Source organism: Pseudomonas sp. LAMO17WK12:I5 (genome assembly GCF_900215165.1).
Taxonomy (GTDB): Bacteria; Pseudomonadota; Gammaproteobacteria; order Pseudomonadales; family Pseudomonadaceae; genus Aquipseudomonas; species Aquipseudomonas putida_A.
The window spans coordinates 171936-227877 of the sequence record NZ_OBDS01000011.1 but is presented as its reverse complement, the minus strand read 5'-3'; the positions used below and the strand labels follow the sequence as shown (position 1 = coordinate 227877).

Here is a 55942-nt window from a genome sequence, read left to right as displayed (position 1 = left end):
TGATTCGCGCCAGGCAGCAACCCAGCGTCGCTGGCTATTAAAGCAACTCACGAACCTCTCCCGGCAGAAAACTCATGTAGCTACGCATAGGGGCTTCCCGGCAGCCTCTGACGATCATCGGTACACGCCGGTTCATCTTGGCGATGATCGCCAGACGCTGTTCATCGGCCATCTGACTCTTGAGAATCACGTTGGAAACGTAAGCACGGGTGTAATTAAACACTTGTGCATCGACCCAGGCATGCTCAGGCATGTTCCTGAAATTGTCATTGATGCCGCGACACTTTACTGACTTCAGCCACTGGTTGATGTCGATCGGCTGATCTCTGGCCAATCGAAAGAGCATCGGCGCCACAACGGGCTGCTCCGCAGGCCGACCGTCTTCAACCGTCCAGGGCTTGAAGCGCCACTGTGTTATTGCGTCTCTGACCGCCTCCGCCAGATCGGGGTGATCACTCTGCACAGTGTCGATCGCGCTGACCGAGCCATCCGCCTTGACGATAAAGCTGACCCTGACCTCGCCTTCGACCCCTGCCCTGGACAACCTCTTCGGGTAAATCGGCTGCGGGTTGTTTTCAGGTATGAGTAACCCTTCTGCCGCCAGTGCAAGACTGAAGATCGTCAATAAAAGCCCTGCAAAAAACCACCGCATGATCGCGCCCCTTCCCTATTGAGATGCCTGTCCGGCAACAACAGAAAGTTTACGGAGCACTGTCTTTTAACTGAATGGCGCACCTTCGCTATTGAATGCAGGACATTTCCTGATCCCGATGGGAAATCCGACGAAACCGCTGGGCAAATGACGGTAGGTAAATTTTCTGACGGACGTTTAGCCGCCGTTCGGCCCGGCAGAGTCGCCCGGCAACAAGTGCTCCTGCACCTTCAGGCTGCGCGACGGAATCAGCCGGCCCTTGTCATCGAAGCGCAGGACGATCAGCCAGTCAAAGACCTCATCCGGCCATTTTTCCTGGCCCATCAGGGCTGTGGGGTCACCGCCAAAGGCTTTGAGCAGTTTGTTGATATGGCCGTGGTGCCAGGCAATCAGCACCGTCTGCGCCTGATTGCTCTTGCGCAACAGTTTGACCAGTTGATGCAGGTCGCCATTGACGTAGGGCTGCTCGATCGCAAGGTTCAAGCGCTGGGCCAACGGGGTCAGGGTCAGGCGTGAGCGCGAACTTTCCGGGGTATCGCCGGCAGCGATCAAACGCTGGGGGGTGAACGTCTGGCCGTCGAGTTTTAGCGGATTGAAATAGTCGACGTAGGCGGCGGCGCGTTGCTCGCCTCGGGCATTGAGCACCGATCCTGTATCCGGTTTTTCCGCATGTCGAATGATCAGCACCGTGGCGTTGCGCAGGCCGGAATGAGCAGGATGATCGGTGACGATCAATGTCAGCAACACGACGGCAAGTCCCGCTGCCACCAAAAATCTCGGCACCAACATGCGAACCTTCAGTGACATTGCTTATCTCGGCTGATCAATCGGCTGAACGGGCCGCGAGTCTAAGTCACTCCAGGTAGATAAGTGGTGAAAACGCCCTGTTCTTACAGCTGAGCGACAGGTTCGTAAAAGAACGCGCGAATTCCAACATTTCCCCTATTTTGCCAATGCGAACCGGTGCTATTTTCGGTAACGAAACTGTAACATTCGCATCCGCAGTCAAAACAAGAAATCTGGAGCTCTTGAATGTTTGCTTTCTTTCGTCCTGCCGCACATCAGGCTCCATTGCCTGAAGAAAAAATAGACAGTACTTACCGACGCCTGCGCTGGCAGATCTTCGCCGGTATCTTCTTTGGCTACGCGGGTTACTACCTGCTGCGCAAAAACTTCTCGCTGGCCATGCCGTACCTGATCGACGAAGGCTACAGCCGTGGCGATCTGGGGCTGGCGATGTCGGCCATCGCCATTGCCTACGGTCTGTCGAAGTTCCTGATGGGCCTGGTGTCCGACCGTTCCAACCCGCGCTACTTCCTTCCATTCGGCCTGCTGGTGTCAGCCGGGGTGATGTTCATTTTCGGTTTTGCGCCTTGGGCGACTTCCAGCGTGACCATGATGTTCATCCTGCTGTTCATCAACGGCTGGGCCCAAGGCATGGGCTGGCCGCCGAGCGGACGCACCATGGTGCACTGGTGGTCGCAGAAGGAACGTGGCGGCGTGGTTTCGGTGTGGAACGTGGCGCATAACGTCGGTGGCGGTCTGATCGGCCCGCTGTTCCTGATCGGCATGGGCCTGTTCAATGACTGGCACGCAGCCTTCTACGTTCCGGCAGCGGTGGCGCTGGGCGTGGCGGTGTTTGCCTTCATCACCATGCGCGACACCCCGCAATCGGTCGGCCTGCCGCCGATCGAGAAGTACAAGAACGATTACCCGGAAGGCTACGACGCCAGCCACGAAGACGAATTCAGCGCCAAGGAAATTTTCGTCAAATACGTGCTGCGCAACAAAATGCTCTGGTACATCGCCATGGCCAACGTGTTCGTTTACCTGCTGCGCTACGGCGTACTGGATTGGGCGCCGACCTACCTGAAAGAAGCCAAAGGTTTCACCGTGGATAAAACCTCGTGGGCCTATTTCTTCTACGAGTGGGCGGGCATTCCGGGCACGCTGCTGTGCGGCTGGATGTCGGACAAGATCTTCCGTGGCAATCGTGGCCTGACCGGCATGGTGTTCATGGCGCTGGTGACCGTGGCGACGCTGGTGTACTGGCTGAACCCGGCCGGCAACCCGACGGTGGACATGATCGCGCTGTTCTCGATCGGCTTCCTGATCTATGGCCCGGTGATGCTGATCGGCCTGCAGGCGCTGGAACTGGCACCGAAGAAAGCCGCCGGCACGGCTGCGGGCTTCACCGGTCTGTTCGGTTACCTGGGTGGTTCGGTCGCGGCGAGTGCGGCGATGGGCTACACCGTTGACCACTTCGGCTGGAACGGTGGTTTTGTCCTGCTGGTGGGCGCTTGCCTGCTGTCGATGGCCTTCCTGGCCCCGACCCTGTGGCACAAGCAAGTCGCCAGTCAGAGCCGCGAAGCCGTCGCCTGATCGGCTTTTGACTGACAGCGCTTGAGCCGCGCCTCCAGATTTCGATCCGGCATGGCGTGGCTGCGCAGGGCGTGGGCGGTCTGCTCGACATAATCACGAGTGGTGCCGTAACGCCCGCAAGCGCTTTCGAACACCTGGCTCAGCACATGATCCGGCAAGTTGCCGGCATAGCTGGGCAGGTGTCGCTCCAAAACAAACCCTAACGCCTGAACCTGACTGCCATCTTCGAGCCGGCAGTTCAGCCAGTGCGGGCGATAGGACGGGAACGGCATCTCGCGTTTCCACAGCGCGTACAGCGCAGCGTCGAGGTTCTCTTCCGGCAGCCGATAGGCGAAGCCGCTGCATGAACCGCCGCGATCCAGACCAAATACCAGCCCGGGCATTTCCGGCGTTCCGCGATGCTCATGCGACCACAGGTACAAGCCACGATGGTAGCCATGGACTCGTCCGCGCACCCGCTCCACCGCCGTACATTCCGGGCGCCAGATCAGCGAACCGTAGGCGAACAGCCACACCGGGCCGCCCTTGTGGCGCGCCATGGTCGATTGCATCGAGACGAGAAGTTGTTCGTGGGTCAGCTGCGGCCCCAGATCGAGCCGCGGAGGGTAAGCCAGATTCACAAAAGCAGATTCAATGGCTGTCATGACGGAAGTGTTCGGCCCCGCAAGTATTACAAGATGTAAGCACAATTCGCTGGATAGAACATATAGCAGTAACTGTAAAACGAAAAGTGCTAAAGGATGTATGGCCTGCCCGATAGCGCTACTGGGGGTTATCAGCCCCGGCTATGCGGCTTTACATAGCCTAATACCATTGCAGAAATATCTTAAATACCCGAATGAAATATGCATAAGCCTTCGCTTGTTCAGGTTTCGTTCATGAAGGCGCGGGAAACTTCCTACTAAAATGTCGGACTTTCTTTCTTCTCCGTCGCTGAACGCCTACGTATAACGGCCTTCCTCTGGCGCAAGCCATCCCGTTTAACTGAGGCTGCACTATGAAAATCCCAAGACTTCTGGTCGCGTTGCTGATGGCTCAGGCCGGCCATGCATTGGCCGAGGACAATGCGCAAGGCAAAGGCTTCTGGTATGCCCAGACCAGTGTCTACACCCGACATTACTCGCCCGACCCCGAACACAATAATCATCAGGACTTGATCGGCATCGAACGCAATCAGGCTTCCGGCTGGGTATTTGGCGGGGCAACTTTCCGCAACTCGTTCCGCCAGCGCTCGAACTACGCCTATGTCGGCAAGCGCTATGACAGCAGCGAATATCCGCTGTATCTGAAACTCACGGGTGGGCTGTTGCAGGGTTATCACGGTGATTACAAGGACAAGATTCCTTTGAACCGCTACGGCATTGCGCCGGTGATCATTCCGTCCGTCGGGACTCACTACGGCCCATTGGCCGCCGAGCTGGTATTTCTCGGCGCCAATGCGGCGATGGTGACTAGCGGCGTACGCTTCTAGGGGCGCGGCTCAAGAGCGCGGCGCATACGCAAATACATCGGCGCGCATCTGGTGCGCATCCATCCCGGCTTCCACCAGCGCATCCAGCGTGCCGTAGACCATCGCCGGCGAGCCGCTGGCGTATACATGCAGGGACTTCAGATCGGCGAAGTCTTCACACACGGCCTGGTGCAGCATCCCGCAGCGCCCTTCCCAACCGCACTGGTCGCTGACGACTTTGTGCAGGAACAAGTTGGGCAACTTCAGCCATTCGTCCCAATGCTCAATGTCGTAGAAATCTTCCGGACGGCGTACGCCCCAGTACAGATGCACCGGGTGTTTGAAGCCGTTGGCGCGGCAGTGTTCGATCAGGCTGTGGATCTGGCCCATGCCGGTGCCGGCGGCGATCAACACCAGTGGCCCGTCAGGCAACTCGGCGAGGTGAGTGTCACCGAATGGCAGCTCGACGCGCACCATCGCGTTGCGTTGCAACTGCTCGATCAGACTCAGGGCACTGGCCTCACGGGCCAGCACGTGGATTTCCAGATCACGCCCGCCGTGCGGCGCCGAGGCCATGGAGAACGCCGACTTCTCGCCGTTTTCACGCTCGATCATCAGGTACTGCCCGGCGTGATAACGCGGCGGCTTGCCGGCCGGCGCACGCAGACGCACGCGCCAGGTGTCGCCGCCGACATCCCGGCATTCGATGACCTGACACGACAGGCTGCGCACCGGCAGTTCTCCCAGCGCGAGCACGCCATCCCACAGCAGGACGCAGTCTTCCAGCGGCTCGGCTATGCAAGTGTAGAACTCGCCGTGGTCATGCACCTTGCCGGCCTGCTCGACCCGGCCTTCCACCAACAGCGCCGCACACACGTGGCAATTGCCGTTGCGGCAGCTTTGCGGGCAGTCGTAGCCCAGGCGCCGCGCACCATCGAGAATCCGCTCGCCGGGCTGTATCTCAAGCACCGCTCCGGAGGGCTGCAGGGTTACACGCATCAATCTATTCCTAACTGATTCCAGATGGCATCGATCCGCTGGGTGACGGCGTCGTCCTTGACGATTACGCGGCCCCACTCGCGAGTGGTTTCGCCCGGCCACTTGTGGGTGGCATCCAGGCCCATTTTCGAGCCCAGGCCGGACACCGGCGAGGCGAAGTCGAGGTAGTCGATCGGCGTGTTGTCGATCATCACTGTGTCGCGCTTGGGGTCCATGCGCGTGGTGATGGCCCAGATCACGTCGTTCCAGTCCCGGGCGTTGATATCGTCGTCAGTGACGATAACGAACTTGGTGTACATGAACTGTCGCAAAAACGACCAGACACCGAGCATCACGCGCTTGGCATGCCCCGGATACGACTTCTTCATCGTCACCACGGCCATGCGGTACGAGCAGCCTTCCGGCGGCAGATAGAAATCGGTGATCTCCGGGAACTGCTTCTGCAGGATCGGCACGAACACTTCGTTCAGCGCCACGCCGAGGATCGCCGGCTCATCCGGTGGACGGCCGGTGTAGGTGCTGTGATAGATCGGCTTGATCCGGTGGGTAATGCGCTCGACGGTGAACACCGGGAAGCTGTCGACTTCGTTGTAGTAACCGGTGTGGTCGCCGTACGGGCCTTCGTCGGCCATTTCGCCCGGATGAATCACGCCTTCGAGGATGATCTCGGCAGTGGCCGGCACTTGCAGGTCGTTGCCACGGCACTTGACCAGCTCGGTGCGGTTACCGCGCAACAGGCCGGCGAAAGCGTATTCGGAGAGACTGTCCGGCACCGGCGTCACGGCGCCGAGGATGGTCGCAGGGTCGGCGCCCAGCGCCACGGAGACCGGGAATGGCTGGCCCGGATGCTTCTCGCACCACTCACGGAAGTCCAGCGCACCGCCACGGTGGCTGAGCCAGCGCATGATCACCTTGTTGCGGCCGATCACTTGCTGACGGTAGATACCGAGGTTCTGGCGGTCCTTGTTCGGGCCTTTGGTGACAGTCAGGCCCCAGGTGATCAGCGGGCCGACGTCGCCGGGCCAGCAGGTCTGCACCGGCAGCATCGCCAGGTCGACGTCGTCGCCTTCGATGACCACTTCCTGGCACACCGCGTCTTTGACGACTTTGGGCGCCATCGAGATGATCTTGCGGAAGATCGGCAGTTTCGACCACGCGTCCTTCAAGCCCTTCGGTGGCTCCGGCTCCTTGAGGAAAGCCAGCAGCTTGCCGATCTCGCGCAGTTCGCTGACCGACTCGGCGCCCATGCCCATGGCCACCCGCTCCGGGGTGCCAAACAGGTTGCCGAGCACCGGGATGTCGTAGCCGGTCGGCTTCTCGAACAGCAGCGCCGGGCCCTTGGCCCGCAGTGTGCGGTCGCACACCTCGGTCATCTCCAGCACCGGCGAGACGGGAATCTGGATGCGTTTCAACTCTCCGCGCTGCTCAAGCTGCTGCACGAAATCCCGAAGATCCTTGAATTTCATTGACGATGGCACCCTCAAAATAGGCGTACATCCTACCTGCTATGCAGCCCTGTGGCAGCCTGTCGCTGCTTACTTGGCTGCATTCGTCTGCGCTTTGCCAAGGTTTTCCCGGCCTTGCAGGCCGATAAACAGCGGCTCAAGGATCGGCGCCACAAACCGCGCACCGACTTCGGACAGGTGATTGTCATCGGTGTACAGCGAGTAGCCGCCGAGCTCGGCGTGGCACAGGCCGTTTTCATCACACAGTCGCGGCGCCGGATCGACCACGCGCACCGCCGGATCATTCTGCGCCAACTGCGCGAACAACTGACTGATGAACACCTGACGTTTGTGGTGCGCCTCGACGGCCAGTCCGACGTCATCCACCGGGCGATCGAGCATCGCCAGCCGCGTCAGCCGATACGGCGGGCTGAACGCCTGCAACGGCGCCTCTTTCACCAGCCATACGCGATGCCCGGCTGCCCGCAATTGTGCGACGCGAGTGCGCAGGCCTTCGGCAAAACGCTGCTCCGCCTCGGCGCGATCGTAACGACCGTCTGGCGTTCTCAAGACATGCCCGAGATCACCCTTGGCATCGCCGTACAGGTACAGGCTCCAGCGGGCGACCAGCACCACATCGCTGATCGCCTGGGTTTTCAGCCCCTGCTCGACCCGCTTGTTGAAGCGTGCACAAACCCCGTCATGCTCCAGCCCATCGACCGGAATGCAACCCGGAGAACTGGCCAGAATCACGCTGACACCGTGAGCTTTGGCACCGTCATCGAACACCGGGATCAGCGCCGTGGCATGGCTGTCGCCCCAGACCAGCGCGCGGGTCGGCAGATCCGCCACGCCGTAATGGCAGAACAGCTTGTCGTCAGGGGTCTTGTCGTCCGCCAGACATGCCATCAGCTCCGGCCGCCACTCGCGGCCCTTGGCATATTGCAGCGCCTGCTCGGACAGGCGCCATGGCAAGCCATCGGTCCAGCGCAGTGATTGCCCGGCCAGACCGAGCACCAGGATCCCGCAGAAACCGGCCAGCAGAATCTGCCGACGACCGGCGAGCAGGCGCCGTTCACGGAACGGCGTTTCGACGAACTTCCATGACAGATAACCCAGCACCAGGGTCAGCAGAATCAACCCGGCCGTGTCGAGCGCGCCCGGCTCATCGACACTGGCGTAGCTGGAAAACACGAATACCGGCCAGTGCCACAAATACCAGGAATAGGAGATCAGCCCGAGGCCGACCATCACCCGACTGCTCAACAATTGACCAACCAGCGTTTCGCGATGACCGTTGGCCAGAATCAGCAGCACCACGCCCAGCACCGGCAGCAACGCGGTGACACCCGGGAACGGCGTCGACTTGTCATAGGCAAACACCGCCAGCAGGATCAACCCCATGCCGAGCAGGCTCAAGGTCTGGGCGGCCAGCGGTTTCAAGCGCCAGGCGTGTTTCGGCGCAATCGCCAGCATCGCCCCGGCGAGCAACTCCCAGGCGCGCATCGGCAGCAGGAAGAAGGCTTTCTCCGGATGATGCTGGATCGCCCACACACTCAGCCCGAACGACACCAGCAGCACGCCGAACAGCGCCAGCCGCCAGTGTTTCAGGCGGCTCGAGAGCAACGTCAGCAGCAGCGGGAAGAAGATGTAGAACTGCTCCTCCACCGCCAGTGACCACGTGTGCAACAGCGGTTTCAGGTCAGAGGCAACGTCGAAGTAGCCGTCCTGACGCATGAACAGGATGTTCGAGACGAACGTCACCTGATAGCGCACCGAACGCCCCAGCTCTTCGTAGTCCTTGGGCGCCAGCAGGAACCAGCCCACCGCCAGCACCGCAATGATCATCGCGAACAGCGCCGGCAGAATCCGCCGCGCACGCCGCGCCCAGAACTCGACGAAGCTGAAACGGCCAGCCTGACGCTGATTCCAGATGATCGAGGTGATGAGGTAGCCGGAAATCACGAAGAACACGTCCACGCCGACAAAACCGCCGGTAAACCCCGGGACGCCAAAATGGAACAGCACCACGGCGATCACCGCGACTGCTCGCAGGCCGTCGATATCCCTTCGATAAGCGAGTGTGCTCATAAAATCTTTAATGCCAATCAGGTGGTTGTTTTTTGTACAGCACGAGCCTTAATCACAGAGGCTCCGAGCGCTGTTTGTGGGTTGCCCGATCACAGACCTTACCAGATCAGGAACCTCCCATTGCCGGGGTAAATTTCATGCAAAAAAAAGGCGCCCCCCAAAGGGGCGCCCTTTTTATCGGTTCAACCGGCGATGTTACTTGCGCTTCATCGACAGGAAGAACTCGTCGTTGGTCTTGGTCGTTTTCAGCTTGTCGACCAGGAACTCGATGGCAGCCACTTCGTCCATCGGGTGCAGCAGCTTGCGCAGGATCCACATGCGCTGCAGTTCGTCGTCGGCGGTCAGCAACTCTTCGCGGCGGGTGCCGGAACGGTTGATGTTGATGGCCGGGAACACACGCTTCTCGGCGATCTTGCGATCCAGAGGCAGTTCCATGTTGCCGGTACCCTTGAACTCTTCGTAGATCACTTCGTCCATCTTCGAGCCGGTTTCAACCAGCGCGGTGGCGATAATGGTCAGCGAGCCGCCTTCTTCGATGTTGCGCGCAGCACCGAAGAAACGCTTCGGTTTCTCCAGGGCGTGGGCGTCAACACCACCGGTCAGCACCTTGCCGGAGCTCGGGATCACGGTGTTGTAGGCACGGGCCAGACGGGTGATGGAGTCGAGCAGGATCACCACATCCTTCTTGTGTTCGACCAGGCGCTTGGCCTTCTCGATCACCATTTCGGCAACCTGCACGTGACGGGTCGGCGGTTCGTCGAAGGTCGAGGCAACCACTTCGCCGCGCACGGTGCGCTGCATTTCGGTTACTTCTTCCGGACGTTCGTCGATCAACAGCACGATCAGGTGAACTTCAGGGTTGTTACGGGCGATGTTCGCCGCGATGTTCTGCAGCATGATCGTCTTACCGGCTTTCGGCGGTGCAACGATCAGACCACGCTGGCCTTTGCCGATCGGGGCGCACAGGTCGATCACACGACCGGTCAAGTCTTCGGTGGAACCGTTGCCGGCTTCCATCTTCATGCGCACGGTCGGGAACAGCGGGGTCAGGTTCTCGAAGAGAATCTTGTTCTTCGCGTTCTCCGGACGATCGAAGTTGATCGTGTCGACCTTGAGCAGAGCGAAGTAACGCTCGCCTTCCTTCGGAGGGCGGATCTTGCCAACGATGGTGTCACCGGTGCGCAAGTTGAAACGACGGATCTGGCTCGGCGAGACGTAGATATCGTCCGGGCCGGCGAGGTAGGAAGCGTCAGCGGAGCGCAGGAAGCCGAAGCCGTCCTGGAGAATCTCCAGCACGCCATCACCGGAGATTTCCTCGCCGCTTTTCGCGTGCTTTTTCAGCAGGGAGAAAATCACGTCCTGCTTGCGCGAACGGGCCATATTTTCTATGCCCATCTGTTCGGCCAATTCGAGCAGTTCGGTAATCGGCTTTTGCTTGAGTTCAGTCAGATTCATATAGGAATGACGTAATCATTTATGGAGGGGGGAAATTAAGCTTTTGGCTTAATGAGGCCGCGCCGCGGAGAAGGCGACAGGATCGCGAACTTGTTCGAAAAGGAGTGCGTCGGCGACGGCTAGCAGGGGGCAGTGGAGAAACCAGTGCGGGGCCGAATGTACCACCTGAGTTTCGGAGCGTCTAGCCCTGAATACGCAAAAAGCCCCGCAAATTGCGAGGCTTTTTTTCGGCGATTTACTGCGACGCTTAGATGTTGGCGTCGAGGAAAGCAGCCAGTTGCGACTTCGACAGGGCGCCGACTTTGGTCGCTTCAACGTTGCCGTTCTTGAACAGCATCAGCGTCGGGATACCACGCACGCCGTGCTTGGCCGGGGTTTCCTGGTTTTCGTCGATGTTCAGTTTGGCGATGGTCAGCTTGCCTTTGTAAGTCTCGGCAATCTCGTCCAGAACCGGAGCGATCATTTTGCAAGGGCCGCACCATTCAGCCCAGTAGTCGACCAGTACAGCGCCTTCGGCCTTGAGTACGTCGGCTTCGAAGCTGGCGTCGCTAACGTGTTTGATAAGATCGCTGCTCATGGAATTCTCCAGGTTGTAAGCAAAAAAACGTGGCCCATCATAGCCGCCCTTCCCTTGTTCAGGAAGCCGCAGTTGATTGAGTCTTGCTATGGCACTCGATGAGTTTGGGTATAGCCCAAGTCACGCCGTGGCGGGGGCAATGAAGGAAATTCCGGTGCGCAGGGCGGCGTTGCGCACGTGTTCCTGCATGGCCTTCTGGGCCGCAGCGGATGCCCGGCGCGCCAGTGCACGAAGGATCTTGCGGTGCTCCTGCCAGGTTTCCATCGCCCGTTCGGCGCGGATGAACGGTAGCTTCTGGCTCTCCAGAAAGATCTCGGCGCTGGCGGTGAGGATGCTCAGCATCGCCTGATTGCCGCTGGCCAGCAGAATACGCCGATGGAATTCGAAGTCGAGTTTCGCCGCGGCCTCGAAGTCGCCGGCCTTCAATTGCTCACGCATCGCCGCGACGTTGTCCTCAAGCGCATCCAGGTCAAACGTGCTTAAGGTCACCGCCGCCAGCCCGGCGGCAAACCCCTCCAGCGCATAGCGCAACTGAAAGATGTCCAGTGGCGAGGCCTGCGCTGCGAACGGCCAGCCCGGCGCATTGTCACCCTGCGCAATGTCCACCGGTGCCTGCACGAACACGCCTTTGCCCGGCTGGATGCTGACCACGCCCAGCGCACTGAGCGACGACAGCGCCTCGCGCAACGACGCCCGACTGACCCCCAGTTGCACCGCCAGATCCCGTTGCGACGGCAACGCATCGCCCGCACCGAAACCCTGCTCGGTGATCAGTTTGCGTATGGCTTGCAGCGCCACTTCGGGTACGGCGCGGGAGATCGAGTTCATGGTTTTTCAGACGAGCCAGGCCAAGGTGCGGCTAGTTGTAAAGCTATTCGCCGGTTCCGGCAAGTCGTGCCCCAGCAGGGTTCGGCGCCCGCTGCCGGTGCGCTATCGGGGTGCGAAATACAACCTGACTGTTCAGACCAGTAAGACCGAACAAACCCGGCAAACCCGTGGCCTGCCGGGGATAAAACCGGGTATTGGCACGGCGCATGCTCTGTCCGATCGCAGAAATCACTTCCCGTCGATCCGGAGATTTGCCATGACCCTGCGTTACCGAGCCCTCCTCGCCGCTCTGTTTTCCAGCCTGATGCTGAGCCAGATCCCCGCCCACGCCGATGGCCTGGAAGACGTGGTCAAACGCGGCACACTGAAAGTTGCCGTGCCTCAGGACTTCCCGCCATTCGGCTCGGTCGGCCCGGACATGAAACCCCGTGGCCTGGATATCGACACGGCGAAGCTGCTGGCTGATCAACTTAAGGTCAAACTCGAACTGACCCCGGTCAACAGCACCAACCGCATCCCGTTCCTCACCACCGGCAAGGTCGACCTGGTGATCTCCAGCCTCGGCAAGAACCCGGAGCGCGAGAAAGTCATCGACTTCTCCCACGCCTACGCGCCTTTCTACCTCGCGGTGTTCGGCCCGCCTGATGCCGCCGTCACTACGCTCGACGACCTCAAGGGCAAAACCATCAGCGTCACCCGTGGCGCCATCGAAGACATCGAGCTGACCAAGGTCGCCCCCGAAGGCGTGACCATCAAGCGCTTCGAGGACAATAACTCGACCATCGCCGCCTACCTCGCCGGCCAGGTCGATCTGATCGCCAGCGGCAACGTGGTGATGGTGGCGATCAGCGAGAAGAACCCGAAACGCGTGCCGGCGCTGAAAGTGAAGCTCAAGGATTCGCCGGTCTACGTCGGCGTGAACAAGAACGAGCCCGCGCTGCTGGGCAAGGTCAACGAGATCCTCGCCACCGCCAAGGCCGACGGCGCGCTGGAGAAAAACTCGCAGACCTGGCTCAAAGAGCCGCTGCCGGCCGATCTCTGATCGGTCGCGCTGGAGACAATCGATGGCTTATCAGTTCGATTTCATGCCGGTGGTGCAAAACACCGACCTGTTGCTGCGCGGCGCCCTGTTCACCCTGGAGCTGACGGCGATTGGCGCGCTGTTCGGGGTCGGCGTGGGCATCGTCGGCGCGCTGGTGCGGGCGTGGAACATCCGCCCGTTCTCGGCGATCTTCGGCGTCTACGTCGAGTTGATCCGCAACACGCCATTTCTGGTGCAGCTGTTCTTCATCTTCTTTGGCCTGCCCTCGCTCGGGGTGCAGATTTCCGAGTGGCAGGCGGCGGTGCTGGCGATGGTGATCAACCTCGGCGCGTATTCGACCGAGATCATCCGCGCCGGCATCCAGGCGATTCCGCGCGGACAACTGGAGGCCGCTGCCGCATTGGCGATGAGCCGTTTCGAAGCGTTCCGCCACGTGGTCCTGCTGCCGGCGCTGGGCAAGGTCTGGCCGGCCCTGAGCAGCCAGATCATCATCGTCATGCTCGGCTCGGCGGTGTGTTCGCAGATCGCCACCGAGGAGTTGAGCTTCGCCGCCAACTTCATTCAGTCGCGCAACTTCCGCGCCTTTGAAACCTATGCGCTGACCACGCTGATCTACCTGTGCATGGCGCTGCTGATCCGCCAGTTGCTGAACTGGATCGGCCGCCGCTATATCGCGAGGAGCAGCCAATGAGCGACTTCACCTTCTGGGACATCCTGCGCAACCTGCTCACCGGCCTGCAATGGACGCTGGCGTTGTCGCTGGTGGCGTTCATTGGCGGCGGGATCGTCGGGCTGCTGATTCTGATCATGCGCATCTCGAAAAACCCGTTGCCGAGCAATATCGCCCGCACCTGGATCGAGCTGTTCCAGGGCACACCGCTGCTGATGCAGCTGTTTCTGGTGTTCTTCGGCGTGGCGCTGGCCGGGATCGAGATCTCGCCGTGGATGGCGGCAGCCATTGCCCTGACATTGTTCACCAGCGCCTATCTGGCGGAGATCTGGCGCGGTTGCGTCGAAGCGATCCCCAATGGCCAGTGGGAAGCCTCGTCGAGCCTGGCGCTGAATCCACTGGAGCAGTTGCGCTACGTGATCCTGCCGCAGGCGCTGCGCATCGCCGTGGCGCCGACCGTGGGCTTCTCGGTGCAGGTGGTCAAGGGCACTGCGGTGACCTCGATCATCGGTTTCACCGAGCTGACCAAGACCGGCGGCATGCTCGCCAACGCCACCTTCGAACCGTTCATGGTCTACGGCCTCGTTGCCCTCGGCTACTTCCTGCTCTGCTACCCCCTGTCGCTCAGTGCGCGCTACCTGGAAAGGAGACTGCATGCCTCTGCTTAGAATTTCCGCCCTGCATAAATACTACGGTGATCACCACGTGCTCAAAGGCATCGACCTGAGCGTCGAGGAAGGCCAGGTGGTGGCGATCATCGGCCGCAGCGGCTCGGGCAAATCGACCCTGCTGCGCACCCTCAATGGTCTGGAGTCGATCAACGACGGGGTGATCGAAGTCGACGGCGAATACCTCGACGCCGCCCGCGCCGACCTGCGCAGCCTGCGGCAGAAAGTCGGCATGGTGTTCCAGCAGTTCAACCTGTTCCCGCACCTGACCGTCGGCGAAAACGTGATGCTCGCCCCGCAAGTGGTGCAGAAAGTACCGAAGGCCAAGGCAGCCGAGCTGGCACGCAAGATGCTCGAACGCGTCGGGCTGGGGGAGAAGTTCGACGCCTTCCCGGATCGGTTGTCCGGCGGACAGCAACAGCGCGTGGCGATTGCCCGGGCGCTGGCGATGTCGCCGAAAGTGTTGCTGTGCGACGAGATCACCTCGGCGCTGGACCCGGAGCTGGTCAATGAAGTGCTCGCCGTGGTGCGCCAACTGGCGAAAGAAGGCATGACGCTGATCATGGTCACCCACGAAATGCGCTTTGCCCGGGAAGTCGGCGACAAGCTGGTGTTCATGCACCATGGCAAGGTGCATGAGGTGGGGGATCCGAAGGTGTTGTTTGCCAGTCCGCAGACGGCGGAGCTTGCGAATTTCATTGGCACGGTGGAAACAACAGCCTGAAATAGCCGCAGTGATGGGGCGGACGCCTTCGCGAGCAGGCTCGCTCCCACAGGGATCTCTGTTGGACCACTATGGTGAGTTCGCTGCAAAACCTGTGGGAGAGAGCCTGCTCGCGAATGGCCGCGCCGCGGTCTCAAGCTTTTATGCGCAGGATCAACGGTTTGAGCCATGCGCGTTGGCGTCAGCGTTTGATCGTGGCACGATGGCGGGGTTATCGACCGAGACCCCCTGACCATGCCGCAATCCAAAGCCAAGAATCTGTCCCTGATCGCCGCAATCGACCTGGGCTCCAACAGCTTCCACATGGTCGTGGCCAAGGCCCAGAACGGTGAAATCCGCATCCTGGAGCGCCTCGGAGAGAAAGTGCAGCTCGCCGCCGGTATCGACGATGAGCGCCATCTCAACGAAGAATCGATGCAGCGTGGCCTCGACTGCCTCAAGCGCTTTGCCCAACTGATCAACGGCATGCCACTGGGCGCCGTGCGGATCGTCGGCACCAACGCCCTGCGCGAAGCGCGCAATCGCCTGGAATTCATCCACCGTGCCGAAGAAATCCTCGGTCACCCGGTGGAAGTCATCTCCGGCCGTGAAGAAGCGCGGCTGATTTATCTGGGCGTTTCGCACACCCTCGCCGACACCCCGGGCAAGCGTCTGGTGGCCGACATCGGCGGCGGCAGTACTGAATTCATCATCGGGCAGCGTTTTGAACCACTGCTGCGCGAAAGCCTGCAAATGGGCTGCGTCAGCTTCACTCAGCGTTATTTCAAGGACGGCAAGATCACCCCGGCCCGTTACGCCCAGGCGTACACTGCGGCGCGGCTGGAGATCATGAGCATCGAGCACGCCCTGCACCGCCTGACCTGGGATGAAGCCATCGGCTCCTCGGGCACCATCCGCGCCATCGGCCTGGCGCTGAAGGCCGGCGGGCATGGCACCGGCGAAGTGAATGCCGAAGGCCTGGCCTGGCTCAAGCGTCGTCTGTTCAAACTGGGTGACGTCGACAAGATCGACTTCGAAGGCATCAAGCCTGACCGTCGGGCAATCTTCCCGGCTGGCCTGGCGATTCTCGAAGCGATCTTCGACGCCCTCGAACTGCAACGCATGGATCATTGCGAAGGCGCACTGCGTGAAGGCGTGCTCTACGACCTGCTCGGCCGCCATCACCACGAAGACGTGCGCGAACGCACCCTGACTTCGCTGATGGAGCGCTATCACGTCGATCTGGAACAAGCCGCGCGAGTTGAACGCAAGGCACTGCACGCCTTCGATCAGGTCGCCGCAGACTGGGAGCTGGATGACGGCATCTGGCGTGAACTGCTGGGCTGGGCGGCGAAAGTCCACGAAGTCGGCCTCGACATCGCGCACTACCACTACCACAAGCACGGCGCCTACCTGATCGAACACTCGGACCTTGCCGGTTTCTCCCGCGAAGACCAGCAAATGCTCGCTCTGCTGGTGCGCGGCCATCGCCGCAACATCCCCAAGGACAAGTTCGCCGAGTTCGGTGACGACGGCGACAAGCTGATCCGTCTGTGCGTGCTGCTGCGCTTCGCGATCCTGTTCCACCACATCCGTGGCACCCAGGCGATGCCGCAAGTGACACTGCATGCCAAAGGCAACACCCTCGACGTGGAATTTCCGGAGAACTGGTTGGATGAAAACCAGCTGACTCAGGCTGACTTTGGCCTCGAAGCCGACTGGCTGACGCGGGTGGGGATCGTTCTGACCGTGCATTGAGTAACGGGCAGGCACAAAAAAGGCGATCCTTCGGGATCGCCTTTTTATTGGGTGTTTGGCTTGGTTCAAAAGGGGTGCTTGAGATCGATCCCCCTCACCCCAGCCCTCTCCCCCAAGGGGGCGAGGGGGAAAGGGAGCCGATTTATGGGCCTTTCAAATCCTGAGTTCGACTCGAAATCTCAGGTCGATGTACCTCGAACATCCAACTCGGTCAGTCCCCTCTCCCTCCGGGAGAGGGTTAGGGTGAGGGCGCTTTTAAGCTGTTAGCTGCTCACCGGCAGAATCGGGCTGCCCAGGCGTTCCAGCAAGGTCGCCTGCGCGCTGCGCGGGTTCTGGTTGCCGGTTGGCGTGTTGCGGATGTAACGGCCATCCGACTGCAGGCTCCAGCTGTGGGTGTTGTCGGTCAGATACAGCTCCAGCTCTTTCTTGACGCGGGTCAGCAGCTTCTTGCCCTCCACCGGGAAGCAAGTCTCGACGCGCTTGTCGAGGTTGCGCTCCATCCAGTCGGCGCTGGAGAGGAACATCTGCTCCTCGCCGCCGTTGAGGAAGTAGAACACTCGGGTGTGTTCAAGGAAGCGACCGATGATCGAGCGCACATGGATGTTGTGCGAAACCCCGGCGATGCCCGGACGCAGGCAGCACATGCCACGCACCACCAGATCGATGCGCACGCCGGACTGGCTGGCCTTGTACAGCGCACGAATGATCTTCGGATCGGTCAGCGAGTTGAACTTGGCGATGATGTGCGCCGGTTTGCCTTCGATGGCGAACTGGGTTTCCCGGGCAATCATGTCGAGCATGCCCTTCTTCAGGGTAAACGGCGCATGCAACAGCTTTTTCATGCGCAGGGTTTTACCCATGCCGATCAACTGACTGAACAGTTTGCCGACGTCTTCGCACAAGGCGTCGTCGGAAGTCAGCAGGCTGTAGTCGGTGTACAGACGGGCGTTGCCGGCGTGGTAGTTACCGGTGCCGAGGTGCGCGTAACGCACGATCTCGCCGGCCTCGCGACGCAGGATCAGCATCATCTTGGCGTGAGTCTTGAAACCGACCACGCCGTAAATCACCACCGCACCGGCCGCTTGCAGACGGCTGGCCAGTTGCAGGTTGGACTCTTCGTCGAAGCGGGCGCGCAGTTCGATGACCGCGGTCACTTCCTTGCCGTTACGCGCGGCGTCCACCAGCGCATCGACGATTTCCGAGTTGGCACCGGAGCGATACAGGGTCTGGCGTACGGCCAGAACATGTGGATCTTTGGCGGCCTGGCGCAGCAGGTCGACCACCGGGGTAAACGACTCGAACGGGTGCAGCAGCAGGATGTCCTGCTTGCTCACCACGCTGAAAATGTTCTCGCTGTTCTGCAGCAGTTTCGGGATCTGCGGGGTGAACGGCGTGTATTGCAGCTCCGGGTGGCTGTCCAGACCGGTGATGCTGAACAGACGGGTCAGGTTGACCGGGCCGTTGACCTGATACAGCTCGGTCTCGCTCAGGTTGAACTGCTTGAGCAGATAGTCCGAGAGGTGTTTCGGGCAGGTGTCGGCGACTTCCAGGCGCACCGCATCACCGTAGCGCCGCGAGAACAGCTCGCCACGCAGGGCGCGCGCAAGGTCTTCGACATCTTCGGAGTCGAGCGCCAGGTCGGCGTTTCGGGTCAGGCGGAACTGGTAGCAACCCTTCACCTTCATGCCCTGGAACAGGTCATCGGCGTGGGCGTGGATCATCGACGACAGGAACACATAGTTGTCGCCCGGGCCGCCGACTTCTTCCGGAACCTTGATGATCCGTGGCAGCAGGCGCGGTGCCGGGATGATCGCCAGACCGGAATCGCGACCGAAGGCGTCGATACCTTCCAGTTCGACGATGAAGTTCAGGCTCTTGTTCACCAGCAACGGGAACGGGTGCGTCGGGTCGAGGCCGATCGGGGTGATGATCGGTGCGATCTCGTCGCGGAAATAACGGCGCACCCAGGTCTTGATCTTGGTCGTCCAGTGCCGGCGACGGATGAAGCGCACCTGATGCTTTTCCAGCTCCGGCAGCAGGATGTCGTTGAGGATCGCGTACTGGCGGTCAACGTGACCGTGCACCAGCTCGCTGATCCGCGCCAGTGCCTGGTGCGGTTGCAGACCGTCGGCACCGGCCTGTTCGCGAGCAAAAGTGATCTGCTTTTTCAGGCCGGCGACGCGGATTTCAAAGAATTCGTCGAGGTTGCTGGAGAAGATCAGCAGGAACTTCAGCCGCTCCAGCAACGGATAGGACTCGTCCAGCGCCTGTTCCAGCACGCGGATGTTGAACTGCAATTGCGAAAGCTCGCGATGGATATACAGGCTGCTGTCATCCAGGCCCGGGATCGCAATCACTGGCGCCGCCGCGACGGCTTCGGTAACCGGCGCGGGTGGCGCAGGCTCGAGTTCCGGCGGGGTTTCGGTGATTTGCTCCACCACCGGTTGAGCTTCTTTTACTGCAACTTCAGTGAGTCCTTCGGTATTCATCGAATGTTCCTGGGAGGGCTATTTCTGCTCTCGTAACAATTGAGCGGCGCGGACAGCAAAGTAAGTCAGGATGCCATCAGCGCCGGCACGTTTAAAGGCGGTCAGTGATTCAAGAATTACCGCCTCGCTCAACCAGCCATTCTGGATCGCCGCCATGTGCATGGCGTATTCGCCGCTAACCTGATAGACGAAGGTCGGCACTTTGAAGGCATCTTTTACCCGGAAAAGAATGTCCAGGTACGGCATGCCGGGTTTGACCATGACCATGTCCGCGCCTTCAGACAAGTCCGCGCCGACTTCGTGCAGCGCTTCGTCGCTGTTGGCCGGGTCCATCTGATAGGAGGCCTTGTTGGCCTTGCCCAGATTCGCCGCCGACCCCACGGCATCGCGGAACGGCCCGTAATAGGCGCTGGCGTACTTGGCCGAGTAGGCCATGATCCGCACGTTGACGTGACCGGCCAGCTCCAGCGCCTCGCGGATCGCCTGAATCCGACCGTCCATCATGTCCGACGGCGCCACGACCTGAGCGCCGGCTTCGGCGTGGGACAAAGCCTGTTTGACCAGTGCGTCGACGGTGATGTCGTTCTGCACGTAGCCTTCTTCGTCGAGAATGCCGTCCTGCCCGTGGGTGGTGAACGGATCGAGGGCGACGTCAGTGATCACGCCCAATTCCGGGAACCGCTCACGCAACGCGCGAGTAGCACGTTGGGCAATGCCCTCGGGGTTCCAGGCTTCGGCAGCATCAAGGGATTTCAGTTCGACAGGCGTGACCGGGAACAGCGCCAGCGCCGGGATCCCCAGTTCGACCCATTGCGCCGCTTCTTCAAGCAGCAGGTCGATGGTCAGGCGCTCGACACCGGGCATCGAGGCCACGGCTTCGCGACGATTTACACCATCGAGCACGAACACCGGCAAGATCAGGTCATCGACCGTCAGCACGTTTTCCCGCACCAGCCGACGCGAAAAATCATCACGACGATTGCGACGCAGGCGAGTGGCAGGGAACAGACGATTGGCAGGGGTAAAGCTCACGGCGGACTCCTGAGCCCGCGCAAACGGGCGAGCGTGACAGTTATAGACGGCCATTATGACCAACAGATTACAGTTGTGCGTACCCCGTGACATGTAGCCGCATTCCATTGTTAGCGTAGGAATTGTTCACGTCGAGACACATTTGGACACTTTCATGAATGTGTCCGAAGGGTTAGGCTGCGCGTTCATTTCGCCAGCACCCAGACAATGCTCCAACAATTTCTGCATGACTTTGGCTACTTTGCCTTGTTCCTCGGCACGTTCTTCGAAGGCGAAACCATCCTGGTGCTCGCAGGCTTCCTCGCGTTCCGTGGATACATGGACATCAACCTGGTGGTGGTCGTGGCGTTCTTCGGCAGCTATGCCGGCGATCAGCTGTGGTACTTCCTGGGGCGCAAGCACGGGCGCAAATTGCTCGCGCGCAAACCGCGCTGGCAGATGATGGGCGACCGCGCGCTGGAACACATTCGCAAGCATCCGGACATCTGGGTTCTGAGCTTCCGCTTCGTTTACGGCCTGCGCACGGTGATGCCGGTGGCGATCGGCCTGTCGGGTTATCCGCCGGGACGTTATCTGTTGCTCAACGGTATCGGCGCAGCGATCTGGGCCACCGCCCTGGCAGCCGCCGCCTACCACTTCGGCGCGGTGCTCGAAGGCATGCTCGGCAGCATCAAGAAGTACGAGCTGTGGGTGCTCGGTGCGCTGCTGATTCTTGGCGTTGGTCTGTGGCTGCGCCGCCGCTTCAAGAATGCGCGACTGGCAAAACAGGTTTACGCCGATGAGCAAGCCGCAAAAGCGGCACTGCTGAATCAAGCAGAAGTGGCCAAACCTGCCGAACCGAAGACGCCAGCCGAATAACGCGCTGGCGCCCGGCGCACAGCCCTGCGCAAAGCCCGGGCTGGCCGGCTCTTTTAGTCATTTATCCCCTCTGCGCCAGCGGACTCCCGTTCGCCAGCGGCGTTCTCACGCCAAAAATCTCCTGCTCGTCACGAGGCAGGCAACCGCAAATAATGAACACCCCGCCGTTGCTGCGATCCATTTAGAAAGCGCTCCATGCAGGTGCAGCCGCCACTTGGGCCTATGGCAACGCACGACAAATTAGTGGACATTTAGCGCCATGAATCTGGAGAGAAACCCATGAGCAAAAAAGTTGCAGTGATCCTGTCCGGCAGCGGCGTGTACGACGGCGCCGAAATCCATGAAAGCGTCATCACCCTGCTGCGCCTGGATCAACGCGGCGCACAGGTGCAATGCTTCGCGCCGAACATCGCGCAATTGCATGTGATCAATCACCTGACCGGTGAAGAAATGCCCGAGACGCGCAACGTGCTGGTGGAGTCGGCGCGCATTGCCCGCGGCAACATCAAGGATATCCGCGAGGCCGACGTCGATGACTTCGACGCGCTGATCGTACCTGGCGGTTTTGGCGCCGCGAAAAACCTCTCGAACTTCGCCGTTGAAGGCGCCGGCTGCACGGTGCAGCCTGAAGTGCTGGCCTTGGCGGAAGCATTTGCCGAAGCGGGCAAACCGGTGGGTCTGATGTGCATCTCGCCGGCGCTGGCAGCGAAGATCTACGGCCCGGGCGTGACCTGCACCATCGGCAACGATGCCGACACCGCCACCGCGATGAACAAGATGGGCGCCAGCCACGAAGACTGCGCGGTGACCGACATCATCGAAGACAAGGCACGCAAACTGGTGACGACCCCGGCTTACATGCTGGCGCAGAACATCAGTGAAGCGGCTTCGGGGATCAACAAACTGGTGGATCGCGTTCTCGAACTGACCCACGAAAACGATGCTTGACACGAACTTTCTGAAGGGTTTTTGTGGTGAGGGGATTTATCCCCGATGGCTGCGCAGCAGCCCCTTTGCATCTTGAAGCATTGGGCCTGCTGTGCAGGCCATCGGGGATAAATCCCCTCACCACAGGAATACGGTTGAATCAGGACTGACGTGCAAGGCGGGTGAGGATGCGGTCCAGCGCATTGGCAAACGCCTGTTTCTCGCGCTCGCCGAACGGTGCCGGGCCGCCGCTGATCTGGCCCTGCTCACGCAGGTCGGTGAACAGGTTGCGCACCGCCAGCCGCTCGCCCATGTTCTGCGCATCGAACTCCTTGCCGCGCGGGTCCAGCGCTGCCACCCCCTTCTTCACCAGACGATCGGCCAGCGGGATATCGCTGCAGATCACCAGCTCACCAGGCACCGCGTGCTCGACCAGATAATCGTCCGCCGCATCCGGACCGCTGGGCACCACGATCAGTTTGACGATGGCCAGTCCCGGCTTGGTCTGCGGCTGCCCGGCCACCAGCACCACTTCGAACTGGCGCTTGAGGGCGAACTTCACCACCAGATCCTTGGCGGCCCGGGGGCAAGCGTCGGCATCGATCCATACACGCATGATTTTTTCCTCTTCAAAAAAGCATCGCGGGCAAGCCCGCTCCCACAAGGTTAACGCTAAACCTGTGGGAGCGTGGCTTGCCCGCGAATGTGAGCGCAGCGAATGCTGTTAAGCAGTGACCCGCTTCTTCTCCGCGATCCGACTCCGCCCGTACAGCACAACAATCGCCAGAATCGCCACGGCCTGAGCCGTCAGCGAATAGGCGTCGGCGTGAATCCCCAGCCAGTCGAATTCAAAGAACGCCACCGGTCGCGTGCCGAAGATCCCGGCTTCCTGCAGCGCTTTCACGCCATGCCCGGCGAACACCACCGACAAGGCACAGAGCAGACCGGCGTTGATGCTGAAGAACAGCGCCAGCGGCAGTTTCGCCGAACCGCGCAGGATCACCCAGGCCAGACCGATCAGCAGCACCAGTGCGGTCGCACCACCGGCCAGCACCGCGTCATGCCCGGCGGGACCCGCCTGCAGCCACAGGGTTTCATAGAACAGGATCACTTCGAACAACTCGCGGTACACCGAGAAGAACGCGAGGATCGCGAAGCCGAAACGCCCGCCGCCGCCGACCAGACTCTGCTTGATGTAATCCTGCCAGGCCGCGGCGTGGCGCCGGTCGTGCATCCACACGCCGAGCCACAGCACCATGACGCTGGCGAACAGCGCCGTGGCGCCCTCGAGCAGTTCACGCTGCGAGCCGCTGACGTCGATCACGTACGCCGCCAGCGCCCAGGTGCCAAGACCGGCGAGCAGCGCCAAGCCCCAACCGATGTTGACGCTGCGCACTGCCGACTGCTGGCCGGTGTTGCGCAGAAACGCGAGGATCGCCGCCAGCACCAGAATCGCTTCCAGGCCTTCGCGCAGCAGAATCAGCAGGCCGGAGATAAAGCTCAGCGACCAGCTCAGGCCATCGCTGCCGAGCAGTTCAGCAGACTCTTTCAACTTGCCCTTGGCCGCGTCCAGGCGCTGTTCGGCTTGCGCCACCGGCAAACCGTCCTGCAACGATTGACGGTAGGTCATCAGCGATTTTTCGGTGTCCTTGCGCACGTTGGCGTCGACGTTATCCAGCGAGCTTTCGACCAGTTCGAAACCTTCCAGATACGCCGCCACCGACAGGTCGTAAGCCTGATCGTGATCACCGGCGCGGTACGCCGCCAGGCTCTTGTCCAGCGTGGCGGCGGTGTAATCGAGCAATTGCGCCGGGCCGCGTTTGACCTGCGGCGGTTGCGCGCGCTGGGCACGGAAGCTTGCGGCGACCTGCGGGCCTTCGGCGGCTTGCACTTCGGCCGGCGTCTGGCGTGCCAGATCAGCGATGTTGAAGGTCTTGTCGGACTTGGCTGCGGCCGGGTCGGCACTGAAACCGGCAATGTAGGTCGCCAGATCCCAACGCTGACGGTCGTCCAGTTGATCGGCGAAGGCCGGCATGTCGGTGCCTTCGACGCCTTGGCCGAGGGTGCTGTAGATCGCGTACAGACTCAGATGGTCGATGCGTGCGGCATCGCGCAGGTTGGCCGGAGGCGGCGTCATGCCGAGGCCCGCCGGGCCGTCACCGGCGCCGGTTTCACCGTGACATACCGAGCAGTTCTGCGCGTACAACGGCGCGCCCCGGGTGGGATCGGGAGTGATGATCGGCGCCTGGCTGACTTCATACGCCACCGCCAGTTTCGCCCCCAGTTGCCGGGCCTGACGCGCGACTTCAGCGCCGTCCTGTTTCGCGGTGATGGCGGTGTGCAGCGCTGCGACGCCCTGCTCCAGCTCAGCCTTCTCCGGTTTGGCCGGCAGACCGCCGATCAGCCCTTGCAGCACCTGGGTGAATTCCAGTTGCTCGCGATATTCGCCGTCGTCGACGACCTTGCCCGCCTCGACCGTCGGCGGGTAGTCGGCGCTGATGTAATCGAGCAGGTGCAGCGCCTGCGGGGCGCCTTCCACGGTGTCGGCCAGCAGGCTGGAACTGCTCAAGGCCAACAGAGGGAACACCAGCCAGGCCAGGAATCGGGACGCGGCAGTCATGAATGAGTCTCAAATGGAAATGCGAAGTTACATATTGTTCACTTCGAACGCTTTTCACTCAAGCTCTGTCGATGTCTCGTGGCGTTTTAACGCAGCGCGACGGGTGTGTTGCGGTAATGCTCCAGCATGAATTCGACGAACACCTGTACCTTCAGTGCGACGTGCCGGGCATGCGGATAGAGCGCGTAATAGTGTCGCCGCCCAAGGCTGTAGTTGGGCAGGATTTGTACCAGCCGGCCGCTGAACAGATCGTCCTGCACTGTGGCCCGGGTGAACGCGGCGATACCAACCCCGGCCAACGCGGCGGCGTGCAGCGAACTGATCGAATCGGCCTTGAACCGGCCCTGCACGCGCACGCTGGTGGTGAGTCCACGCGTATCGGTCAGCACCCAGTCACTGCCACCGGCAAACGCCAGTAACTGCTGCTCGGCGAGTTCGCGCACCTGGCGCACCAGACCATTGCGCGCCACATACACAGGCGAAGCCACCAGCAACATGTCCGAGACAGTCAGCAACCGCGCCACTATGGATGAATCGGCCAACGGCCCGCAGATACGCAGGGCCACATCGAAACCCTCGGCGATCAGATCGACGAAACGGTCATCGCAGGACAGGTCCACTTCAATCTCGGGATAGCGCTGCTGAAACGCCGGCAACCAGCTCGCCAGCTCCAGCGTACCGATGACCATCGGTGCACTGATGCGCAGCACACCGCTGGGGCTTTCATGTGCCTGCCCCACCGCCAGTGCGGCTTGATCGAGGCGATCGAGAATGTCCACGCACGCCGCGTAATACTGCTGCCCCGCCGTGGTCAGGCTGAAACCTCGGGTGTTGCGATTGATCAGCCGCGTGCCCAGCTCGCGTTCCAGCTGCTGCAACTGCCGGGAGATGGTCGAGTGAGTGGTGTCGAGGCGCTCGGCAGCGGCGCTGAACCCGCGACACTCGACGATGCAACGAAACGCGCGCATGGCTTGCAGTTGATTCATTAAAGCCCCGGACCTGTTGAGCGCTGAGCGCGCAAGCCTAGCGCAATCCTTGGCCACCCGGCAGCAGCAAAGCGCCCCTATAATGCGTCACCTCCGTGCTTTTGCCGTTCAAGGAAGAACCCGTTGCCATGCGCCATTGCCTGCCGCTCTACCTGCTGCTCAGCCTCATCATGCAACTGAGTGGGTGCGCCGCTTACCGCAATTACGATCAGGAAATGCAGCAGACCATCGATCAAATGGCGCAGGGCAATCTCAACGAAGCGCTTTATCTGATGGAGCTGCACAATCCTTGGGAAGACAAGGATCTGCTGTATTTCATGGAACGCGGCGCGATCCTCAGCGCCGGCACCAACCTGCCAAAAAGCCAGGAAGCGTGGCGCAGTGCTGACCGGATGATTTTTCAGCGCGAAGAAGCCGTGCCCTCCGCAGGCATGAAGTTGCTGACCCGTTTCGGTAATGAAATGGGCACCATGCTGGTCAATGACAAGCTGCAGCGTTACGAAGGCTATGACTACGAAAAAGTCATGCTGACCACCGAAATGGCCCTCAACCAACTGGCGGAAAACGATTTCGACGGGGCCCGCGCCGACATCAAGAAAACCCACGAGCGCGAAACCCTGATCGCCCGCCAGCGGGAGCGGCAATACGAAGAGGCGCAAGAGCAAGCTACGCAACAGGGCATCACCTTGCACTACAAGGATCTGGAAGGCTATCCGGTGGCCATCCTCGATGCCCCGCAAGTGCTTGAGCTGAAGAACGGCTACCAGAGTGCATTCAGCCATTATCTGGCCGGCTTCACTTATGAAGCGCTGGGCGAACGCGCGCTCGCAGCGCCGGGGTATCGACAGGCGATCGAATTGCGCCCGGGCGTGCCGCTGCTCGAAAACGCTTTGCGCAACCTGGACAAACCCGGACCGGCAGCCGATGAAAGCGAGATTCTGATCGTGGTCCAGGCCGGTTTCGCCCCGGCACGCAGTTCGGTGCAAGTGCCGATCCCGGTGCGGCTGAACGAAAACCTGACGATTGTTGCACCGATCTCGTTCCCGGTGATGGTGCCCGACACCCTCACACCTGCCGTGACCCAGATCCTCGTCGACGGTAAAAAGCACCCATTGACCATGATTAACAGCGTGTCGGACATGGCCATCCGCACCTTGCGCGATGACATGCCGGCGATCATCTCTCGCGCCATGTTCCGCGCCAACATGGCCGCCATCAGCCAGGCGCAAAAGAACGAGCGCGATCCGTCCAAGGCGTCGCTGGTGACCGATCCTGATCCTTTTGAAGAGGCTGACACTAGAACCTGGCGCACGCTGCCGGACAAAACCCTGGTCGCCCGTCTGCGCCTGAAAAAAGGCCTGCACCGCGTGCGCTTTCCGTATTTTCGTGCAGAAGACGGGTTCACGGTACGCGTCGACCACAGCCATCAAGTGTTCAACCTGCGGGTATTCATGGGCCAGAACTATTACGTCGGATCGGCATTGGTCCTGCCCGAAACGCCATGAACGAAAGGTGTCAGATAAAGCAGAGGAGTAATGGCACCAAACTAACAAGTGCAATTAAAAAGCTATTACATGGCCAGCATCGCCCGCTTATAATGCCGCGCCCGCGCTATAGCAACGCGGCATAAAAGCTCCTCTGGTAATGAGGAATTGGCAGGAGGCCAGCGCCACTGTCGATGGGTCACACCAGCCCGACCAGCACCGGCGGCTGATGCAGTTACTAGCTCAGGGAAGAAGTACCCCCATGGCATTGCGCACTCCCACCTTGATCGCGCTCAGCGCGGTTACTCTGCTGTCCGGCTGTTCAGCGTTTCGCAACTACGATTCGGAACTGGCCCAGACCAACCAGCAACTGGCCACCGGCAACGTCGACGCCGCGCTGAGCCTGCTGGAAAAGAACAACACCGGTCCGGACAAAGACCTGCTCTATTACTTCGAGAAAGGTGAGTTGCTGCGCGCCAAGGGCGACCTGTCCGGCAGCCAGAACGCCTGGACCAGCGCCGATCAGGTGGTTGGCCAGTGGGAAGATTCGGTCAAGCTCGACACCGGTAAATACCTGGCTCAGTTCGGCAGCTTCCTGGTCAACGACAAGGTGCGTCGCTACGAAGGCTACGACTACGAAAAAGTCATGTTGACCACGCAGATGGCCCTCAACCTGCTGGCGGTCAATGACTTCGACGGCGCCCGCACCGCGATCAAGAAGACTCACGAACGTGAAGCGGTGATCGCCGACCTGCGCGACAAGGAATACCTCAAGAGTGAGGAAGAGGCCGAGAAAGAAGGCATCAAGACTCAGTACAAGGATCTGCAAGGCTACCCGGTTGCCAGCCTCGACGCGCCAGAAGTGGTCAGCCTGAAAAACAGCTACCAGAGTGCGTTCAGTCATTACCTGGCCGGTTTCGTCTACGAAGCCCTGGGCGAGAAAGACCTGGCTGCGCCGGGCTATCGCAAGGCGGCCGAACTGCGCCCGAACACCCCGCTGCTGGAGCAGGCGCTGGTCAATCTCGACAAGCCGACCAAGAGCGACGACAGCGACATCCTGATCGTGGTGCAAAGTGGTCTGGCACCCTCGCGTGATTCGATCCGCGTGCCGCTGCCATTGCCGATCTCCAACAACGTGGTGATCACCCCGCTGTCGTTCCCGATCATCAAGCCTGACACCTCTACCGCACCATTCACGCAGATTGGCGTCGATGGCCAGCAAGTCAACCTGACTGCCCTCAACAGCACCACCGCCATGTCCCGCCGCGCCCTGCGCGATGACATGCCGGGGATCATTTTGCGCACCACCGTGCGCGCAATCACCAAAGGTGTGGCGCAGAAGAAGATCAACGAAACCAACCCGCTGGCCGGTCTGGCCGTGGGTATTTCTTCAGCTGTGCTGGAAGGTGCCGATACCCGTACGTGGCGCACCCTGCCGGACAACACCCAAGTGGTGCGTCTGCGCTTGAAGAAAGGCGAGCACCAGGTCAGCCTGCCGAGCGCCGTCGGCGGTTCGCTGGTCAAAGTCACCGTCGATCAGCGTTATCAAGTGATCAGCCTGCGTGCCGTGGGCAATCAGGTGTTTGCCGGTGGCGTCGCCGCCCACGTCATCCCGAGCGCCGGTGCGACCAACGTCGCCAGCCTCAAACAACCTTAAGAACGGAGTCTTTGCATGCGCTTGAAACTCATCGCCATCGCCGCCCTCGCCGTGCTGGCCAGCGGCTGCGCCACCCCGCCACCCCCTGAGCCGGGCAGCGCCGCGAGCAAGGTCGTGGCCATGGGCCCGCAGAAACACATCGCGGTCGGCGCCATGCGCGTCGCCCGAGAGAACGGCTTCATGACCGTCAATGTGCAGTTGACCAACACCCTCAACAGCAACAAGACGTTCTACTACCGCTTCGCCTGGCTCGGTGCGGAAGGTTTCCCGATCGCCGAGGAAGAAGTCTGGAAGAGCCAATTGATGTACGGCGCTCAGACCAGCTTCATCCAGGGCATCGCCCCGACCCCGAAAGCCGTGGATTTCCGTCTCGAACTCAAGACGCCTTAAGTCCGCCACCCTATTCCTGTTTTAGAGAGCATTCCCATGTTTGCACGCTTTTCCCTGATCGCTGTCCTCGCCCTGCTGGCTTCCGGTTGCGCCAACACCTCGCCGACCCTGGGCAGCAAGAACATCAGCTACGGCGACACCAAAGCGGTTGAAACCGTGACCAACGAATTCGGCTCGACCGACCTGCAAATGATCGCCGAATCGATGACCCGCTCGCTGGCCCAGTCCGGCATTCTGCAGGGCCGCCCGGTTGTGCAGGTTTACGACGTGAAGAACAAGACCAGCGAGTACATCGATACCCGCGAAATCACCACCAGCATCAAGACTCAGCTGATGAAATCCGGCACTGCCCGCTTCGCCAGCGACAACACCGCGATGCAGAGCCAGGTCGATCAGCTCAAGCTGCAAAACCAGAGCGGCCTGTACAAGAAGAGCACCGTGGCCAAGACTGGCAACATGATCGCCGCCAAATACCGTCTGGAAGGCTCGATCAGCTCGATCGTCAAGCGCAGCAGCGACTACAAGGACGTCTTCTACAAATTCAGCCTGCAACTGATCGACGTCGAAAGCGGTCTGGCCGAATGGATGGACGAAAAAGAGATCCGCAAAACCACGGAGCGTTAATTGATGCGCGCATGGATTGGCATGATGGCCCTGGCTTGCGCGTTCAGCGTGCAAGCGGCCCCGAAAGTCGCGGTGACGGATCTGGCGTATCAGGAGCGTGTGGAGCAGTACATCCACATCGTTTCGGCGCAGAACAATTACCGCGAGGGTTACTACAGCTCCAGTGGTTCGTCGAACTACAACGAGCTGGAAGCGACCACCAGCTACATCGAACAAGGTGAGCTGCGTAAATTCACCGGCGACATCAAGGGCGAGATCCTCCGCACCGGGATGTTTCAGCTGGTGCAGGGCACGCCGTACACCGCGTCGTCCAAGGGTGACGTGTACGACGTGATCAAGCGCATCAAGGCCGGCAACTTCAAGGGCGCCGACTACGTGCTGTTCGGCACCGTGTCGGACATCGACTTCACCCAGGACATGAACGAGCTGGCGCACACCGACAGCTATTCGGCGGTGCTGGGCCTGACGCTGGTGGCGGATTTCAGCCTGATCAACACCAAGACCTACGAAATCACCTCGGCCTTCACGGCGATGGGCGAAGCGCAGGACACCAAACTGGTGAACGGTCGCGACATCAAGATCTCGCTGAATCGCCCTCGCGTGGTACGTGAAGTGTCGAAAGCGCTGGGTGAGGACGTGGCAGGGCAACTGAGCATGCAGCTCGGTGGCGGCGGTTACGAGCAGCCGCGTGAGGCGCAGCAGCGCAACAATCTGCCGCGTGATACCGCGCCGGTGATTTTGCACTAGTCGGCTGAGTGAATAACTCTGTGGTGAGGGGATTCATCCCGATGGACTGCGCAGCAGGCCCCTTCTTGTCAGGTCAAGAGCGGGGCCGCTTCGCGCCCCATCGGGGATGAATCCCCTCGCTACAACGGAGTTCACTGGAGAAATCAGTAGGAATAAAAAGGCGACCTCAAGAGGTCGCCTTTTTTGTGCCGGCAGGTTTTACACCGCCGCTTTACGCAACGTCGCCATGAACGCCGCAGCGCCAATGAATAGCCCGGCAAACGTGCGGTTCATGCGTTTCTGCTGCTGCGGTGTACGCAACAGGCGCAGCACCTTGGACGCAAGCCCGGTGTAACCGGCCATGACAATCAGATCCACGCAGATCATGGTCGCACCGATCACCACATACTGAATCAGCAGCGGTGCGTGGGGATTGATGAACTGCGGCAACACCGCCAGCATGAACACCAGCGCTTTGGGGTTGCTGATGTTCACCAGAAACCCACGGAACACCAGCGCCAGCGGCTTGCCGATCGGCCGTACCGCCGCGTCATCGCTCATGTCCATGGGCAGCGCGCGCCACTGCTTGATCGCCAGATAGACCAGATACGCCACACCGAACCATTTGATCGCGTGGAATGCGGTGGCCGAGGCGGTGAGGATCGCGCCGACACCGGCGCCGACAATCGCGATCTGCACCGCCAGGCCGATCTGCAGGCCAAGGGCGTTCCAGTAACCGCGCCAGAAACCGTATTGCAGACCGCTGGACATCGACGCAATGGCGCCCGCGCCCGGGGACAGACTGATCACCCAGCAGGCGGCAAAGAATGCCAGCCATGTTTGAAGCTCCATCGCACACCTCGACTCTGAATCGTGACAGACGTCAAAGCTAATGCGCTTTGGCGCGGATGACTACCGATTTTTGCTGGAGGGTTCGGGCGCGGCTGAGGGCCTCTTCGCGAGCAAGCCCGCTCCCACATTGGATTTGTGTCGATCACAGATCCAATGTGGGAGCGGGCTTGCTCGCGAAGGCGTCAGATCAGACGCCCGAGGACTACTTCTCGAACCCGCTGGAAGGAAACACATCGCTGCCACGCCAACGCCGCACCGAACGTTGGAAGAACAGGCTGTTCGGCACTTGCACCATGGCGCTGCCAGTCCCCAGTTCCTCTGCTTCGATCAACGTGGTGTAGAGCAGATTGATCGCCACCACCCGGCCTTTGACACCCGGCTTGTCGGTGGTGTCCACCAGCTCGACCACATCGCCGAGGCGGAACGGGCCGACGGTGAAGATCAGGATCGCGCAAAGCAGGTTCGACAGCACACTCCACATGGCGAAGAACGCCACCGCCGCCACCGCGACGAAACCCGACAGCGCCGTCCACAACACCGTGGCCGATACGCCGAGGCGCTCCAGCACAAAAATCACCGCGCTGCCCATGATCAGCCAGCGCAATACGCCACGCAGGGGCATCAGCAACTGCGGCGGAAACGGATAGCGCTCGCCCAGGCGGGTGAGGAATCGAGCGACGACACGTTGAGCGAAGTAGCCGGCCAGCAGGATCAGCAGAATCTGCACGCCGAGCCAGATCGGTTCGACCCACACCGCCGGCAGCGGCAGCTTGAACGCTTCCATCAGGACAGCGCCTCCAGCTCCGCCTGCATGCTTTCCAACGTTTCGAGTGCCTCCATCCACGCTTCTTCCAGCTCGCCTTCGCGCACTTTCAGCTTGGCCTGCTCTGCCAGCAGATCACGCAACTCGTTCTTGCGCGCCGGCTCGTAGATGTCGCTGTCACCGAGGCTGGCATCGACCTTGGCGAGTTTTTCGTGGAGCTTCCCCAGCTCGGCTTCGAGCTTGTCGGCCTCGCGCTTGTGCGGTGCCAGTTGCTGACGCAATGCAGCAGCGGCCTGGCGCTGGGCCTTTTTGTCGGTCTTGTCCGGGTTCACCGGGGTGTTGCTGACCGGCGCATTGCGTTGACGGTATTCCACCAGCCAGCGCGCGTAGTCTTCGAGGTCGCCATCGAACTCTTCTACCTTGCCGTCAGCGACCAGGTAGAAGTTGTCGGTGGTGCTCTTGAGCAAGTGCCGATCGTGAGACACCACCAATACCGCGCCGCTGAATTCCTGCAGCGCCATGGTCAGCGCCAGGCGCATTTCCAGGTCGAGGTGGTTGGTCGGTTCGTCGAGCAGCAACAGGTTCGGCCGTTCCCAGGCGATCAATGCCAGCGCCAGACGCGCTTTCTCGCCACCGGAGAAATTCAGCACTGGCTCGTCAATGCGTGCGCCACGGAAATCGAAACCGCCGAGGAAGTCGCGCAGGGTCTGCTCGCGTTCGGTCGGCGCCAGACGCTGCAAGTGCAGCAGCGGGCTGGCCTTGGCATCCAGCGAGTCGAGCTGATGCTGGGCGAAATAGCCAACCACGGTGTTTTCGCCACGGGTCAGGCGCCCGGCCAGCGGTTCAAGCTCGCCGGCGAGGTTCTTGATCAGGGTCGATTTACCGGCACCGTTCGGCCCGAGCAGACCGATCCGCGCACCCGGGGTCAGTTGCAGCTTGACCTTCTCCAGGATGGTTTTGTCGCCGTAACCCAGGCGCGCATTGGACAGGTCGATCAGCGGACTGGAGATCTTGGTCGATTCGCGAAACACGAAATCGAACGGTGAATCGACGTGGGCCGCCGACAGCTCTTCCATGCGCTCCAGGGCCTTGATCCGGCTCTGCGCCTGACGGGCCTTAGTGGCCTGAGCCTTGAAGCGGGCGATGTAGCTTTCCATGTGCGCACGTTGCGCCTGCTGCTTCTCGTAGGCCTGTTGCTGCTGGGCCAGACGTTCGGCACGGGCGCGTTCGAACGCGGTGTAGCCGCCACGGTACAGGGTCAGTTTGCGCTGATCGACATGCGCCACGTGATCGACCACTTCATCGAGGAAGTCGCGGTCGTGGGAAATCAACAGCAAGGTGCCCGGATAGCTTTTCAGCCACTCTTCGAGCCAGATGATCGCGTCGAGATCCAGGTGGTTGGTCGGTTCGTCGAGCAGCAACAGGTCCGACGGACACATCAAGGCCTGCGCCAGGTTCAGACGCATCCGCCAGCCACCGGAGAAATCTCCTACCTGACGATCCATCTGCTCGTTGGTGAAACCGAGACCGGCCAGCAACTTGCGCGCCCGCGCATCGGCGGTATAGCCGTCGGCGCTGTCGAGTTCGGCGTGCAGGCGGGCCAGAGCCGTGCCATCGTGGGCCGCTTCGGCCACGGCGAGGTCACGTTGCACCTCACGTAGACGCAGGTCGCCATCGAGCACATAGTCGACCGCCAGGCGTTCGAGGGTGTCGACCTCCTGGCGCATGTGCGCGATCCGCCAGTCGGCCGGCAGCAGGCAATCGCCCGAGTCCGGGTGCAACTCGCCGCGCAGCAAGGCAAACAGGCTGGATTTGCCGGCGCCGTTGGCACCGATGAGGCCGGCTTTGTGGCCGGCGTGCAGGGTCAGCTCGGCGTCTTCTAGCAGACGTTGCGGGCCACGCTGTAAAGTCAGGTTCTGAAGTCGGATCATAATGGCGGCGGAGTCTACCAGCTTCGCTCACAACTGGCGCGAGTAGCACGATGTCCTCTGACCTGTGGAGCTTTTCCCTTGCCATCTACGCCCGACCGGGCGTGGAACCTGCCTGCCTGCAACTGCAAGCGGCGGGGGCCAATGTCTGCCTGCTGCTGTGCGGTCTGTGGTTGGAACAACGTGGCGTGGCCTGCGACGAACAACGCCTGGAGCAGTTGAAAACGCTGGTGGGGCCTTGGGATGCGGAGGTGGTGCAGCCACTGCGTGCATTGCGCACTCAATGGAAAACCCTGGCCGAGGAAGATCCGGTACTCAAGGGTCTGCGAGAACAAATGAAAGCATTGGAGCTGGAAGCCGAACGGCATCTGCTGTGGCAACTGGAACAGGTTGCGCAGGATTGGCCGCGCGATGACGCATCAGCGTCGGGGGAGTGGCTGGAGAGTCTGACGGGATCGGCCGCCAGCCCGAACCGCGACGCGCTGCAAGTGCTGCGCGTCGCGGCAAACGGCACTTAGGAAGCGCTGGTCGGGTTGCTGCTGGCGCTCGACGCGGCGGCTGGCGTTGGCGCAGTCGTGGTGGTCGAGGTGGAAGCGGCTGGAGCAGGCGCGGCGGCGGCCGGCGCCGGAGCGGCTGGCTTGGCGGCAGGTGCAGTCGCCGGCTTGGCGGCAGCTGGTTTGGCAACGGCCGGTTTTTTCGCGGCAGGTTTGGCAGCTGGCTTGGCGGCTGGTTTAGCGGCTGGCTTTGCGGCTACTGGTTTGGCGGCAGGCTTGGCTGCAGCGGTCGCAGGTTTTGCTGCTGCAGGTTTGGCAGCGGTTTTAGCGGCAGGCTTGGCCGCTGGTTTGGCAGCAACCTTGGCAGCAGGTTTTGCCGCGACTGGTTTGGCCGCAGTCTTGGCTGCCGGTTTTGCAGCGGCGGTTTTCGCGGCAGGTTTGGCAGCCGGTTTTACCGCTACTTTGGCAGCTGGTTTAGCAGCAGCGGTTTTTGCCGGAGCGACTTTGCGCGCAGCAGGTTTTGCTGCTGGCTTGGCAGCCGGTTTGGCCGCTGCAGGTTTGGCAGCGGCAGTACGTGCGGCCGGTTTCGCAGCGCTCGCCGCAGCCGGTGTTTTCACTGCGGTTTTTGCAGCAGGTTTGGCGGCGGTTTTAGCCGGTGCCTTGGCTGCTGGTTTGGCTGCTGGTTTGGCTGCCGGTTTTGCCGCAGCGGTTTTCGCCGGAGCTTTCGCCGCAGCAGGTTTGGCTGGCGCTTTTTTCGCAGGCGCTGCTGCTGGTTTGGCGGCGCGGGAGGACAGCGCTTTGCCGGCGGCCTCTTGCACCCGGCCGACACCCTGGGCCAGTTTCAGGCTTTCCTGGGCATCGCGCTTGAGTTGCAGAATGTAGCCGCGAGTGTCGGACTGACGATCCTTCAACGCATCGAGCAGGTCTTCAAGTTCTTTGACGGCAGCCTTGGCCTTGTTCTGTGCCTTGGCTTTACCGGCAGCAGCGGCGTCCTGCAATTTGGTGCGGGACTTGTGCAGTTTTTCTTGCGCCTTGCCGCGTTGCTTTTCCAGTTTGGCGAGCAGTTTTTCAGCATCAGCCAAGGCTTGGGAGCAAGCGTTTTCCAAATGCTCGAGCAGGCTGCCCGAGAGTTGTTGGAGTAAGTGCAACGGAGTGTTTACAGGCTTCTTGGTGGCCGACATGGTTTACCTCCTGGCTGACGTGAGTGCGGCTCATACTAGACCTCTGCAGTTACCGCCGCTAGGTCATCTTGACAGTAACGAAACCGTTGCGTTGCAACGAAGCGAAAATGTTCTTCAACAAGTCAAAAGCAGTTCACCGTTGCAGACCTTCGCGCTGGCATAATCCACCGCAATTCAGGACGGAGAGAGCTCATGTCGCGCTACCTTTTTTTATCCCTCTGCATGATTTTTTCAGCGGCACACGCCGACGAAAAAACCACCGCGAACGACGCTCACGATCTGGCCTACAGCCTCGGCGCCAGCCTCGGTGAGCGGCTGCGCCAAGAGGTGCCGCAACTGCAGATTCAGGCACTGGTCGATGGTTTGCAGCAGGCCTATCAAGGCAAGCCATTGGCACTGAGCGAAGCACGGATCGAGCAGATCCTCGCCGATCATGAATCGCAAAACGCCGAGCACTCATCGCTGCCGTCGAGCGACGCCGCGATGGAAAACGAACAACGTTTTCTCACCGCCGAAAAAGCCAAACCGGGCGTGAAGCAACTGGCTGACGGCATCCTGCTGACCGAGCTGACACCGGGCACCGGTGCCAAGGCCGGCCCCGATGGAAAAGTCCAGGTGCTGTATGTCGGTCGGCTGCCGGATGGCACGGTGTTCGACCAGAACACTCAGCCGCAATGGTTCAGCCTCGACAGCGTGATAGCCGGCTGGCGTTCCGCGCTGCAGAACATGCCGGTGGGTGCCAAGTGGCGACTGGTGATTCCATCGGATCAGGCCTATGGCGCCGACGGTGCGGGCGATCTGATCGCGCCGTTCACACCGTTGGTGTTTGAAGTCGAATTGCGCGGTGCAACGAGCTGACCGACGCCGATTCGCCGGCATAAAAAAACGCGGTGCGCTTTCGGCGCATCGCGTTTTTTTTTGCCTGAGAAAACCAATCAGGCCTGAGCGGTATCTTCTTCCTTGTGTGCCGTGTGCAACACTTCAATCAGGCAGTCTTCAAGTTCGAAGCGTTCGTGAAGCAGGCCACCGAGCTCCTTGAATTTCTCCGCAACGCATTTGCCTTCGTCGCAAAGGTCGTTGAACGCGAGGAGTTTTTCGGTGATGACGTCGATGCGCGGGTAGATTGTCTCGGCCAATTCCAGACCGCGCGTGTCACCGAACGCCTTGGCTTCACCGGTCAGCTGTTCGTAGATCTCGAAGTGCCCGGCCGAGACGTAATCGACCAGCACGCCGCAGAATTCAAGCAAGGGTTTACGGTTCTCGGACAGAGCCTGTGGTTTGTCACCCAACTTGTCGTAGGCACCGATCAGATCTTCACGCTCTTGCAACCAGCGGTCGATCAGCAGATGAACTCCACCCCAGCGTTCCTGAGCATTCTGACAACTTTCGAGCATGGCGATCTCTCTTCCCTTGTGGGTCATGCTGCTCTACACCCGCGCCCCTCTTCTGGCTGTTATCGCTTGGGGGCCGACCGGGCAGAGCGTCATCGAGCAACATAAATCCAATGACACGTGCGGGCCAGATTATGCCCGCACGCCTATGGCTTCAAGGTACGCAGGAGATAAAGTTCATACAAGTGTTTAATCCCTGACCAGCGTGCGGTGCGACGCTTCGCCGCTGAGCGGTCGCTGCAGAGCGCTCCAGACCAGCCGCAGCAATTGATAGACCGCCAGGATCGACATCGCCACAAAGAACAGCAGGCTCCATTCCGGGATGCTCAAATCGAACAGCGTCCAGGAAATTTCTGCGCAATCTACACCGCCCCTAAGCATCCGCAACGTTGCACACAACCACGGCAGGTTGCTGAACAACGCTTCGGCATCAGGCGCGCACCTCGCCATCTGCATCAACGGGTCACTCTGCAACAATACCTGTCGCCAGGCCGCCGTAGTCCCGCCCAGGCTCAGGCCAAGCGCGGCGACCCAGTACAGCGACAGGCCGACACGCCGTGGGCCGTGGACCGCCGCCAACCCGCAACAGAACGTCAGCAACGCCATGAAAAACCTTTGCGCCAGGCACAGGCTGCAGGGCGTCAGCCCGACCGCATACTCGAGATAATAGGAAGCTCCCAGGGCCATGGCCCCTGCAGTGAAAGCCGTGAAAAACAAGGAGCGTGAACAGGCCAACGACATGGCTTTTCCGTAACAGTGGAGACAGGCAGTTACGGTAGAGGAAAGCTTGTCAGCCTTTCAAGGCGGGGCCTTGGCGACAGTTCACCAGAAGTGTAGGGAAAACCCGACAGGTGCGAGAGGAATAGATGTAGTCCGTTGTAGGACTTTGCCCAAGACGCCCGCCACAGGTAATTTTTCGCTCACTGAACGTTAACGAGGGAGCATGCTCCCTCGCGATATCAGGCGTGAACCGGCACCGGCAACGGCGCGGCCAGCAGACGCTCATCCAGCAATCCGAGACCCTCCTGGAACAGCTGGTTACTGCGCTCGGTGTCACCCAGTTGCGCAAGCAGACGTGCCAGCTCAGCGCAGGCTTCAGGGTTACGCTGCACTCGCAGACTGCTTTCCAGGTAATCCCGTGCCTTGCCCCACAAGCTGGCTTGCAGACAGAGACGACCGAGGGTCAGCAACAGGCTCGGGTCAGCAGGATGTTCCTTGAGCCAACCTTCGGCGGTCTGCAACTGGCGCGCCGGGTCGCTGCCGCGCACCAGGCCATACAGACGCGCGAGATGGCTGTCGTACTTGCGCTTGAGGGCACTGCGCAGGATTTCTTCAGCTTCGACCTGAGCACCCAACTGACGCAATTGCTCGGCGTATGCCAGCACCAGCGCCGGCTCCTGACGCTGCGCGGAGGTCAACTGCTCCCAGGCACGGGTGAGTGACTGCAGACCGACCTTGCCGTCCTCGTCCCGATGCGCTGCCAGAGACAGGTTGTTGCCCCAGGCACGACGTTCCAGTTCAGCCAGTTCGGCCGGCGGCAGCACCTTGTCCTTGCGCAGTTCCGGCAACAGGCGAATCACCGCCGACCAGTCGCCGCGCTGCTGATGCAGACGCTGCAACTGTCGCAAGGTCTGCACGTTATGCGGATGTCGCTCGTGCATCGCCTGCAGGGTCACCAAGGCGCCGTCGGTATCACCACGATCGGTCTGCAACTGCGCATGACTCAAGGCAATCGCCAATTCGGCCTGCGGCTGGCGCTCCAGCGCACGTTCAAGCAGGTGATCACACTCTTCGTACTTGCCTTGTTCGTTGGCCGCGCGTGCCGCGCCGAGGTAATACAACAGCGGCTGGCGCTCGGCCTCGGCGGCGCGAGACAGATGACGTTGCGCGCTGGCCCAGCGACCTTCGGCCAGATCCAGCTGCCCGTGTTCGATGGCCACCTGCACCCGCCGGCTGCGGTTGCGGCGCGACCATGGATTGACCACGCCACTGGAGGCCATGACCAGCTCGACCAAGGCCTTGATCCCCCAGATCAGCAGCCACAACACCGCGATCAGGCCCAGCGTGGCCCACAGACTGGCCTCGTAGCGGAAGCTCTTGTAGGCAATCAACACGTACCCGGAGTGCTCGGCAATCGCCAGGCCCAGTGCCGCCGTCGCCGCGATCACCAGAAACACGATCACATACAGGCGTTTCATGGCGTGGTCTCCTGCGCGGTATTGGCGGCAGGTTTGGCGAACGGTTTGACCGATTCTTCAGCGTTGACGTTACGGCGCTCCAGATAAGCCTGCACCGCACTCAGCGTGCCGGTCAGGTCCGGCGTCTTGACCGTGACCGGTTGCTTGCTCAGCTCGGCAACCTGTTCAAGCATGATTTTGCTCTGCGGATTGTCCGGGTTGAAATTGCCCGTGAGCACATCCCGCGCTTCGGTCAGTGCCTGGGTGTAGACCGGTGCCTGGCCATTGAGCGCCGCCCATTGCGCTTGCTCCAGCGCGAGACTCAGGGCAAGGCGCACCTGGCTCAGACTTTGCCCGGCCAGCAGTGGCTTCACGTTCTTGTCGGCATTGAAATCGATGCGGATGTAACGCGACACCTGATCCCACCACTGCGCCCAGCGACTGGCGCCATCGCCGTCAGCGGTCAGGCCCAGCAGCGACTCGCCGCGATCCTTGTACTCAGGCGCCAGCTCGGTCAGTTCGATGACCTGATCACGCAAGGCACCGATGCGCAGGAACAGACCGGTGCGATCCGGCTGCTCGGTGCTGCGCAGCGCGACGAGGGTTTTCGCCACTTGCTCGCGGGCGGCGAACGAGCCGGGATCGTTCTGCTCACGCAGAATTTCGTCGGCACCCTGCACCAGCGCCTGGGCGCTGCTGATGTCCTGCAAGGCCGACAGACGCAGGCTGGCCAGACGCAGCAGATGCTCGGCCTCGGCCAGACGCCAGTCCTTGCGGCTGGCACCGAGGACGGTTTCCAGACGCTGGTTGAGACGCTGCTGATCCCCCTGCAGTTGCGTCACCAGACGCTGACGTTCGGCGAGTTCATCGGCACCGGGCAATTGCGCGAGGCGCTCGGTCAGGCGCTGTTCGTTGAGCTTGAGGCTCTGCGCCTGATCGTTCAGTGCCTGCACCTGGCCTGACTGTTGTGCGGTGTTGCTCTGCAGGTGACGCACCTGCCAGACACCCCAGCCACCGATCGCCACGCCGGCAGCGCCGAGCAACAGGGCGACAATGGCCAGTCCGTTGCCTCGGCGCGGCTCTTTGGCCGGCGGTGGAGTTTCAACCTGGGCATCGATCACAGGCTGGACATCATCTTTAGGCAAGGCTGTTTCGCTCACGTATCCATCCTTTGCATTAGAGAACGGGCACGGGATGCTCCCGTAACGCCGTCAGCAAAGCCGCGGCATTCGCGCCGCGGCAATCCACAACTGTTCGGGCCCCGGCGGCATGTGCCAGCTCGGCAACCCTTGGGCTTGGCACAAACAACGGCAACTGCGCAATTGAAAGCCAGGCATCGCCGGCCATCTGGCGCAAGTGCTCGAAACCCTGTCCACTGCTGACCACCAGCCCGTTCAAGCGTTCCGCTGCAATCCGCTGCGGCAGCTCTTGCGGCGGGTAGGCTGGCAGGTCACGCCGATACAACTCCAGATACTCGACACTAGCACCAAGCGCGCGCAGGCGCTCGGCGAGCAGCTCGCGGCCACCCTCGCCACGCAGGATCAGCACCTGCGCGCCGGGCTCGGTGACCGCCTCGCGCAGACGCGGCAATTGCAGCAGGGCTTCACTGTCATCGCCGTCGGCGGGACAGTGCACATCGAGACCGTGATCGCGAAGAATCTGCGCAGTCGCCGCACCGACGCTGAACCACGGCATCGACAATGACTCAGGTCCATAAGCGTCCAGCAGATCAAGCGCAATCCGCGCCGCCGGCTTGCTGACCACGATGACCGCGCTGCAACCCGGCAGCTGCGCCAGCGCCTGACGTATCTTGTCAGAGACCGGCAGCGGCGCGATGTCCAGAAGCGGCAGGCAACTGCTGAAAATCCCCTGTCCGGCCAACACCGCGGCCAGCGCCGCACAGTCATCCGCAGGGCGCGTCAGCAGCAGGCGCCAGCCAGTCACTCGTGACCTGCCTCGCCATACACCGCTTTGAGAATGTCGTCGGCACCCTGGCTGAGCAAGTCTTCGGCAACCTTCACCCCCAGCGTCTCGGCATCGGCACGCGGCGCGCGCGCCTCGGCGCTGAGCAGCTTGCCACCGCTCGGTTCGCCCACCAGACCACGCAACCACAACTGCTCACCTTCAAGCACGGCGTAGCAGGCGATCGGCACCTGGCAGCCGCCATTCAGGTGTTTGTTGAGGGCACGTTCAGCGGTCACGCGCGAAGCGGTGTCGGCGTGATGCAACGGTGCGAGCAAGGCGTGGATTTGCGTGTCGGCGCTGCGGCATTCGATGCCGACAGCGCCTTGGCCACCGGCCGGCAGACTGTCGTCGACGCTGATCGCAGAAGTGATGCGCTCTTCGAAACCGAGGCGGATCAGGCCGGCCGCCGCGAGGATGATCGCGTCATATTCGCCGGCATCGAGCTTGGCCAGACGGGTATTGACGTTACCGCGCAGGAAGCGGATTTCCAGATCAGGACGACGGGTCAGCAGTTGCGCCTGACGCCGCAGGCTGGAGGTGCCAACGATGGCGCCGGCAGGCAGCGCATTGAGGCTGGCGTAGGTATTGGAAACGAAAGCATCGCGCGGGTCTTCGCGTTCGCAGATACAGAACAGGCCAAGGCCTTCGGGGAAGTCCATCGGCACGTCTTTCATCGAATGCACGGCGATGTCGGCTTCGTTTTCCAGCAGCGCGGTTTCCAGCTCCTTGACGAACAGGCCCTTGCCGCCGATTTTCGACAGCGGCGAGTCGAGCAGCTTGTCGCCGCGACTGACCATGGGCACCAGCGTCACCAGCAGACCCGGATGGGCCGCTTCCAGACGGGCTTTGACGTATTCGGCCTGCCAGAGGGCCAGCGCACTTTTACGGGTGGCGATGCGGATTTCGCGAGAGGACATGGATCAATCCGTACTGAATAGATACGGCGGATAATAACAGCTCAGCCAAATCCACTTTGACTTGAATCAGAAACGGCGTGGCCTCCCTGGCCTGCAATGCCCGGCAGAAGAAAGTGCAACCGTGCGCGAAGGCCGGGTCAGAGGCCCTGCATCATCTTGCGCACACCGGCCACATGCCGGCGGCTGACAATCAGCGCATCACCATTGAGGCCTTTGAGGAACAGCTGGAAATGCCCCAGCGGTGTGCGTTGCAGACGCTCGATGCGGTCGCGGGCGACCAGCGCGTTGCGGTGGATGCGCACGAAACGCTCGCCGAATTCGTCTTCGAGGGCTTTCAGCGGCTCATCCAGCAGCACCTCGCCGCTTTCATGGCGCAGGGTCACGTATTTGTGATCGGCAATGAAATAGACCACCTGATCCAGCGGGATCAGCTCGATGCCTTTGCGGGTGCGGGCGCTGATGTGACTGCGCGGGCCATTACCGCTTTCGGCGGCGGGACGGGTCAGGGCCGAGAGTTGCGCCCGGTTGGGACGTTCAGCCCGTTTCAGGGCGTCATGCAGATGTTCGGTTCGCACGGGTTTCACCACATAGCCCACGGCGCTGGCCTGCAGGGCTTCCACGGCAAATTCATCGGGGCCGGTGCAAAACACCACGGCCGGCGGCGTTTCGCGTTCGCACAGACGGGCAGCGACTTGCAGGCCATCAAGGCCCGGCATGCGAATATCGAGCAGCACGATATCCGGCTTGTGGCTGTCGATCAGCGCCAACGCCTCTTCGCCATTCGTGGCGCTGGGCTCCAGGACTGTATAACCCTCGAGCTCGCTTACCATTCGGCTTAGGCGCTCGCGAGCCAGTGGTTCGTCATCAACGATCAGGACATTCATATTGCGCTGGATTCCTGCGTGAGTCTCGCACAAGGATAGCGTAGACAGGTGAAGTGACGTCCGTCACCGCGATCCACGCTAAGACTAGCCCGAGCGCCAAAAAGTGCCGTACGTCGGCCAGCAATATTTGCCAGTGTCCGGGTCGTACCGCTCAAAGCCCGCTGTTTCCTGCGTTTTTCACGGGGTATGCCAAAGGACAAAACCACCCACCCCCTCTTCTTATAGTCGGCGTCCGGACCTTTGTGCGATCCGCAGTCGCGCCGACCCTTATGTCCAACTGTAGACGCTTGCCGGGCCGATATTGCTCAATCGAAAAATATCCTTGCGCAAATCCCCCGCAGACGGCGCCGACTATGAATGAGCAGATGAGAAAAAAACGTATCGACCGGTGTCAGCGACAGGATTGGCAACCCTGTTATTATCCGCGCCAGCGTTTCACGCCTTCTTTCTTCAAGCCGATACGAGCGAATTCATGAGCACTGACAAGACCAATCAGTCCTGGGGCGGCCGCTTCAGTGAACCCGTCGACGCCTTCGTCGCCCGCTTCACCGCCTCCGTCACCTTCGACCAGCGCCTGTATCGCCACGACATCATGGGCTCGATCGCCCACGCCACCATGCTGGCCAAGGTCGGCGTGCTGACCGATGCCGAGCGCGACAGCATCATCGACGGCCTGAAGACCATTCAGGGCGAAATCGAAGCCGGCCAGTTCGACTGGCGCGTCGACCTCGAAGACGTGCACATGAACATCGAAGCGCGCCTGACCGACCGCATCGGTATCACCGGCAAGAAACTGCACACCGGGCGCAGCCGCAACGATCAGGTCGCCACCGACATCCGTCTGTGGCTGCGTGACGAAATCGACCTGATCCTGGCCGAGATCACCCGCCTGCAAAAAGGCCTGCTGGAGCAAGCCGAGCGTGAAGCCGCGAGCATCATGCCCGGCTTCACTCACCTGCAAACTGCTCAGCCAGTGACCTTCGGCCACCACATGCTGGCCTGGTTCGAAATGCTCAGCCGCGACTACGAGCGTCTGGTCGACTGCCGCAAGCGCACCAACCGCATGCCACTGGGCAGCGCCGCGCTGGCCGGCACCACCTACCCGATCGACCGCGAATACACCGCGCAACTGCTGGGCTTCGACGCCGTCGGCGGCAACTCGCTGGACAACGTTTCCGATCGCGACTTCGCCATCGAATTCTGCTCGGCCGCCAGCATCGCGATGATGCACCTGTCGCGTTTTTCCGAAGAGCTGGTGCTGTGGACCAGCGCGCAGTTCCAGTTCATCGATCTGCCTGATCGCTTCTGCACCGGCAGCTCGATCATGCCGCAAAAGAAAAACCCGGACGTGCCGGAACTGGTTCGCGGCAAGACCGGCCGCGTGTTCGGCGCACTGATGGGCCTGCTGACCCTGATGAAGGGCCAGCCACTGGCCTACAACAAGGACAATCAGGAAGACAAAGAGCCGCTGTTCGACGCCGCCGACACCCTGCGCGATTCGCTGCGGGCGTTTGCCGACATGATCCCGGCGATCAAGCCGAAACACGCGATCATGCGTGAAGCGGCGCTGCGTGGTTTCTCCACCGCCACCGACCTGGCGGACTACCTGGTGCGCCGTGGCCTGCCGTTCCGTGACTGCCACGAAATCGTCGGTCACGCGGTGAAGTACGGCGTCGACACCGGCAAGGATCTGGCCGAGATGAGCCTGGAAGAACTGCGTCAGTTCAGCGACCAGATCGAGCAGGACGTGTTCGCCGTGCTGACCCTGGAAGGCTCGGTGAATGCCCGTGACCATATCGGCGGGACGGCGCCGGCGCAGGTCAAGGCAGCGGTGGTTCGCGGTCAGGCCCTCATCGCCAGCCGCTAAAGGTCAAAAGCTTCGCGAGCAGGCTCGCTCCCACATTTGGATTTTTGTTAAACACAAAATTTGTGGCCGACAAAAATCCCCTGTGGGAGCGAGCCTGCTCGCGAAGGCTTCCCTTCAGAGCGCTATAAAATTCACTTCTTGGCAGCGATCATCGCCAAAAACGCCGGCATCGCCGCCTCTTTGTCCGCTGCAATCTTCTGCACGTGCGGATTCTGCTCAAGCCGCTCCAGCAGCGCCTTGGCTTTCGGCATCTCTGCCAACAAATCGATCCCGAACAGTTTCTGCCCGACCGCACACGCCAGCGGCACGCTGTACAGGAAATACAAATCCGCGATGCTCAAACTGTCGCCCGCCACGTACGGGGCGAATTTGCCGTGGCGGCCCAGCGCCGCGAAACCCAGCAACAGCTCGGCTTTGGTTTTCTCCTTGATCGCCTCCGGCACCGGCGAGCCGAAGAACGCCTCACCATAGCAGGCGCGGCCCGGCAGCTCGATGTACAACTCGATTTCCTTGGCGATCGCCAGCACCTGCGCCCGCTCGAATGGATCGCTCGGCAGCAGCGGCGTGCCTTTCTGGGTCTGTTCGAGGTATTCGAGGATGATCGCGGTTTCGTTGATGAAACCCGCTTCGACGCCCAGCACCGGTACTTTGCCGCGCGGGCTGATCGCCAGCGATTCCGGGGTCGGCGTCGGGTAGAACGTCACCTCTTCGAACGCCAGGCCTTTTTCCAGCAGCGCCAGCTTGACCATGTTGTAGTAGTTGCTGACAGCGAATCCGTAGAGCTTGAACATCACATAGCCTCCAGGCCGTGCGGGGTGGGCAGGCACTGTTTATAGATCGCCGGGCTCGATCCTGCCAGCAGCATCACGCCGCTGAATGCGGGTAAACTGGCGCCTTTCCTTGAGGAGCCTGCCATGAGCGAGCCGACTGACATCGACAATGATGAAGAAGAGTTCACCGAATCGACGCTGATCGAAGCGATCGAGAACCAGATCGAAAGCGACAACCCGCCAGCGGCCAAGGCAACCTTCAACAAGCTGACGCTGGTCGGTTACGAGCGTGATGACATCCTGAATCTGATGGCCCACGTGCTGGCCTACGAAATCGACGCGATGCTCGACGAAGACCGCGCGTTCAATACCGAGTGGTATGAAACCGCGCTGCGTGCATTGCCTGAGCTGCCACCGGAAAAGCAGTAGGCCAAGCACATCCCCCCTGTGGGAGCGAGCCTGCTCGCGAATGCCGTGCATCAGCAAAGACAACGCTATATGACACATCGCTTTCGCGAGCAAGCTCGCTCCCACACAATTTGTCACCCATCCATCCAGCCATCTCTCCGGCCCCTACTACACTGGAATCCGCCTCAAGACAAAATCCCTGATCTGAGCACTGGACATGCCGCAAAAGCGGGTTCACCTTAGGGACGCTGTCGTCCAATTCCTAGAAAGTCTGGAGTCCTTATGTCGCTTACCCCTGAGCTGGTTGCCGAACTGGAAGTCCTCGCACTCTTTCCCCTGGACAGTTCCCAGGAAGGTTTGAAAATTCATCAGACCGCTGCCCCGAAACATATCGCCGCCGCCAAACGCCTCTTCGAGAAAGACCTCACCGACCAGCCCGATGGCGGGTATCTGACCAGTCTGGGTCGTGATGCCGCGCAAAATGTGCAAACCGTGCTGACCATTCTGAGAGAACAGGAAACCGCCTGATTTTTCCCGTCTTCGCCCACGGGAACTCCTGCCACGGGATTTCCGCGGGCCCGCTTGATCGCTCACCGCTAAAAATCTGACGTCAAAAAACAAATTCAGCTTAAAAGTCCCGCTGCGCAAAGGCTAAACTGCCTTCCATTCCGAGACCCTCTTCTTCCGAGCCTGCGAGCCGGTTTGAGCTGACATGACGCGCACCCATGAAATCCGCCCCGACCTGGACGAAGGCATCGACCGCAAGGTGCTCAGCCAGCTGCGCGCGCGCTTTCTCAAGCTCAATGAGGGTCGCCTTGGCCGGGCGCTCGAAGGTCTGTCGAGCCGCCAGCAAGGCGTGCTGACCCTGCTGCCACTGTTCTTCCACGTCAATCACCCGCTGTTGCCGGGCTATGTTTCCGGCAGCACCCCAGCCGGGCTGTCCAACTATGAACCGGACGCCAGCGCCCTCACCGAAGCGCAGCGCCTGACCCGCTCGTTCTCCTACAAGCCGCGCCATGGCAGCAACCCGCCTCGGCCGATTCACGGACTGTTTCTGATGGGCAGCCTCGGCACCCTGGCCCAGGCCGATCAGAGCGACATGGACGTGTGGGTTTGCCACGCACCGGACCTGAGCGACAACGAACTCGCCGAGTTGCGCAAAAAATGCCAGCTCCTCGAAGCCTGGGCCGCGACCCAAGGCGCCGAGGCGCACTTCTTTCTGATCGACCCGGTACGCTTCGTCAAAGGCGAACGCGACACCCAGCTCAGCTCCGAAAACTGCGGCAGCACGCAGCACTATCTGTTGCTGGACGAGTTTTATCGCACCGCGATCTGGCTGGCCGGGCGCACACCGATCTGGTGGCTGGTGCCAGTCTACGAAGAAAGCGCTTACGACCTGTACACCCACACTCTGCTGTCCAAGCGTTTCATTCGCGCCGACGAGACGCTTGATCTCGGGCATCTGGCGACAATTCCGCCGGGCGAGTTCATCGGTGCCGGCCTGTGGCAGTTGTTCAAGGGCATCGAGTCGCCCTACAAGTCAGTGCTAAAGCTGTTGCTGACCGAGGTCTACGCCAGCGAACACCCGAAAGTGCAGTGTCTGAGCCTGCGCTACAAGCAGGCCGTGTTCGCCAATCAGCTGGATCTGGATGAGCTGGATCCGTACATGGTGGTGTACCGACGCATCGAGGAATACCTCTGCGCCCGCAACGAGCCGGAGCGTCTGGAGCTGGTGCGGCGCGCGCTGTACCTCAAGGTCAACCGCAAGCTCACCGGCAACAGCCGCACCCAAAGCTGGCAGCGTTCGCTGCTGGAGCGCCTGGCGCACGAATGGCATTGGGATCAGCGGCAACTGGCCTTGCTCGACAGCCGCAGCCAGTGGAAAGTCCGCCAGGTCAGCGCCGAACGCCGCGCCCTGGTCAATGAGCTGAATTACAGCTACCGCTTCCTGACCCAGTTCGCCCGCACCGAACAGACCGTCAGCCTGATCAACAAGCGCGACCTGAACGTGCTCGGTCGTCGCTTGTACGCCGCATTCGAGCGCAAGGCCGACAAGGTCGAATTCATCAATCCCGGCATCGCCCCGGATCTGGCCGAAGACACCCTGACCCTGGTGCAATCGCCGAACAAAAAAGAGCCCGGGCAAACCCAGTGGGGTTTGTACAACGGTAGCCTGAACGCGCTGGAGTGGGAGCACTTCGCGCCGATCAAGCGCAGCCGCGAGTTGCTCGAACTGCTGACCTGGTGCCACCGCAACGGTGTGATCGACAGCAGCACCCGACTGGCGCTGCACCCCGGCACCAGCGATATGAGCGAGTTCGAGCTGTTCAACCTGCTCAGCAGCCTGCAGCAGTGCATCGCCCTGCCCCTGCCGACCGTTGCCGAAGAACGACTGCTGCGCGCTGCGGTGCCGAGCGAAGTGCTGATGCTGGTCAACGTCGGTATCGATCCGCTCAAGCATCACCGCGACCTGAATATCCTGATGACCACCGAGCGCACCGACTCACTGAGTTACGCCGGGGTGCGCGAAAACCTTGTGCTGACCCTCGATCAGGTCACGCTCAACAGCTGGAATGAAGTGCTGGTCAACCGTTTCGACGGCCCCCACGCGCTGCTCGATTGCCTGCGCGACTACCTCAACAATCTGCCGCGCGGCCCGCAGCAGCCATCATTGAAAGTGCGTTGCTTCTGCCACAACCGCGCGCAGTTCATTGCCCGGCGCGTCGAAGAAGTCATCGACACCGCGCAGACCCTGCTGCTCAGCGAGCTCAATCACCGCTACCTGATTCAGGTGCAACAGCACTATCACGTGCTGGAGCTGGTGCCGGGCCAGGTCAATCACGTAGCCCTCGCGACATTGCCGGCGCTGCTCGATTATCTGGGCGAAGAACAGCCGCGCTACAGCCCGCTGCACCTGGACCCGATGGCGCTGGAGGATCACGACCTCGCGTTGATCCTGTCGATGGGTCAGCCGGAATCGATTCAGGTGTTCTACCGGATCAGCGAACAACAGGCCGAGCTGTACGTGCTGGATGAGTTCAACGCGCTGTGGCAACAGCATCTGCCGTATCACGATGAACAGAGCCTGCTGGTACCGCTGCAGCGCTTCCTGCAATCGATCCAGTACCGACGCGAAGCGCTGTTGCCGATGGATGGCAGCCCGGCGGTCGGCCTCGACACCTTGTATTACCAGCTATTACCTTCCGGCCCCGGGCGGGCGCGCCGGGTCGAACCACGACCGGCGCCGCAGACACCGGTCAACAAACCGTTCTACGACGTGCAGGCGATCGTCGGCAAAGCCGCACCGGGCGAGGTGCAGGTCACCTTGTATTGCAATCAACGGGAATTCAGCGAGCTGGAATATGGCGACCAGCTGTTCCACGTGGTCGCCCGGGAGATCGTCGAGCAGCGCCGCGAGACCGAGCGCTATCGCTGCTACATCACCGACCTGGACCTCTCGGGCCTGCTCGGTGATGGTCAGAGTTCAAGCAATTTGTATCTGCGCTACAAGACCGACCTGGAGCGCGCCCTGAACGAGGCGCTCGAACAGGTCTGAGGCGGGGTCACTCGCGGAATTCACCGCCGTTGGCAGGCTGCGATTCAACTTCCAGCAACGTCAGTTTCAGGGTCTTGCCACCCGGAGCCGGCCAGTCGATGTGCTGACCGACCTTCAGGCCCAGCAGCGCGCTGCCGACCGGCGCGAGGATCGAGATCTTGCCTTCGTCGGCGTTGGCATCCTTGGGATAGACCAGCGTCAGGTGATAGTCCTTGCCGCTGCCTTCTTCGCGGCAGTGCACGCGGGAATTCATCGTCACGACATCGGCGGGCACTTCATCGTGGCCGACCAGCGTATCGGCGCGGTCCAGTTCGGTTTGCAGCGCGATCACGCCCGGCGCAGCCTGGTCTTTCTCATTCAGGTTGTCGATCAAGCGCTCCAGACGTTGCACGTCCAGACGGGTAAGAGTGATGGAAGGTGCGGTCATGATCCGGGCAGACTCCTTTCTTCTGCACACAAAAAAAGCAAAACCCCGCCAAAAAAGACGGGGTTTTCACCATGCCTCGATGGGTTGAGGCGTGTTCGGACACTATCACAGCTCAAAAAATATACAAGTCACCCACTTTTGAAATGGCAAGAACCCCTGTGGCGAGGGGATTTATCCCCGATGGGTCGCGCAGCGGCCCCAAGCTTCTGAGACTGCTGCGCAGTCTATCGGGGATAAATCCCCTCACCACAAGGTCGAGTCAAGTCAGGGCTTTTCGTGCGGCAGCCTGCTGGCAGATGATCCGGCGGCGTTGATCGTCCGCCGAACGCCATTCGCGAATATCCTCGACATGGCGGAAGCAGCCGAGGCAAACCTTCTGCTCATCCAGCCGGCACACGCCGCTGCACGGCGACGGCACCGCCGGGCTGACGTTGCTGTAGAGCGGCTTCGGAGGCCGGACGGGAGCGCTATCAGTCACGAATTCACAGACCTTCGAAGTCGAATTCGACGCCGGCTTGCTGCTTGACGATGCGCTCGAGCATCTCGCCCAGTTGCTCTTCGCTCTTGTCGCACATCCAGCGCTCGCTCTCTTCGTCGTAGTCGAAGTGGAAACCGCCGGAGACCGCCGCCAACCACAGCTGACGCAACGGCTCCTGACGACTGAAAATCAGCTGCGTGCCGTTTTCAAACTTCACAGTCAGTACACCGGCCGAGCTTTCCAGGTCGATATCCAGGTCGCTTTCGTCAAAGATGTCCTCCAGTTTTTCCTGGGTTTCATCGACCAGATCGTGGAAACGCGCTTCGGACAAACTCATTGTGGCAACCTCAAAAAATGTCTGATCAGGCTCAAGCGCCGCAAGATACGGACGCTGCCGGCCGATTGCAAAGATTAACGACCAAGCACCTGCCGGCACATCCAACACAACACTTGTGGGAGCGGGCTTGCTCGCGAAGGGGCCGGCACATCCAGCATTTTTCTCGACTGGACCGACGCCTTCGCGGGCAAGCCCGCTCCCACAGGGGTTTGTGTGTATTCACAGAGCCCCGCCGGACGGGAACCCCCTCGCATAGGCAAGCTGCCGGGTGGCCGGTATACTCCGGCGCAATTAACGCATTTTCAAGGATTTCGCCATGAAGCGCCTGATCTCTTCCCTTGCTGCGCTCGTCGCGGTTGCCTGCCTCGTTTCGGCCTGTGGTCAAAAAGGCCCGCTGTACCTGCCGGATGACGATCAGGACCCGGCCGAGCAAGCCCAGTCTTCGCAGAAGCAGCCGTCCAAAGCACACAAGCACGACGTTTACCAATAAGGGATCGCCATGGACGCTTTTAACTACCGTGGCGGGGAGCTGTTCGCGGAAGGTGTGGCGCTGTCCGCCATCGCCGACCGCTTCGGCACGCCCACCTACGTCTACTCGCGTGCGCACATCGAAGCCCAGTATCTGGCCTACGCCGACGCGCTGGCCGGCATGCCGCACCTGGTCTGCTACGCCGTCAAGGCCAACTCCAACCTCGGGGTTCTGAATGTCCTGGCCCGTCTCGGCGCCGGTTTCGACATCGTTTCCCGTGGCGAGCTGGAACGTGTACTCGCCGCTGGCGGCAGCGCCGACAAAATCGTGTTCTCCGGCGTCGGCAAGACCCGTGACGACATGCGTCGCGCGCTGGAAGTCGGCGTGCACTGCTTCAACGTCGAATCCACCGACGAACTCGAGCGCCTGCAAGTCGTGGCTGCCGAGCTGGGTGTTCGCGCCCCGGTCTCGCTGCGCGTGAACCCGGACGTCGACGCCGGCACCCACCCGTACATTTCCACCGGTCTCAAAGAGAACAAGTTCGGCATCGCCATTGCCGACGCCGAAGACGTGTACGTGCGTGCCGCGCACCTGCCGAACCTGGAAGTGATCGGTGTCGACTGCCACATCGGCTCGCAACTGACCACCCTGCCGCCGTTCCTCGATGCCCTCGATCGCTTGCTGGACCTGGTCGACCGCCTCGGCGATTGCGGCATTCACCTGCGCCACATCGATCTCGGCGGTGGCCTGGGCGTGCGTTATCGCGATGAAGAGCCGCCACTGGCCGGCGATTACATCAAGGCTGTGCGCGAGCGTCTGAACGGTCGTGACCTGGCGCTGGTGTTCGAACCGGGCCGCTTCATCGTCGCCAACGCTGGCGTGCTGCTGACTCAGGTCGAGTACCTCAAGCACACCGAACACAAGGATTTCGCCATCGTCGACGCGGCGATGAACGACCTGATTCGCCCGGCGCTGTATCAGGCCTGGATGGACGTCACCGCGGTCAAACCGCGTGACTCCGCTGCGCGCAAATACGACATCGTCGGCCCGATCTGCGAAACCGGCGATTTCCTCGCCAAGGATCGTGAGCTCGCGCTGGAAGAAGGCGATCTGCTGGCCGTGCATTCGGCCGGCGCCTACGGCTTCGTGATGAGTTCCAACTACAACACCCGTGGCCGTGCCGCTGAAGTGTTGGTAGACGGTGATCAGGTTTTTGAAGTGCGCCGCCGCGAAACCGTGGCCGAGCTGTTTGCCGGCGAAAGCCTGCTGCCGGAGTAACCCATGCTGCTGCGTTTTACCAAAATGCACGGCCTGGGCAATGACTTCATGGTTCTCGACCTGGTCAGCCAGCACGCGCATATTCAGCCCAAGCACGCCAAGCAATGGGGCGACCGGCACACCGGTATCGGTTTCGACCAGTTGCTGATCGTCGAAGCGCCGAGCAACCCGGACGTGGATTTCCGTTACCGGATCTTCAACTCCGATGGCTCGGAAGTGGAACAGTGCGGCAACGGTGCACGCTGCTTCGCGCGCTTCGTGCTCGACAAGCGCCTGACCGCTAAACGGCAGATTCGCGTCGAGACCAAGGGCGGCATCATCGAGCTGGACGTGCGTAACGACGGCCAGATCGGGGTGAACATGGGCGCGCCGCGTCTGGTGCCGGCGGATATTCCGTTCGACGCACCGGCGCAGGCCAGCAGCTATCAGCTGGAAGTCGACGGCACCACGGTCGAACTGGCCGCTGTGTCAATGGGCAACCCCCATGCGGTGCTGCGCGTACAGGACATCAACAATGCACCGGTGCATGAACTGGGGCCGAAAATCGAACACCATCCGCGCTTCCCGGCGCGGGTCAACGTCGGTTTCATCCAGGTCATCGACCGCAACCGCGCGCAGTTGCGCGTCTGGGAACGCGGGGCCGGGGAAACCCAGGCCTGCGGTACCGGCGCTTGTGCCGCTGCAGTTGCGGCCATCAGCCAGGGGTGGATGGATTCGCCGCTGTTGATCGACCTGCCCGGCGGGCGTCTGTCCATTGAATGGGCAGGCCCTGGCCATCCAGTGCTGATGACCGGCCCGGCAGTGCGTGTATACGAAGGACAAGTGCGTCTTTGAGTGAGCAGAAGCCATGACCGATAAGCCTCAGGTACCCGCCCGACAGTCCGACGAATCCGCGTCCGAAAGCCTGGAGGCGGCAGCGGTTGCCGCATACCTGGAGGCTCATCCGGACTTCTTCGTCGAGCACGAAGAACTGCTGCCCGCCATGCGCATTCCCCACCAGCGCGGTGACACCGTTTCGCTGGTCGAGCGGCAGATGAGCATCCTGCGCGACCGCAACATCGAGATGCGTCATCGTCTCTCGCAGTTGATGGACGTCGCCCGCGACAATGACCGGCTGTTCGACAAGACCCGCCGCCTGATCCTGTCGCTGATGGACGCGGCCAGTCTGGAAGACGTGGTGATCAGCGTCGAAGACAGCCTGCGCCAGGACTTTCAGGTGCCCTTTGTCAGCCTGATCCTGCTCGGCGACAACCCGGCACCGGTTGGCCGCTGGGTGACTCATGCCGACGCGCAAACCGCGATCGGCGGTCTGCTCACCGAAGGCAAGAGCGTCAGCGGCACCCTGCGTGAACATGAGCTGGACTTCCTGTTCGGCGAAGAACAGCGCAAGCAGATCGGCTCCACCGCGGTAGTCGCGGTCAGTCATCAGGGCATTCACGGCATTCTGGCGATCGCCAGCCGTGATCCGCAGCACTACAAGAGCTCGGTCGGCACGCTGTTCCTCAGCTACATCGCCGAAGTCATGGGCCGCGTGCTGCCACGGGTCAACAGCTCCCTGCGCTCGGTACGCTGAGCATGGAACGACAACTGGACGCTTACTGCGAACACCTGCGCAGTGAGCGACAGGTGTCGCCGCACACCCTGTCGGCCTATCGCCGCGATCTCGATAAAGTCCTCGGCTGGTGCCTCAAGCAGAACATTGGCAGTTGGGCGGCGCTGGATATTCAGCGCCTGCGCAGCCTGATCGCCCGCCTGCATGCGCAGGGGCAGTCGTCACGCAGTCTCGCCCGATTGCTCTCGGCGGTGCGCGGGCTCTATCACTATCTGAATCGCGAAGGTCTGTGCGACCACGACCCGGCGACCGGTCTGGCGCCGCCAAAAGGCGAACGGCGCTTGCCGAAAACCCTCGACACTGACCGCGCATTGCAACTGCTTGAAGGTGCGGTCGAGGACGACTTTCTCGCCCGTCGCGATCAGGCGATTCTCGAACTGTTCTATTCCTCGGGCCTGCGCCTGTCCGAGCTGACCGGGCTCAATCTCGATCAGCTGGATCTGGCCGACGGCATGGTTCAGGTGCTCGGCAAGGGCAGTAAGACCCGCCTGCTGCCGGTCGGCAAAAAGGCGCGCGAAGCACTGGAGCAATGGCTGCCGCTGCGGGCCATGACCAACCCGGCCGACGACGCCGTGTTCGTCAGCCAGCAAGGCCGCCGCCTCGGCCCACGGGCGATTCAGGTGCGGGTGAAACTGGCCGGCGAGCGCGAACTGGGGCAGAACCTGCACCCGCACATGCTGCGGCATTCCTTTGCCAGCCACTTGCTGGAATCCTCGCAGGACCTGCGCGCGGTGCAGGAACTGCTCGGCCACTCGGACATCAAGACCACGCAGATCTACACCCACCTGGACTTCCAGCACCTGGCGGCGGTCTACGACAGCGCCCACCCACGGGCCAAACGCAGCAAAGGCGACGATTCATGAACATCCAGTTGATCACCTTCGACCTCGACGACACCCTGTGGGACACCGCCCCGGTGATCGTCAGCGCCGAAGCGGTATTGCGCCAATGGCTGAGCGAACACGCGCCGAATCTGGGCGCAGTGCCGGTGGAGCATTTGTGGGGGATTCGTGAGCGGGTACTGGCCAGCGAGCCGGGCCTCAAGCACCGCATCAGCGCGTTGCGCCGGCGCGTGCTGTTCCACGCACTGGAGGAAGCCGGGTACGCCCACGGGGAAGCTGCGGATCTGGCCGACAAAAGCTTTGAAGTATTCCTGCATGCGCGGCATCAGATCGAGGTGTTCCCGGAGGTCGAACCGACTTTGGAAATCCTCGCCAACCATTACGCACTCGGCGTGGTCACCAACGGCAACGCCGACGTGCGTCGGCTGGGCCTGGCGGATTACTTCAAGTTTGCCTTGTGCGCCGAAGATATCGGTATCGCCAAGCCGGATGTGCGGCTGTTTCACGAGGCGTTGCAGCGTGGTGGCGCCACAGCCGAAACCGCCGTACATATCGGCGATCATCCGGGCGATGACATTGCCGGGGCGCAACAAGCGGGCATGCGTGCCGTCTGGTTCAACCCGACGGGCAAGGTCTGGGAAGCCGAGCGGCTTCCGGATGCCGAGATCCGTAGCCTGACCGATTTGCCAGCAGTGCTCGCCCGCTGGAATGCCCTCTCGAACTGATCCACTATCCCCTGTGGGAGCGGGCTTGCTCGCGAAGAGGCCGTGTCAGTCGACATACAATTTGAATGACACACCGCCTTCGCGAGCAAGCCCGCCCCCACAGGGGGT

General features: G+C 61.2%; 55 protein-coding genes. 26 read left to right on the top strand and 29 right to left on the bottom strand.

Going from position 1 to position 55942, the window contains the following annotated elements:
- Positions 1-37 precede the first annotated feature (37 nt).
- Together CRO59_RS20905 and CRO59_RS20900 are read right to left on the bottom strand one after the other, a co-directional pair.
- Positions 38-652: an energy transducer TonB gene (locus tag CRO59_RS20905; RefSeq protein ID WP_097089558.1), complete on the bottom strand. Its 615-nt coding sequence runs from the start codon at positions 650-652 to the stop codon at positions 38-40.
- A 177-nt stretch (positions 653-829) separates the two neighbouring features.
- On the bottom strand, positions 830-1459 hold the full coding sequence (locus tag CRO59_RS20900) for a flagellar basal body-associated protein FliL (RefSeq protein ID WP_097089556.1): 630 nt from the start codon (positions 1457-1459) through the stop codon (positions 830-832).
- A gap of 225 nt (positions 1460-1684) precedes the next feature.
- On the opposite strand from CRO59_RS20900, the gene glpT reads away from it, so the two are divergent.
- Positions 1685-3034 carry a glycerol-3-phosphate transporter gene (gene glpT, locus CRO59_RS20895; RefSeq protein WP_027610481.1) on the top strand — a complete coding sequence of 450 codons (1350 nt, stop codon included), beginning with the start codon at positions 1685-1687 and terminating at the stop codon, positions 3032-3034.
- Here glpT and CRO59_RS20890 read toward each other — a convergent pair.
- Complete coding sequence (locus CRO59_RS20890; protein WP_047596692.1) at positions 3010-3678, bottom strand: gamma-glutamylcyclotransferase; 669 nt, start codon at positions 3676-3678, stop codon at positions 3010-3012. The genes glpT and CRO59_RS20890 overlap by 25 nt on opposite strands.
- 353 nt (positions 3679-4031) lie before the next feature.
- Here CRO59_RS20890 and CRO59_RS20885 point away from each other — a divergent pair, with 353 nt between their 5' ends.
- A complete protein-coding gene (locus CRO59_RS20885; RefSeq protein WP_097089554.1) occupies positions 4032-4505 on the top strand; it encodes a sn-glycerol-3-phosphate transporter in 474 nt (157 codons plus the stop codon).
- 9 nt (positions 4506-4514) lie between these two features.
- Here CRO59_RS20885 and CRO59_RS20880 read toward each other — a convergent pair whose 3' ends face one another.
- The 6 genes from CRO59_RS20880 to CRO59_RS20855 all read right to left on the bottom strand — a co-directional run bounded on the left by CRO59_RS20880 (position 4515) and on the right by CRO59_RS20855 (position 11879).
- Positions 4515-5483, bottom strand: a complete 969-nt coding sequence (locus tag CRO59_RS20880; protein ID WP_097089552.1) for a CDP-6-deoxy-delta-3,4-glucoseen reductase — start codon at positions 5481-5483, stop codon at positions 4515-4517.
- Positions 5483-6949 (bottom strand): 4-hydroxy-3-polyprenylbenzoate decarboxylase, encoded by a 1467-nt coding sequence (gene ubiD / locus CRO59_RS20875; RefSeq protein ID WP_003229330.1) that lies wholly within the window; start codon positions 6947-6949, stop codon positions 5483-5485. Before ubiD ends, CRO59_RS20880 begins: the two co-directional genes overlap by 1 nt.
- Before the next feature lie 69 nt (positions 6950-7018).
- A complete protein-coding gene (locus CRO59_RS20870; RefSeq protein WP_097089550.1) occupies positions 7019-9019 on the bottom strand; it encodes an acyltransferase family protein in 2001 nt (666 codons plus the stop codon).
- Positions 9020-9214: 195 nt separating this feature from the next.
- Positions 9215-10474: a transcription termination factor Rho gene (gene rho / locus CRO59_RS20865; RefSeq protein ID WP_003229334.1), complete on the bottom strand. Its 1260-nt coding sequence runs from the start codon at positions 10472-10474 to the stop codon at positions 9215-9217.
- A 247-nt stretch (positions 10475-10721) separates the two neighbouring features.
- Positions 10722-11051 carry a thioredoxin TrxA gene (gene trxA / locus CRO59_RS20860; protein WP_003177349.1) on the bottom strand — a complete coding sequence of 110 codons (330 nt, stop codon included), beginning with the start codon at positions 11049-11051 and terminating at the stop codon, positions 10722-10724.
- Positions 11052-11171: 120 nt separating this feature from the next.
- The gene (locus CRO59_RS20855) at positions 11172-11879 is read right to left on the bottom strand and encodes a FadR/GntR family transcriptional regulator (protein ID WP_097089549.1); all 708 of its coding nucleotides are present in this window, start codon (positions 11877-11879) and stop codon (positions 11172-11174) included.
- Between the two features lie 256 nt (positions 11880-12135).
- On the opposite strand from CRO59_RS20855, the gene CRO59_RS20850 reads away from it, so the two are divergent.
- The 5 genes from CRO59_RS20850 (at position 12136) to ppx (ending at position 16720) form a co-directional block, all read left to right on the top strand.
- Positions 12136-12921 (top strand): transporter substrate-binding domain-containing protein, encoded by a 786-nt coding sequence (locus CRO59_RS20850; RefSeq protein WP_096796124.1) that lies wholly within the window; start codon positions 12136-12138, stop codon positions 12919-12921.
- A 22-nt stretch (positions 12922-12943) separates the two neighbouring features.
- Positions 12944-13612 (top strand): amino acid ABC transporter permease, encoded by a 669-nt coding sequence (locus tag CRO59_RS20845; protein ID WP_097089547.1) that lies wholly within the window; start codon positions 12944-12946, stop codon positions 13610-13612.
- Positions 13609-14259 carry an amino acid ABC transporter permease gene (locus CRO59_RS20840; protein ID WP_095137639.1) on the top strand — a complete coding sequence of 217 codons (651 nt, stop codon included), beginning with the start codon at positions 13609-13611 and terminating at the stop codon, positions 14257-14259. The genes CRO59_RS20845 and CRO59_RS20840 overlap by 4 nt, the downstream gene beginning before the upstream one ends.
- Positions 14246-14983, top strand: a complete 738-nt coding sequence (locus CRO59_RS20835) for an amino acid ABC transporter ATP-binding protein (RefSeq protein ID WP_097089545.1) — start codon at positions 14246-14248, stop codon at positions 14981-14983. Before CRO59_RS20840 ends, CRO59_RS20835 begins: the two co-directional genes overlap by 14 nt.
- 234 nt (positions 14984-15217) lie before the next feature.
- Positions 15218-16720 (top strand): exopolyphosphatase, encoded by a 1503-nt coding sequence (gene ppx, locus CRO59_RS20830; protein WP_027610472.1) that lies wholly within the window; start codon positions 15218-15220, stop codon positions 16718-16720.
- Between the two features lie 263 nt (positions 16721-16983).
- Here the strand turns inward: ppx and ppk1 are convergent, their stop codons facing one another.
- Together ppk1 and hemB are read right to left on the bottom strand one after the other, a co-directional pair.
- Complete coding sequence (gene ppk1, locus CRO59_RS20825; protein WP_007968444.1) at positions 16984-19209, bottom strand: polyphosphate kinase 1; 2226 nt, start codon at positions 19207-19209, stop codon at positions 16984-16986.
- A gap of 18 nt (positions 19210-19227) precedes the next feature.
- Positions 19228-20241: a porphobilinogen synthase gene (gene hemB / locus CRO59_RS20820; protein WP_097089544.1), complete on the bottom strand. Its 1014-nt coding sequence runs from the start codon at positions 20239-20241 to the stop codon at positions 19228-19230.
- A 207-nt stretch (positions 20242-20448) separates the two neighbouring features.
- Here hemB and CRO59_RS20815 point away from each other — a divergent pair, with 207 nt between their 5' ends.
- Positions 20449-21099 (top strand): DedA family protein, encoded by a 651-nt coding sequence (locus CRO59_RS20815; RefSeq protein WP_027610469.1) that lies wholly within the window; start codon positions 20449-20451, stop codon positions 21097-21099.
- A 279-nt stretch (positions 21100-21378) separates the two neighbouring features.
- Positions 21379-22047, top strand: coding sequence for an isoprenoid biosynthesis glyoxalase ElbB (gene elbB, locus CRO59_RS20810; protein WP_096796119.1), 669 nt, complete (start codon positions 21379-21381; stop codon positions 22045-22047).
- 139 nt (positions 22048-22186) lie between these two features.
- Here elbB and CRO59_RS20805 read toward each other — a convergent pair whose 3' ends face one another.
- The 3 genes from CRO59_RS20805 to CRO59_RS20795 all read right to left on the bottom strand — a co-directional run bounded on the left by CRO59_RS20805 (position 22187) and on the right by CRO59_RS20795 (position 25632).
- Positions 22187-22642: a YaiI/YqxD family protein gene (locus CRO59_RS20805; protein ID WP_027610467.1), complete on the bottom strand. Its 456-nt coding sequence runs from the start codon at positions 22640-22642 to the stop codon at positions 22187-22189.
- A 108-nt stretch (positions 22643-22750) separates the two neighbouring features.
- Complete coding sequence (locus CRO59_RS20800) at positions 22751-24646, bottom strand: FTR1 family protein (RefSeq protein ID WP_097089542.1); 1896 nt, start codon at positions 24644-24646, stop codon at positions 22751-22753.
- 86 nt (positions 24647-24732) lie between these two features.
- Positions 24733-25632, bottom strand: coding sequence for a LysR family transcriptional regulator (locus CRO59_RS20795; RefSeq protein ID WP_097089541.1), 900 nt, complete (start codon positions 25630-25632; stop codon positions 24733-24735).
- Between the two features lie 128 nt (positions 25633-25760).
- Between CRO59_RS20795 and CRO59_RS20790 the strand changes: the two genes are divergently transcribed.
- From CRO59_RS20790 to CRO59_RS20770, 5 genes are all read left to right on the top strand, one after another.
- Complete coding sequence (locus tag CRO59_RS20790; RefSeq protein WP_097089539.1) at positions 25761-27137, top strand: COG3014 family protein; 1377 nt, start codon at positions 25761-25763, stop codon at positions 27135-27137.
- Between the two features lie 241 nt (positions 27138-27378).
- The gene (locus tag CRO59_RS20785; protein WP_097089538.1) at positions 27379-28773 is read left to right on the top strand and encodes a COG3014 family protein; all 1395 of its coding nucleotides are present in this window, start codon (positions 27379-27381) and stop codon (positions 28771-28773) included.
- Positions 28774-28788: 15 nt separating this feature from the next.
- The gene (locus CRO59_RS20780; protein WP_097089536.1) at positions 28789-29163 is read left to right on the top strand and encodes a YcfL family protein; all 375 of its coding nucleotides are present in this window, start codon (positions 28789-28791) and stop codon (positions 29161-29163) included.
- Between the two features lie 36 nt (positions 29164-29199).
- Complete coding sequence (lpoB, locus tag CRO59_RS20775; RefSeq protein ID WP_003229365.1) at positions 29200-29787, top strand: penicillin-binding protein activator LpoB; 588 nt, start codon at positions 29200-29202, stop codon at positions 29785-29787.
- 3 nt (positions 29788-29790) lie between these two features.
- Positions 29791-30534 carry a hypothetical protein gene (locus tag CRO59_RS20770; protein WP_027610462.1) on the top strand — a complete coding sequence of 248 codons (744 nt, stop codon included), beginning with the start codon at positions 29791-29793 and terminating at the stop codon, positions 30532-30534.
- 198 nt (positions 30535-30732) lie between these two features.
- On the opposite strand, the gene CRO59_RS20765 is transcribed toward CRO59_RS20770, so the two are convergent.
- The 3 genes from CRO59_RS20765 to CRO59_RS20755 form a co-directional block, all read right to left on the bottom strand.
- A complete protein-coding gene (locus CRO59_RS20765; RefSeq protein ID WP_027610461.1) occupies positions 30733-31365 on the bottom strand; it encodes a LysE family transporter in 633 nt (210 codons plus the stop codon).
- Positions 31366-31567: 202 nt separating this feature from the next.
- Positions 31568-32149: a mechanosensitive ion channel family protein gene (locus CRO59_RS20760; protein ID WP_027610460.1), complete on the bottom strand. Its 582-nt coding sequence runs from the start codon at positions 32147-32149 to the stop codon at positions 31568-31570.
- Positions 32149-34059, bottom strand: a complete 1911-nt coding sequence (locus tag CRO59_RS20755) for an ATP-binding cassette domain-containing protein (protein WP_097089535.1) — start codon at positions 34057-34059, stop codon at positions 32149-32151. Before CRO59_RS20755 ends, CRO59_RS20760 begins: the two co-directional genes overlap by 1 nt.
- Before the next feature lie 50 nt (positions 34060-34109).
- Between CRO59_RS20755 and CRO59_RS20750 the strand changes: the two genes are divergently transcribed.
- On the top strand, positions 34110-34574 hold the full coding sequence (locus CRO59_RS20750) for a TIGR02444 family protein (RefSeq protein WP_097089533.1): 465 nt from the start codon (positions 34110-34112) through the stop codon (positions 34572-34574).
- On the opposite strand, the gene CRO59_RS20745 is transcribed toward CRO59_RS20750, so the two are convergent.
- On the bottom strand, positions 34571-35731 hold the full coding sequence (locus CRO59_RS20745) for an AlgP family protein (RefSeq protein WP_096796112.1): 1161 nt from the start codon (positions 35729-35731) through the stop codon (positions 34571-34573). The two genes, CRO59_RS20750 and CRO59_RS20745, sit on opposite strands and share 4 nt — an antisense overlap.
- 192 nt (positions 35732-35923) lie before the next feature.
- On the opposite strand from CRO59_RS20745, the gene CRO59_RS20735 reads away from it, so the two are divergent.
- Positions 35924-36589, top strand: coding sequence for an FKBP-type peptidyl-prolyl cis-trans isomerase (locus CRO59_RS20735; protein WP_097089530.1), 666 nt, complete (start codon positions 35924-35926; stop codon positions 36587-36589).
- A gap of 77 nt (positions 36590-36666) precedes the next feature.
- Here CRO59_RS20735 and CRO59_RS20730 read toward each other — a convergent pair whose 3' ends face one another.
- The 7 genes from CRO59_RS20730 to CRO59_RS20700 form a co-directional block, all read right to left on the bottom strand.
- Positions 36667-37125, bottom strand: a complete 459-nt coding sequence (locus tag CRO59_RS20730; RefSeq protein WP_027610455.1) for an Rsd/AlgQ family anti-sigma factor — start codon at positions 37123-37125, stop codon at positions 36667-36669.
- Between the two features lie 186 nt (positions 37126-37311).
- Positions 37312-37863, bottom strand: coding sequence for a disulfide bond formation protein B (locus CRO59_RS20725; protein WP_027610454.1), 552 nt, complete (start codon positions 37861-37863; stop codon positions 37312-37314).
- 218 nt (positions 37864-38081) lie between these two features.
- The gene (locus tag CRO59_RS20720; RefSeq protein WP_027610453.1) at positions 38082-39320 is read right to left on the bottom strand and encodes a heme biosynthesis protein HemY; all 1239 of its coding nucleotides are present in this window, start codon (positions 39318-39320) and stop codon (positions 38082-38084) included.
- Complete coding sequence (locus tag CRO59_RS20715) at positions 39317-40459, bottom strand: uroporphyrinogen-III C-methyltransferase (protein WP_027610452.1); 1143 nt, start codon at positions 40457-40459, stop codon at positions 39317-39319. The genes CRO59_RS20720 and CRO59_RS20715 overlap by 4 nt, the downstream gene beginning before the upstream one ends.
- Positions 40460-40475: 16 nt before the next feature.
- The gene (locus CRO59_RS20710) at positions 40476-41243 is read right to left on the bottom strand and encodes a uroporphyrinogen-III synthase (protein WP_097089528.1); all 768 of its coding nucleotides are present in this window, start codon (positions 41241-41243) and stop codon (positions 40476-40478) included.
- The gene (gene hemC, locus CRO59_RS20705) at positions 41240-42181 is read right to left on the bottom strand and encodes a hydroxymethylbilane synthase (RefSeq protein ID WP_097089526.1); all 942 of its coding nucleotides are present in this window, start codon (positions 42179-42181) and stop codon (positions 41240-41242) included. The genes CRO59_RS20710 and hemC overlap by 4 nt, the downstream gene beginning before the upstream one ends.
- Before the next feature lie 137 nt (positions 42182-42318).
- Positions 42319-43065: a LytTR family DNA-binding domain-containing protein gene (locus tag CRO59_RS20700; protein ID WP_003229385.1), complete on the bottom strand. Its 747-nt coding sequence runs from the start codon at positions 43063-43065 to the stop codon at positions 42319-42321.
- A 472-nt stretch (positions 43066-43537) separates the two neighbouring features.
- On the opposite strand from CRO59_RS20700, the gene argH reads away from it, so the two are divergent.
- Positions 43538-44932, top strand: coding sequence for an argininosuccinate lyase (gene argH, locus CRO59_RS20695; RefSeq protein ID WP_027610449.1), 1395 nt, complete (start codon positions 43538-43540; stop codon positions 44930-44932).
- 131 nt (positions 44933-45063) lie between these two features.
- Here the strand turns inward: argH and CRO59_RS20690 are convergent, their stop codons facing one another.
- Positions 45064-45723 carry a glutathione S-transferase family protein gene (locus tag CRO59_RS20690; protein WP_097089524.1) on the bottom strand — a complete coding sequence of 220 codons (660 nt, stop codon included), beginning with the start codon at positions 45721-45723 and terminating at the stop codon, positions 45064-45066.
- A gap of 123 nt (positions 45724-45846) precedes the next feature.
- Here CRO59_RS20690 and CRO59_RS20685 point away from each other — a divergent pair, with 123 nt between their 5' ends.
- The 3 genes from CRO59_RS20685 to CRO59_RS20675 all read left to right on the top strand — a co-directional run bounded on the left by CRO59_RS20685 (position 45847) and on the right by CRO59_RS20675 (position 49666).
- Positions 45847-46131: a hypothetical protein gene (locus CRO59_RS20685; protein ID WP_027610447.1), complete on the top strand. Its 285-nt coding sequence runs from the start codon at positions 45847-45849 to the stop codon at positions 46129-46131.
- A 261-nt stretch (positions 46132-46392) separates the two neighbouring features.
- Positions 46393-46638, top strand: a complete 246-nt coding sequence (locus CRO59_RS20680) for a TIGR02647 family protein (RefSeq protein ID WP_027610446.1) — start codon at positions 46393-46395, stop codon at positions 46636-46638.
- A 184-nt stretch (positions 46639-46822) separates the two neighbouring features.
- Complete coding sequence (locus CRO59_RS20675) at positions 46823-49666, top strand: class I adenylate cyclase (RefSeq protein ID WP_097089522.1); 2844 nt, start codon at positions 46823-46825, stop codon at positions 49664-49666.
- Between the two features lie 7 nt (positions 49667-49673).
- Here the strand turns inward: CRO59_RS20675 and rnk are convergent, their stop codons facing one another.
- The 3 genes from rnk to cyaY form a co-directional block, all read right to left on the bottom strand.
- A complete protein-coding gene (gene rnk, locus CRO59_RS20670; protein WP_003229397.1) occupies positions 49674-50093 on the bottom strand; it encodes a nucleoside diphosphate kinase regulator in 420 nt (139 codons plus the stop codon).
- A gap of 259 nt (positions 50094-50352) precedes the next feature.
- Entirely contained in the window at positions 50353-50571 is a 219-nt protein-coding gene (locus tag CRO59_RS20665; protein WP_097089521.1) for a DUF1289 domain-containing protein, read from the bottom strand.
- A gap of 4 nt (positions 50572-50575) precedes the next feature.
- A complete protein-coding gene (gene cyaY, locus CRO59_RS20660; protein ID WP_003229398.1) occupies positions 50576-50908 on the bottom strand; it encodes an iron donor protein CyaY in 333 nt (110 codons plus the stop codon).
- A 316-nt stretch (positions 50909-51224) separates the two neighbouring features.
- Here cyaY and CRO59_RS20655 point away from each other — a divergent pair, with 316 nt between their 5' ends.
- The 6 genes from CRO59_RS20655 to CRO59_RS20630 are packed head-to-tail and all read left to right on the top strand — an operon-like array spanning position 51225 to position 55834.
- The gene (locus CRO59_RS20655) at positions 51225-51398 is read left to right on the top strand and encodes a lipoprotein (protein WP_007911098.1); all 174 of its coding nucleotides are present in this window, start codon (positions 51225-51227) and stop codon (positions 51396-51398) included.
- A gap of 9 nt (positions 51399-51407) precedes the next feature.
- Positions 51408-52655, top strand: a complete 1248-nt coding sequence (gene lysA / locus CRO59_RS20650) for a diaminopimelate decarboxylase (protein ID WP_027610442.1) — start codon at positions 51408-51410, stop codon at positions 52653-52655.
- Positions 52656-52658: 3 nt separating this feature from the next.
- Positions 52659-53489: a diaminopimelate epimerase gene (gene dapF / locus CRO59_RS20645; protein WP_027610441.1), complete on the top strand. Its 831-nt coding sequence runs from the start codon at positions 52659-52661 to the stop codon at positions 53487-53489.
- Positions 53490-53502: 13 nt separating this feature from the next.
- Entirely contained in the window at positions 53503-54228 is a 726-nt protein-coding gene (locus tag CRO59_RS20640) for a DUF484 family protein (RefSeq protein WP_097089519.1), read from the top strand.
- Positions 54229-54230: 2 nt separating this feature from the next.
- Positions 54231-55130 (top strand): tyrosine recombinase XerC, encoded by a 900-nt coding sequence (gene xerC, locus CRO59_RS20635; RefSeq protein ID WP_003229409.1) that lies wholly within the window; start codon positions 54231-54233, stop codon positions 55128-55130.
- Entirely contained in the window at positions 55127-55834 is a 708-nt protein-coding gene (locus tag CRO59_RS20630) for an HAD family hydrolase (protein WP_027610438.1), read from the top strand. The genes xerC and CRO59_RS20630 overlap by 4 nt, the downstream gene beginning before the upstream one ends.
- Positions 55835-55942 lie beyond the last annotated feature (108 nt).

Excerpts from the sequence above, each read along its gene's own strand:
- CRO59_RS20840 (WP_095137639.1), top strand. The coding sequence starts at position 13,609 with ATGAGCGACTTCACCTTCTGGGACATCCTGCGCAACCTGCTCACCGGC.
- CRO59_RS20640 (WP_097089519.1), top strand. The coding sequence starts at position 53,503 with ATGACCGATAAGCCTCAGGTACCCGCCCGACAGTCCGACGAATCCGCG.
- CRO59_RS20720 (WP_027610453.1), bottom strand. The coding sequence starts at position 39,320 with ATGAAACGCCTGTATGTGATCGTGTTTCTGGTGATCGCGGCGACGGCG.
- CRO59_RS20790 (WP_097089539.1), top strand. The coding sequence starts at position 25,761 with ATGCGCCATTGCCTGCCGCTCTACCTGCTGCTCAGCCTCATCATGCAA.
- CRO59_RS20755 (WP_097089535.1), bottom strand. The coding sequence starts at position 34,059 with ATGATCCGACTTCAGAACCTGACTTTACAGCGTGGCCCGCAACGTCTG.
- CRO59_RS20770 (WP_027610462.1), top strand. The coding sequence starts at position 29,791 with ATGCGCGCATGGATTGGCATGATGGCCCTGGCTTGCGCGTTCAGCGTG.
- CRO59_RS20880 (WP_097089552.1), bottom strand. The coding sequence starts at position 5,483 with ATGCGTGTAACCCTGCAGCCCTCCGGAGCGGTGCTTGAGATACAGCCC.
- hemC (WP_097089526.1), bottom strand. The coding sequence starts at position 42,181 with ATGTCCTCTCGCGAAATCCGCATCGCCACCCGTAAAAGTGCGCTGGCC.
- CRO59_RS20800 (WP_097089542.1), bottom strand. The coding sequence starts at position 24,646 with ATGACTGCCGCGTCCCGATTCCTGGCCTGGCTGGTGTTCCCTCTGTTG.
- rho (WP_003229334.1), bottom strand. The coding sequence starts at position 10,474 with ATGAATCTGACTGAACTCAAGCAAAAGCCGATTACCGAACTGCTCGAA.
- CRO59_RS20885 (WP_097089554.1), top strand. The coding sequence starts at position 4,032 with ATGAAAATCCCAAGACTTCTGGTCGCGTTGCTGATGGCTCAGGCCGGC.
- CRO59_RS20890 (WP_047596692.1), bottom strand. The coding sequence starts at position 3,678 with ATGACAGCCATTGAATCTGCTTTTGTGAATCTGGCTTACCCTCCGCGG.
- argH (WP_027610449.1), top strand. The coding sequence starts at position 43,538 with ATGAGCACTGACAAGACCAATCAGTCCTGGGGCGGCCGCTTCAGTGAA.
- CRO59_RS20725 (WP_027610454.1), bottom strand. The coding sequence starts at position 37,863 with ATGTCGTTGGCCTGTTCACGCTCCTTGTTTTTCACGGCTTTCACTGCA.
- CRO59_RS20675 (WP_097089522.1), top strand. The coding sequence starts at position 46,823 with ATGACGCGCACCCATGAAATCCGCCCCGACCTGGACGAAGGCATCGAC.
- CRO59_RS20750 (WP_097089533.1), top strand. The coding sequence starts at position 34,110 with ATGTCCTCTGACCTGTGGAGCTTTTCCCTTGCCATCTACGCCCGACCG.
- ppk1 (WP_007968444.1), bottom strand. The coding sequence starts at position 19,209 with ATGAATACCGAAGGACTCACTGAAGTTGCAGTAAAAGAAGCTCAACCG.
- lysA (WP_027610442.1), top strand. The coding sequence starts at position 51,408 with ATGGACGCTTTTAACTACCGTGGCGGGGAGCTGTTCGCGGAAGGTGTG.
- ubiD (WP_003229330.1), bottom strand. The coding sequence starts at position 6,949 with ATGAAATTCAAGGATCTTCGGGATTTCGTGCAGCAGCTTGAGCAGCGC.
- CRO59_RS20835 (WP_097089545.1), top strand. The coding sequence starts at position 14,246 with ATGCCTCTGCTTAGAATTTCCGCCCTGCATAAATACTACGGTGATCAC.
- CRO59_RS20815 (WP_027610469.1), top strand. The coding sequence starts at position 20,449 with ATGCTCCAACAATTTCTGCATGACTTTGGCTACTTTGCCTTGTTCCTC.
- CRO59_RS20905 (WP_097089558.1), bottom strand. The coding sequence starts at position 652 with ATGCGGTGGTTTTTTGCAGGGCTTTTATTGACGATCTTCAGTCTTGCA.
- CRO59_RS20850 (WP_096796124.1), top strand. The coding sequence starts at position 12,136 with ATGACCCTGCGTTACCGAGCCCTCCTCGCCGCTCTGTTTTCCAGCCTG.
- CRO59_RS20700 (WP_003229385.1), bottom strand. The coding sequence starts at position 43,065 with ATGAATGTCCTGATCGTTGATGACGAACCACTGGCTCGCGAGCGCCTA.
- CRO59_RS20760 (WP_027610460.1), bottom strand. The coding sequence starts at position 32,149 with ATGGAAGCGTTCAAGCTGCCGCTGCCGGCGGTGTGGGTCGAACCGATC.
- trxA (WP_003177349.1), bottom strand. The coding sequence starts at position 11,051 with ATGAGCAGCGATCTTATCAAACACGTTAGCGACGCCAGCTTCGAAGCC.
- glpT (WP_027610481.1), top strand. The coding sequence starts at position 1,685 with ATGTTTGCTTTCTTTCGTCCTGCCGCACATCAGGCTCCATTGCCTGAA.
- CRO59_RS20785 (WP_097089538.1), top strand. The coding sequence starts at position 27,379 with ATGGCATTGCGCACTCCCACCTTGATCGCGCTCAGCGCGGTTACTCTG.
- CRO59_RS20780 (WP_097089536.1), top strand. The coding sequence starts at position 28,789 with ATGCGCTTGAAACTCATCGCCATCGCCGCCCTCGCCGTGCTGGCCAGC.
- lpoB (WP_003229365.1), top strand. The coding sequence starts at position 29,200 with ATGTTTGCACGCTTTTCCCTGATCGCTGTCCTCGCCCTGCTGGCTTCC.
- CRO59_RS20735 (WP_097089530.1), top strand. The coding sequence starts at position 35,924 with ATGTCGCGCTACCTTTTTTTATCCCTCTGCATGATTTTTTCAGCGGCA.
- CRO59_RS20765 (WP_027610461.1), bottom strand. The coding sequence starts at position 31,365 with ATGGAGCTTCAAACATGGCTGGCATTCTTTGCCGCCTGCTGGGTGATC.
- CRO59_RS20805 (WP_027610467.1), bottom strand. The coding sequence starts at position 22,642 with ATGCGTGTATGGATCGATGCCGACGCTTGCCCCCGGGCCGCCAAGGAT.
- CRO59_RS20685 (WP_027610447.1), top strand. The coding sequence starts at position 45,847 with ATGAGCGAGCCGACTGACATCGACAATGATGAAGAAGAGTTCACCGAA.
- CRO59_RS20655 (WP_007911098.1), top strand. The coding sequence starts at position 51,225 with ATGAAGCGCCTGATCTCTTCCCTTGCTGCGCTCGTCGCGGTTGCCTGC.
- cyaY (WP_003229398.1), bottom strand. The coding sequence starts at position 50,908 with ATGAGTTTGTCCGAAGCGCGTTTCCACGATCTGGTCGATGAAACCCAG.
- CRO59_RS20795 (WP_097089541.1), bottom strand. The coding sequence starts at position 25,632 with ATGAATCAACTGCAAGCCATGCGCGCGTTTCGTTGCATCGTCGAGTGT.
- CRO59_RS20745 (WP_096796112.1), bottom strand. The coding sequence starts at position 35,731 with ATGTCGGCCACCAAGAAGCCTGTAAACACTCCGTTGCACTTACTCCAA.
- dapF (WP_027610441.1), top strand. The coding sequence starts at position 52,659 with ATGCTGCTGCGTTTTACCAAAATGCACGGCCTGGGCAATGACTTCATG.
- CRO59_RS20900 (WP_097089556.1), bottom strand. The coding sequence starts at position 1,459 with ATGTCACTGAAGGTTCGCATGTTGGTGCCGAGATTTTTGGTGGCAGCG.
- CRO59_RS20690 (WP_097089524.1), bottom strand. The coding sequence starts at position 45,723 with ATGTTCAAGCTCTACGGATTCGCTGTCAGCAACTACTACAACATGGTC.
- xerC (WP_003229409.1), top strand. The coding sequence starts at position 54,231 with ATGGAACGACAACTGGACGCTTACTGCGAACACCTGCGCAGTGAGCGA.
- CRO59_RS20730 (WP_027610455.1), bottom strand. The coding sequence starts at position 37,125 with ATGCTCGAAAGTTGTCAGAATGCTCAGGAACGCTGGGGTGGAGTTCAT.
- CRO59_RS20855 (WP_097089549.1), bottom strand. The coding sequence starts at position 11,879 with ATGAACTCGATCTCCCGCGCCGTACCCGAAGTGGCGCTGCAAGCCATA.
- CRO59_RS20870 (WP_097089550.1), bottom strand. The coding sequence starts at position 9,019 with ATGAGCACACTCGCTTATCGAAGGGATATCGACGGCCTGCGAGCAGTC.
- CRO59_RS20680 (WP_027610446.1), top strand. The coding sequence starts at position 46,393 with ATGTCGCTTACCCCTGAGCTGGTTGCCGAACTGGAAGTCCTCGCACTC.
- rnk (WP_003229397.1), bottom strand. The coding sequence starts at position 50,093 with ATGACCGCACCTTCCATCACTCTTACCCGTCTGGACGTGCAACGTCTG.
- ppx (WP_027610472.1), top strand. The coding sequence starts at position 15,218 with ATGCCGCAATCCAAAGCCAAGAATCTGTCCCTGATCGCCGCAATCGAC.
- CRO59_RS20845 (WP_097089547.1), top strand. The coding sequence starts at position 12,944 with ATGGCTTATCAGTTCGATTTCATGCCGGTGGTGCAAAACACCGACCTG.
- elbB (WP_096796119.1), top strand. The coding sequence starts at position 21,379 with ATGAGCAAAAAAGTTGCAGTGATCCTGTCCGGCAGCGGCGTGTACGAC.
- CRO59_RS20630 (WP_027610438.1), top strand. The coding sequence starts at position 55,127 with ATGAACATCCAGTTGATCACCTTCGACCTCGACGACACCCTGTGGGAC.